49 protein-coding genes (1 of these 49 running past the window's edge) are annotated in these 57,318 nt (G+C 69.1%); 19 read left to right on the forward strand and 30 right to left on the reverse strand.

Translation table 11 applies throughout. The features are described 5' to 3' along the window. Nucleotides 1-107 precede the first annotated feature (107 nt). On the reverse strand, nt 108-452 hold the full coding sequence (locus ACIRGA_RS16635) for an STAS domain-containing protein (protein WP_400941869.1): 345 nt from the start codon (nt 450-452) through the stop codon (nt 108-110). 51 nt (nt 453-503) lie between these two features. Next, nucleotides 504-1,055, reverse strand: coding sequence for a hemerythrin domain-containing protein (locus tag ACIRGA_RS16640; protein WP_400941872.1), 552 nt, complete (start codon nt 1,053-1,055; stop codon nt 504-506). A gap of 91 nt (nt 1,056-1,146) precedes the next feature. On the opposite strand from ACIRGA_RS16640, the gene ACIRGA_RS16645 reads away from it, so the two are divergent. Next, complete coding sequence (locus ACIRGA_RS16645; RefSeq protein WP_400941875.1) at nt 1,147-1,524, forward strand: VOC family protein; 378 nt, start codon at nt 1,147-1,149, stop codon at nt 1,522-1,524. 94 nt (nt 1,525-1,618) lie between these two features. Beyond that, entirely contained in the window at nt 1,619-2,404 is a 786-nt protein-coding gene (locus ACIRGA_RS16650) for an ANTAR domain-containing protein (RefSeq protein WP_400941878.1), read from the forward strand. 71 nt (nt 2,405-2,475) lie between these two features. Here the strand turns inward: ACIRGA_RS16650 and katG are convergent, their stop codons facing one another. Then, nucleotides 2,476-4,710, reverse strand: a complete 2,235-nt coding sequence (gene katG, locus ACIRGA_RS16655; RefSeq protein WP_400941880.1) for a catalase/peroxidase HPI — start codon at nt 4,708-4,710, stop codon at nt 2,476-2,478. 27 nt (nt 4,711-4,737) lie between these two features. Beyond that, complete coding sequence (locus ACIRGA_RS16660) at nt 4,738-5,160, reverse strand: Fur family transcriptional regulator (protein WP_400941883.1); 423 nt, start codon at nt 5,158-5,160, stop codon at nt 4,738-4,740. 126 nt (nt 5,161-5,286) lie between these two features. Here ACIRGA_RS16660 and ACIRGA_RS16665 point away from each other — a divergent pair, with 126 nt between their 5' ends. Then, a complete protein-coding gene (locus ACIRGA_RS16665; RefSeq protein WP_400941885.1) occupies nt 5,287-6,228 on the forward strand; it encodes a hypothetical protein in 942 nt (313 codons plus the stop codon). On the opposite strand, the gene ACIRGA_RS16670 is transcribed toward ACIRGA_RS16665, so the two are convergent. The 4 genes from ACIRGA_RS16670 to ACIRGA_RS16685 are packed head-to-tail and all read right to left on the reverse strand — an operon-like array spanning nt 6,204 to nt 10,952. Then, nucleotides 6,204-7,586, reverse strand: coding sequence for an MATE family efflux transporter (locus ACIRGA_RS16670; RefSeq protein WP_400941887.1), 1,383 nt, complete (start codon nt 7,584-7,586; stop codon nt 6,204-6,206). The genes ACIRGA_RS16665 and ACIRGA_RS16670 overlap by 25 nt on opposite strands. Then, a complete protein-coding gene (locus ACIRGA_RS16675; protein WP_400941888.1) occupies nt 7,583-8,635 on the reverse strand; it encodes a PLP-dependent cysteine synthase family protein in 1,053 nt (350 codons plus the stop codon). The genes ACIRGA_RS16670 and ACIRGA_RS16675 overlap by 4 nt, the downstream gene beginning before the upstream one ends. Beyond that, complete coding sequence (locus ACIRGA_RS16680; protein ID WP_400941891.1) at nt 8,632-9,978, reverse strand: Y4yA family PLP-dependent enzyme; 1,347 nt, start codon at nt 9,976-9,978, stop codon at nt 8,632-8,634. Before ACIRGA_RS16680 ends, ACIRGA_RS16675 begins: the two co-directional genes overlap by 4 nt. Beyond that, on the reverse strand, nt 9,969-10,952 hold the full coding sequence (locus ACIRGA_RS16685; protein ID WP_400941894.1) for an ornithine cyclodeaminase: 984 nt from the start codon (nt 10,950-10,952) through the stop codon (nt 9,969-9,971). Before ACIRGA_RS16685 ends, ACIRGA_RS16680 begins: the two co-directional genes overlap by 10 nt. A 100-nt stretch (nt 10,953-11,052) precedes the next feature. Between ACIRGA_RS16685 and ACIRGA_RS16690 the strand changes: the two genes are divergently transcribed. Then, the gene (locus tag ACIRGA_RS16690) at nt 11,053-12,315 is read left to right on the forward strand and encodes an amidase family protein (RefSeq protein WP_400941896.1); all 1,263 of its coding nucleotides are present in this window, start codon (nt 11,053-11,055) and stop codon (nt 12,313-12,315) included. 129 nt (nt 12,316-12,444) lie between these two features. On the opposite strand, the gene ACIRGA_RS16695 is transcribed toward ACIRGA_RS16690, so the two are convergent. Beyond that, nucleotides 12,445-13,311 (reverse strand): LysR family transcriptional regulator, encoded by an 867-nt coding sequence (locus tag ACIRGA_RS16695; protein ID WP_400941899.1) that lies wholly within the window; start codon nt 13,309-13,311, stop codon nt 12,445-12,447. Nucleotides 13,312-13,405: 94 nt separating this feature from the next. On the opposite strand from ACIRGA_RS16695, the gene ACIRGA_RS16700 reads away from it, so the two are divergent. The 6 genes from ACIRGA_RS16700 (at nt 13,406) to ACIRGA_RS16725 (ending at nt 21,294) form a co-directional block, all read left to right on the forward strand. After that, nucleotides 13,406-13,939 carry a cysteine dioxygenase gene (locus ACIRGA_RS16700; protein ID WP_400941901.1) on the forward strand — a complete coding sequence of 178 codons (534 nt, stop codon included), beginning with the start codon at nt 13,406-13,408 and terminating at the stop codon, nt 13,937-13,939. A 683-nt stretch (nt 13,940-14,622) separates the two neighbouring features. Next, nucleotides 14,623-15,327 carry a response regulator gene (locus tag ACIRGA_RS16705; protein WP_400941903.1) on the forward strand — a complete coding sequence of 235 codons (705 nt, stop codon included), beginning with the start codon at nt 14,623-14,625 and terminating at the stop codon, nt 15,325-15,327. A 100-nt stretch (nt 15,328-15,427) separates the two neighbouring features. Continuing rightward, the gene (locus tag ACIRGA_RS16710; protein ID WP_400941906.1) at nt 15,428-15,928 is read left to right on the forward strand and encodes a lamin tail domain-containing protein; all 501 of its coding nucleotides are present in this window, start codon (nt 15,428-15,430) and stop codon (nt 15,926-15,928) included. A gap of 56 nt (nt 15,929-15,984) precedes the next feature. Next, nucleotides 15,985-16,269, forward strand: coding sequence for a multiprotein-bridging factor 1 family protein (locus ACIRGA_RS16715; protein ID WP_400941909.1), 285 nt, complete (start codon nt 15,985-15,987; stop codon nt 16,267-16,269). A gap of 133 nt (nt 16,270-16,402) precedes the next feature. Then, nucleotides 16,403-17,032, forward strand: coding sequence for a lamin tail domain-containing protein (locus ACIRGA_RS16720; protein ID WP_400941911.1), 630 nt, complete (start codon nt 16,403-16,405; stop codon nt 17,030-17,032). A 296-nt stretch (nt 17,033-17,328) separates the two neighbouring features. Beyond that, nucleotides 17,329-21,294, forward strand: coding sequence for a S8 family peptidase (locus tag ACIRGA_RS16725; protein WP_400941914.1), 3,966 nt, complete (start codon nt 17,329-17,331; stop codon nt 21,292-21,294). Here ACIRGA_RS16725 and ACIRGA_RS16730 read toward each other — a convergent pair. Continuing rightward, complete coding sequence (locus tag ACIRGA_RS16730; RefSeq protein WP_400941917.1) at nt 21,257-22,291, reverse strand: helix-turn-helix domain-containing protein; 1,035 nt, start codon at nt 22,289-22,291, stop codon at nt 21,257-21,259. The two genes, ACIRGA_RS16725 and ACIRGA_RS16730, sit on opposite strands and share 38 nt — an antisense overlap. 110 nt (nt 22,292-22,401) lie before the next feature. Beyond that, on the reverse strand, nt 22,402-22,752 hold the full coding sequence (locus ACIRGA_RS16735) for an ArsR/SmtB family transcription factor (RefSeq protein ID WP_400941919.1): 351 nt from the start codon (nt 22,750-22,752) through the stop codon (nt 22,402-22,404). Nucleotides 22,753-22,798: 46 nt separating this feature from the next. Between ACIRGA_RS16735 and ACIRGA_RS16740 the strand changes: the two genes are divergently transcribed. Next, complete coding sequence (locus ACIRGA_RS16740) at nt 22,799-24,142, forward strand: MFS transporter (RefSeq protein WP_400941922.1); 1,344 nt, start codon at nt 22,799-22,801, stop codon at nt 24,140-24,142. Between the two features lie 29 nt (nt 24,143-24,171). On the opposite strand, the gene fabI is transcribed toward ACIRGA_RS16740, so the two are convergent. The 9 genes from fabI to ACIRGA_RS16785 all read right to left on the reverse strand — a co-directional run bounded on the left by fabI (nt 24,172) and on the right by ACIRGA_RS16785 (nt 35,133). Beyond that, a complete protein-coding gene (gene fabI / locus ACIRGA_RS16745; RefSeq protein WP_400941924.1) occupies nt 24,172-24,936 on the reverse strand; it encodes an enoyl-ACP reductase FabI in 765 nt (254 codons plus the stop codon). Then, complete coding sequence (gene fabF, locus ACIRGA_RS16750; RefSeq protein ID WP_400941927.1) at nt 24,933-26,195, reverse strand: beta-ketoacyl-ACP synthase II; 1,263 nt, start codon at nt 26,193-26,195, stop codon at nt 24,933-24,935. The genes fabI and fabF overlap by 4 nt, the downstream gene beginning before the upstream one ends. A 19-nt stretch (nt 26,196-26,214) precedes the next feature. Next, entirely contained in the window at nt 26,215-27,870 is a 1,656-nt protein-coding gene (locus tag ACIRGA_RS16755) for a thiamine pyrophosphate-binding protein (RefSeq protein ID WP_400941929.1), read from the reverse strand. After that, nucleotides 27,867-28,808 carry an ACP S-malonyltransferase gene (locus ACIRGA_RS16760; protein WP_400941931.1) on the reverse strand — a complete coding sequence of 314 codons (942 nt, stop codon included), beginning with the start codon at nt 28,806-28,808 and terminating at the stop codon, nt 27,867-27,869. The genes ACIRGA_RS16755 and ACIRGA_RS16760 overlap by 4 nt, the downstream gene beginning before the upstream one ends. Before the next feature lie 35 nt (nt 28,809-28,843). Next, the gene (locus ACIRGA_RS16765; RefSeq protein ID WP_400941933.1) at nt 28,844-29,710 is read right to left on the reverse strand and encodes a DUF4429 domain-containing protein; all 867 of its coding nucleotides are present in this window, start codon (nt 29,708-29,710) and stop codon (nt 28,844-28,846) included. A 9-nt stretch (nt 29,711-29,719) separates the two neighbouring features. Then, complete coding sequence (locus ACIRGA_RS16770) at nt 29,720-29,923, reverse strand: DUF5708 family protein (RefSeq protein ID WP_400941935.1); 204 nt, start codon at nt 29,921-29,923, stop codon at nt 29,720-29,722. Nucleotides 29,924-29,996: 73 nt separating this feature from the next. Further along, nucleotides 29,997-31,193, reverse strand: a complete 1,197-nt coding sequence (locus tag ACIRGA_RS16775; RefSeq protein WP_400941938.1) for an MFS transporter — start codon at nt 31,191-31,193, stop codon at nt 29,997-29,999. A gap of 464 nt (nt 31,194-31,657) precedes the next feature. Continuing rightward, the gene (lanKC, locus tag ACIRGA_RS16780; protein WP_400941941.1) at nt 31,658-34,285 is read right to left on the reverse strand and encodes a class III lanthionine synthetase LanKC; all 2,628 of its coding nucleotides are present in this window, start codon (nt 34,283-34,285) and stop codon (nt 31,658-31,660) included. A 41-nt stretch (nt 34,286-34,326) separates the two neighbouring features. Then, a complete protein-coding gene (locus ACIRGA_RS16785) occupies nt 34,327-35,133 on the reverse strand; it encodes a GNAT family N-acetyltransferase (protein WP_400941944.1) in 807 nt (268 codons plus the stop codon). A gap of 602 nt (nt 35,134-35,735) precedes the next feature. Between ACIRGA_RS16785 and ACIRGA_RS16790 the strand changes: the two genes are divergently transcribed. From ACIRGA_RS16790 to ACIRGA_RS16805, 4 genes are read left to right on the forward strand one after another with little or no spacing between them, the layout of a single operon-like run. Then, a complete protein-coding gene (locus ACIRGA_RS16790; RefSeq protein WP_400941947.1) occupies nt 35,736-36,674 on the forward strand; it encodes a ribonucleotide-diphosphate reductase subunit beta in 939 nt (312 codons plus the stop codon). A gap of 10 nt (nt 36,675-36,684) precedes the next feature. Continuing rightward, nucleotides 36,685-39,363 (forward strand): aldehyde dehydrogenase family protein, encoded by a 2,679-nt coding sequence (locus tag ACIRGA_RS16795; RefSeq protein ID WP_400941949.1) that lies wholly within the window; start codon nt 36,685-36,687, stop codon nt 39,361-39,363. Beyond that, nucleotides 39,360-40,673, forward strand: a complete 1,314-nt coding sequence (locus ACIRGA_RS16800; protein WP_400941952.1) for a cytochrome P450 — start codon at nt 39,360-39,362, stop codon at nt 40,671-40,673. Before ACIRGA_RS16795 ends, ACIRGA_RS16800 begins: the two co-directional genes overlap by 4 nt. After that, the gene (locus tag ACIRGA_RS16805; RefSeq protein ID WP_400941955.1) at nt 40,670-42,412 is read left to right on the forward strand and encodes an FAD/NAD(P)-binding protein; all 1,743 of its coding nucleotides are present in this window, start codon (nt 40,670-40,672) and stop codon (nt 42,410-42,412) included. The genes ACIRGA_RS16800 and ACIRGA_RS16805 overlap by 4 nt, the downstream gene beginning before the upstream one ends. On the opposite strand, the gene ACIRGA_RS16810 is transcribed toward ACIRGA_RS16805, so the two are convergent. Further along, nucleotides 42,396-43,862 (reverse strand): MFS transporter, encoded by a 1,467-nt coding sequence (locus ACIRGA_RS16810; RefSeq protein ID WP_400941958.1) that lies wholly within the window; start codon nt 43,860-43,862, stop codon nt 42,396-42,398. The two genes, ACIRGA_RS16805 and ACIRGA_RS16810, sit on opposite strands and share 17 nt — an antisense overlap. A gap of 75 nt (nt 43,863-43,937) precedes the next feature. Between ACIRGA_RS16810 and ACIRGA_RS16815 the strand changes: the two genes are divergently transcribed. Genes ACIRGA_RS16815 through ACIRGA_RS16825 form a run of 3 tightly spaced genes read left to right on the forward strand, consistent with a single transcriptional unit; the run spans nt 43,938 to nt 45,279 of the window. Next, the gene (locus tag ACIRGA_RS16815) at nt 43,938-44,516 is read left to right on the forward strand and encodes a TetR/AcrR family transcriptional regulator (RefSeq protein ID WP_400942008.1); all 579 of its coding nucleotides are present in this window, start codon (nt 43,938-43,940) and stop codon (nt 44,514-44,516) included. Further along, the gene (locus ACIRGA_RS16820) at nt 44,513-44,890 is read left to right on the forward strand and encodes a MaoC family dehydratase N-terminal domain-containing protein (RefSeq protein ID WP_400941961.1); all 378 of its coding nucleotides are present in this window, start codon (nt 44,513-44,515) and stop codon (nt 44,888-44,890) included. Before ACIRGA_RS16815 ends, ACIRGA_RS16820 begins: the two co-directional genes overlap by 4 nt. Continuing rightward, the gene (locus ACIRGA_RS16825) at nt 44,887-45,279 is read left to right on the forward strand and encodes a MaoC/PaaZ C-terminal domain-containing protein (RefSeq protein WP_400941963.1); all 393 of its coding nucleotides are present in this window, start codon (nt 44,887-44,889) and stop codon (nt 45,277-45,279) included. The genes ACIRGA_RS16820 and ACIRGA_RS16825 overlap by 4 nt, the downstream gene beginning before the upstream one ends. 31 nt (nt 45,280-45,310) lie before the next feature. On the opposite strand, the gene ACIRGA_RS16830 is transcribed toward ACIRGA_RS16825, so the two are convergent. The 5 genes from ACIRGA_RS16830 to ACIRGA_RS16850 all read right to left on the reverse strand — a co-directional run bounded on the left by ACIRGA_RS16830 (nt 45,311) and on the right by ACIRGA_RS16850 (nt 50,892). After that, nucleotides 45,311-45,640 carry an SRPBCC domain-containing protein gene (locus ACIRGA_RS16830; RefSeq protein ID WP_400941965.1) on the reverse strand — a complete coding sequence of 110 codons (330 nt, stop codon included), beginning with the start codon at nt 45,638-45,640 and terminating at the stop codon, nt 45,311-45,313. After that, nucleotides 45,552-46,025, reverse strand: a complete 474-nt coding sequence (locus ACIRGA_RS16835; RefSeq protein WP_400942014.1) for a hypothetical protein — start codon at nt 46,023-46,025, stop codon at nt 45,552-45,554. The genes ACIRGA_RS16830 and ACIRGA_RS16835 overlap by 89 nt, the downstream gene beginning before the upstream one ends. Before the next feature lie 461 nt (nt 46,026-46,486). Next, complete coding sequence (locus ACIRGA_RS16840) at nt 46,487-48,763, reverse strand: ATP-binding protein (RefSeq protein ID WP_400941968.1); 2,277 nt, start codon at nt 48,761-48,763, stop codon at nt 46,487-46,489. 83 nt (nt 48,764-48,846) lie between these two features. Beyond that, on the reverse strand, nt 48,847-50,193 hold the full coding sequence (locus tag ACIRGA_RS16845; RefSeq protein ID WP_400941971.1) for an NAD(P)/FAD-dependent oxidoreductase: 1,347 nt from the start codon (nt 50,191-50,193) through the stop codon (nt 48,847-48,849). 3 nt (nt 50,194-50,196) lie between these two features. After that, nucleotides 50,197-50,892: a transporter gene (locus ACIRGA_RS16850; protein ID WP_400941974.1), complete on the reverse strand. Its 696-nt coding sequence runs from the start codon at nt 50,890-50,892 to the stop codon at nt 50,197-50,199. Nucleotides 50,893-51,106: 214 nt separating this feature from the next. Here ACIRGA_RS16850 and ACIRGA_RS16855 point away from each other — a divergent pair, with 214 nt between their 5' ends. Then, nucleotides 51,107-51,724, forward strand: coding sequence for a TetR/AcrR family transcriptional regulator (locus ACIRGA_RS16855; RefSeq protein WP_400941976.1), 618 nt, complete (start codon nt 51,107-51,109; stop codon nt 51,722-51,724). Here the strand turns inward: ACIRGA_RS16855 and ACIRGA_RS16860 are convergent. The 4 genes in view from ACIRGA_RS16860 to ACIRGA_RS16875 are tightly spaced (at most 20 nt apart) and all read right to left on the reverse strand, a layout consistent with a single transcriptional unit that may run on beyond the window. Further along, entirely contained in the window at nt 51,713-53,167 is a 1,455-nt protein-coding gene (locus tag ACIRGA_RS16860; RefSeq protein WP_400941979.1) for an aldehyde dehydrogenase family protein, read from the reverse strand. The genes ACIRGA_RS16855 and ACIRGA_RS16860 overlap by 12 nt on opposite strands. Nucleotides 53,168-53,187: 20 nt before the next feature. Next, entirely contained in the window at nt 53,188-54,285 is a 1,098-nt protein-coding gene (locus ACIRGA_RS16865; protein ID WP_400941981.1) for a Zn-dependent alcohol dehydrogenase, read from the reverse strand. Continuing rightward, entirely contained in the window at nt 54,282-56,612 is a 2,331-nt protein-coding gene (locus tag ACIRGA_RS16870) for an AMP-binding protein (protein WP_400941983.1), read from the reverse strand. The genes ACIRGA_RS16865 and ACIRGA_RS16870 overlap by 4 nt, the downstream gene beginning before the upstream one ends. Beyond that, nucleotides 56,609-57,318, reverse strand: the 3' portion of a protein-coding gene (locus tag ACIRGA_RS16875) for a gamma-glutamyl-gamma-aminobutyrate hydrolase family protein (RefSeq protein WP_400941986.1). Its footprint extends 52 nt past the window's final position; 710 of the gene's 762 nt are visible here — the last part of the coding sequence; its start codon lies beyond the right edge, outside the window; its stop codon occupies nt 56,609-56,611. Before ACIRGA_RS16875 ends, ACIRGA_RS16870 begins: the two co-directional genes overlap by 4 nt.

Consider the following 57,318-nt stretch of genomic DNA (forward strand, 5'->3'; position numbering starts at 1 on the left):
GTTTCGGGTTCTAACCCGAAACGCCACTCACGACCCGCGCTTGACCAGGGCCGAAGGCTCCTTTCACCGCATTAGACGCGACGAAGGGAGCCTTCATCCCACCATCCCTAGCCGGCGGCCATTTTCAACGTCGGCAAGAGCCCGGTGAGCTCGATGGCCCGGCGTACGACCTTTGAGGGCGCGAAACTCAGGTCGATCCCGGCCTCCTGGCAGTGACGATTCAGCTGCACCAGCACGGAAAGACCCGAGGAATCGCAGAAGCCGACGCCGGTCATGTCGATCACGGCGGTCCGGGGGCCGTCCGCCAGCAGATCGAACAGCTCGGTCCGGAGCCGGGGGCTGGTCGACACGTCGATGTCGCCCGCCACCTCGACGGTGATGGCTTCCTCGGAGCGGGCCGTCTCGACGACGATGAGAGGAGCGGCCTGCCCGGCTTCGGAGTCGATCGCCATCCATCGACGGTAGAAGCGTGCGCCCCCGTCCGCAACCGTCGCGCCGGGAGGTCAGGAGGACTTGGCCACCTCGCGCGCGATCTCGTCCTTGTCCATCTTCGAAGCACCCGTCACGCCCGCGTTGCGCGCCTGGGTCAGCAGCTCCCGCTTGGTGGCCTCACCCGGACGGTCGCCGAGATGCGAAGTCCGGCTGCTCACGAAGGCCTCCCCCAGCTCGCGCCGCCGCGCTTCGTTCAGTTCGCGCCGCATCTTCGGCAGGACGGTGGATTCCTCTTCCTTCACGTGATGCGTGACAGCCTCGACGAGGTCGGAGAGCACCTTCTCGAACCGCTTCGACTCAGGCTCGGTCGCGTTCAGCTCGGCGAGCAGCCGCTCGGCTTCGGCGTGTTCCTTCTGACCGTGCGCGACGTCTTCGGCCTCGTCCGCCTCGCCCTTGGCGGCCGGGTACACCTCGGCCTCCTCGGCACGGCTGTGCGCGGTGAGCAGCGACGAGAGCACCGGGACGAGCAGCGGTCGCTTCTCCGGATGCCGCTCGAGTTCGTGGAACAGCCGTTCCACCTCGCGATGGTCCTGCATGATCAAGTCCACGACATCGCCCGCCACGGCCAGCTCCTCGGTTCGGGATCAACTCGACGTCCTCGGATACCCCCTCCGCACGGATCCATGCGCCGAATCCCCGGGCTATCCTCGCCGGATGGCCTGCCGTATCACCGAACTCATCCTCGACTGCGCCGATCCGGTCCGGATGGCGGCGTTCTGGTGCGAAGTGCTCGGATACGTCGAGATCGGCAAAGAAGGCGAAGACATCGAGATCGGCCCTCCCGGCGTCGGCTTCGGCGGTCCTCAGCCCACTCTGATCCTGAGCCGCAGTGACGATCCGAAACCCGGCAAACTCCCCCTGCACATCGACGTGAACCCCACCGACCGCGATCAGGACGCCGAACTGGAGCGGCTGCTCGCCGCCGGGGCACGGCCCGCCGACGTCGGCCAGACGGGGGAAGAGTCGTGGCACGTGCTCGCCGATCCCGAAGGAAACGTGTTCTGCCTTCTGCGCAAGCGGGTCGACCCGTAGAACAGTCCACAAAGGACTGGACGGCCGCCGGTTGGCCGACGGCGCCACCGGGTATCCGTCGAGGGACACCGAACCCGACAGGGATGGTCAGCTGATGGCGAACGAAGCACTGTGGCAGCGCGACAAGGACGAATTCGGCTCCGGCGAGTACAACGCGGCGGGGCCGCTGGCCGGGCTGTTCGTCGAACTCACTCGCCTGCTGCTGGCCGCTTCGACGCCCGCTCAAGTCCTCGAACAGATCGTCGCCGCCGCGTACCGGGTGGTGCCGGGCGCGGATCTGGTATCGGTCACCCTCCGCGCCCCGGACGGGACCTTTCACACCCCTGTCTCGACCGGCGAGGTGGCGCTGGAACTCGACCAGGTGCAGTACCGCGCCGGAACGGGACCCTGCGTCGATACGGCCGACAGCGGAAGCCCCGGGTACACCCGCAGTGAGGACCTGAAGGCGGAGAAGCGGTGGCCGGAATTCTCCGCGGCGGCCGTGCGGCACGGTTACACCGCGATCCTGTCCACCCTGCTGATACCCGACGCGAACCCGCCCAGGATGCCCGGCGCGCTGAACATCTACAGCCACCGCCCCGGCGCCCTCGACTCCCGGGCCCAGGACACCGCGCTCCTTCTGGCCACCCATGGCTCACTCGCGCTCGCGACCACCAACGCCGTGAGCCGGGCGGATCTGGAGGCGAGCCATCTCCGGCGGGCCGTCGAATCGCGCGACGTCATCGGGCAGGCGAAAGGGATCCTCATGCAACGCCGCGGCCTGACCGCCGACGAGGCCTTCGACCTGCTGCGCCGGACCTCCCAGGACCTCAACGTCAAACTCGCCGAAGTCGCCCGCACCCTGGCCGACCGGCATACGGAGCTCGACACCGATCCGTGAAGGGCCCCTTCCCTACCCTCAAGGTAGTGAAGGGGCCCTTCACGACATCGCCGGCGTGAGCCGCCGTGGAGTCAGGCGAGGTCGAACCGGTCCAGTTCCATGACCTTGGTCCACGCCTTGGCGAAGTCCGCGACGAACCGCTCGCGCCCGGCCTGCCCCGCATAGACCTCCGACAGCGCCCTCAGCTGCGAGTTCGAGCCGAAGATGAGGTCGACCGGGGTGGCCGTCCACTTCACGGCGTCCGTGGCGACGTCGCGGATCTCGTACACGTTCTCCTCGGTCTCCGACCCCTTCCACCTGGTGCCCGGGGAGAGCAGGTTGGTGAAGAAGTCGTTGCTGAGCACGCCGGGCCGGTCGGTGAGGACGCCGTGCCGGGTGTCGCCGGCGGTGATCCCGAGCGAACGCAGGCCGCCGAGGAGGACGGTCATCTCCGGGGCGGTCAGGTCGAGCATGTACGCGCGCTCGACGAGCAGGACCTCCGGCTGCAGCTTCTCCTCGGGACGCAGGTAGTTGCGGAACCCGTCGGCGCGCGGTTCGAGCAGCGCGAACGACTCGACGTCGGTGTCCTCCTGCGTGGCGTCGGTGCGGCCGGGGTGGAACGCCACGCTCACCTCGGTCCCGGCGTCGCGCGCGGCCTTCTCGACGGCGGCCGTGCCCGCCAGCACGATCAGGTCGGCCAGCGAGATCTTGGCGCCACCGGCGTCGTTGAACTCGCGCTGGATGCCTTCCAGCGTCTCCAGGACACTCCTGAGCTGCTCCGGCCGGTTGACCTCCCAGTCACGCTGGGGCGCCAGGCGGATCCGGGCACCGTTGGCGCCACCGCGTTTGTCGGTGGACCGGAAGCTCGCCGCGGCCGCCCACGCCGTGCCGGCCAGTTGCGCGACCGTGAGCCCGGATTCGAGCACCTTCGCCTTGAGCGCGGCGATGCCGGCGTCTCCCACGAGCTCGTGGTCGACGTCCGGCACCGGGTCCTGCCACAGCTGCGGCTCGGGCACCCACGGTCCCAGGAAGCGGCTGACCGGGCCCATGTCGCGGTGCAGCAGCTTGTACCAGGCCTTGGCGAACGCGAGGGCGAACTCGTCCGGGTTCTCCAGGAAGCGGCGCGAGATCTTCTCGTACGTCGGGTCGACGCGCAGCGCCAGGTCCGTGGTGAGCATGGTCGGCTTGTGCTTCTTGGCCGGGTCGTGCGCGTCCGGGATGATCGCCTCGGCGTCCTTGGCGACGTACTGCTTGGCGCCGCCGGGGCTCGTGGTGAGCTCCCATTCGTAGCCGAAGAGGATCTCGAAGAACCGGTTGCTCCACTGCGTCGGCTTGTCCGTCCACGTCACCTCGAGCCCGCTGGTGATCGTGTCGGCGCCCTTGCCGCTGCCGTGGGTGCTCAGCCAGCCGAGGCCCTGCGTCTCGAGCGGGGCGGCTTCGGGCTCCGGGCCGACGTGGGCATCGGCGTCGCCCGCGCCGTGGGTCTTGCCGAAGGTGTGCCCACCGGCGATGAGCGCGACGGTCTCCTCGTCGTTCATCGCCATCCGGGCGAAGGTCTCCCGGATGAAATGCGCCGCCGCGGCCGGGTCCGCGTTGCCGCGCGGCCCCTCGGGGTTGACGTAGATGAGCCCCATCTCGGTCGCGCCGACGTCGGGGACCATCTCGGTGTCGCTCGCGTAGCGCTCGTCACCCAGCCAGGTGTCTTCCGGGCCCCAGAAGATCTCCTCGGGCTCCCAGGTGTCCACCCGGCCGAAACCGAAGCCGAACGTCTTGAACCCCATCGACTCCAGCGCGACGTTCCCGGCGAGCACGAGCAGGTCGGCCCACGAGATCTGCTGGCCGTACTTCTCCTTGACCGGCCACAGCAGGCGCCGCGCCTTGTCGAGGTTGGCGTTGTCGGGCCAGCTGTTGAGCGGGGCGAACCGCTGCGCGCCGTCCCCGGCCCCGCCGCGGCCGTCGTGGATGCGGTAGGTGCCCGCGGCGTGCCAGCTCATCCGGATCATCAGGCCGCCGTAGTGGCCGAAGTCCGCGGGCCACCAGTCCTGCGAGGTGGTCAGCACCTCGGTGATGTCCCGTTTGAGCGCGTCGACGTCCAGCTTCGCGAACTCCTTGGCGTAGCTGAAGTCCTCGCCGAGCGGATTGGCCTTGGGCGAGTGGGCGTGCAGCACCGAGAGGTCGAGCTGGTTGGGCCACCAGTCCTTGTTGGTGCGCGGGCGGCCACCCGTCTTCGGCGTCGGCGAGTCGATCGCCGGGTTCTCGCTCTCGCTTCCGTGCGCGGTCACGGAGTCGTGGGCCACCGGGCAGCCCTTCTCCGGGTTGTCACTCATTTCTTTCCTTCCGAGCAGGCGAATTCATCACTGGACAGGTTCGGCCGCGCAGCCGGGGCACAGGCCCCAGTAGACGACCTCCGCTTCGTCGATCACGAACCCGTGATCGCCCGAAGCGGTGAGACAGGGGGCATGGCCGACGGCGCAGTCGACGTCCTCGATCGCACCGCAGGAACGGCACACGACATGGTGATGGTTGTCCCCCACCCGGGTCTCGTAACGGGCGAGCGCGCCGGCGGGCTGGATACGCCGGATCAGACCGGTTTCGGTGAGCGCTCGCAGCACGTCGTACACCGCCTGGTGGGAGACCGTCGGCAGGTCGGCCCGCACCAGGGTGATCACCGTTTCGGTGTCGACGTGCGGATGATCGCGCAGCGCCGCGAGCACGGCCAGCCGGGGCCGAGTCACGCGCAGCGAAACCGCTCGCAGCTGTGCCTCGAAGTCGGACATCACCAAGGACGATAAGAGCGTCTTTGGAACGGGTCAAATCAAGTACCCCGGCGAGTGACGGCCGGTTTCGACCGCACCGACACCGGGTAGCCGTGGACCGAGCCATGACTTGCGTGAGGTGAGTTCATGACAACGACCGGCCGTATCGGTATCGCGGAAGTCGAACGTCTCGAAAACGCGGTCGATACCCTGCGCGCGTTGGACTATCGGCAGGGCGGCGCCTTTTCCCACGACGCGGTGCGTGTCGTGAAGTCGGTCAGCCTGCTGCTCAACTGGGGCGCGGTCCCCGCCGGGCTCCGGCCACGATTGCTGACCGTGCTCGCCGATCTGCACAATCTGCTCGGCTGGACGGAATTCGACATCGGCCGCCGCGTTCCGGCGCGGCTCCGGTTCGACCGCGCGCTCGGACTCGCCGCCGCGGCGGGCAACGACGATCTCATGGCCAACATCTGTTATCGCCTCGGCAGGCTGGCGCTGCACCATGACGACATCGAAGGCGCGTTGTGCCATCTCCGGCAGGGCCGGGCCGCCGCCCACCGCTCCGGTTCCGCGCGGGCACAGGCGATCCTGACGATCAACGAGGCGTGGGCGCTGGCGAAGGCCGGCGACGAGCGCGCCGCTCTCGCGAGCCTGAACCGGGCGGAACGTCAGTTCGAGAGCGCGGACACCTGGGCGGCGCCACGCCCCTGGGAAGCCTTCTTCGGCACCACGGACATGGCCGCGATGCGGGGGACCGTCCTGACCGAATTGGCCAGGACGGCCACCACCCGGCACAGCGACGCGGCGATCGCGCGGCTACGCGAGGCCGTCGGCGGCTACGGCGCCGAAATGTCGCGCAGCCTGGCGCTCACCTTGATCATGCTCGCGCAGAACCACGCGCTCCAGGGCGATTTCGACGAAGCCGTCCGCACCGGCACCGAAGCGGTGGAACTCGCGCGCGGCCTCGGTTCCACCCGCACCAAGGACCGGCTCGCGCCGCTGGCGGCACTTCTGCGCGAACACGCCGATCCCGCCTCCCGCGACCTGCTCGCCCGGATCGACGGCTATCGCGCCGAACCGAGCCCTTGACCGGCGAAACGCCGTCCGAGCAGTACCGCGGTCGCCGCGAAGCCGAGGCACAGACCGGCCCAGACTCCCCAGCCGCCCCAAGCGAACACGTAGGCGCACAGGAACATGGCCGGCACGCCCACCGCCCAGTACCCCACGAGAGTGCAGCGGAGGCCGGAAACGGTGTCACCGAGCCCACGCAGCAGGCCGACGAGGATGTTCTGCGTTCCCTTGCTGTACTGCTGGGCGATGGCGAACACCAGCAGCGCCGACGCCGTGCCGAGCACCACCGCGTCGGCCTCGTCGTGCAGGAACGGCCACAACAGCACCTGCGGCACCAGCACGTACGCCAGGCTCACCACCGCCATCAGGGACCAGGAAAGCGTGAACGCCTGGCGGGCGATCACCGGCGCCCGCCATCGCTCGCCGTGGGCGACCGCCCGACTGACCAAAATGGACGATCCCTGCGACAGCCCGATGTTGGCCTGGTAGACGACGTAGGCGAGCTGGTTCGCGACGTTCGACGCGGCGAGCATCGCCGGGCCGAAGGCACCCATCAGCATGGTCGCGATCGACGTGATCGCCGCTTCCGACCCGTACGTGAAACAGATCGGGGTCCCGTGCCGGACGATGCGCCGGACCACCGCCGGATCCGCGCGCCACAGCGCGAGCGACAGCATGGGGCGCAGCAACGGATCCCGCCGCAGGGCCGAGGCGAACACGGCGAGCGTGAAGAACTGGACCAGCGTCGTCGCCAGGCCGATACCGGCGACGCCCAGTTCGGGCAGGCCCGCCCAGCCGTAGATGAAGGCGGCGTTGAGGGCGGCGTTGACCGCGATCGACACCAGCGTCACGGCGAGGAGCGAACCCGGACGCCGTAGCCCGACGGCGAACTGGCGCACCACGTTCAGCCACACCATGGGGAACAGCCCGCCGGCCAGCGCGAACATCATCGCCCTGGCGAGCGACACGATCTCCGGTTTCTGGCCGAGCAAGGGCAACGCGGCCGACAGTCCACAAAGGACGGCCGCGCCGAGCGCCGCGGTCAGGGTCGCGACGAGCAGCGCCGACCGCAGGAGCGACCGGATCTCGTCCCGCGCGCGCTCGTCGAGTTCGCCGGTACCGGTGCGGAGTTCCCCGGCCCCGGCCGCCGTCGCCACGAGATTCCCCACGCCGGTGACCATGCCGACGCACATCGTGCGGATCTGGTTGTAGAGCAGGATCGCCAGCCCGCCCGCCGCCACCGCGGTGACCCCGAGCAGGCCGAGCATGGCCAGGTCGACGCTGGTGAGCGCGACCTGTGCCAGCTGGATTCCCGCGATCGGCGCGGCCAGCGCGACGAGCCCCCGGTATCCGCGCGTGGCCGCCATCGTGGTCATACGCCCACCGCCACCGGACGGTCCGTCCGGTCGCGGATGGCCACCCGGACGGACGCGGCGTAGGTGGCGAACCAGCGCTCCATCCGGCGGTGGGCCAGCTCGTCGAGCACGCCCCTGGCGCGCAGCCACTCGTCGTCGTACACCGAATCGAGGTACTTCTCCCCCGCGTCGTTGCACAGCACCACCACGACACTTCCGGCCGGATACGCGTAGAGGCGCCGCAGCGCGACGTGGATCGCGCCGCCGGTGGTCCCGCCGACGAGCACGCCGGTGCGCCGGGCGACGACGCGGGCCCCGGCGAACGCGTCGCTGTCGGAGACGCGGTGGGCTTCGCCGATCACCGACCGGTCCACGTTGTCCCCGATCGGGAAACCGGCCGGGCTGCCGGCCCCGGTCTGGTGGTAGATCCCCGGCGCGCCACCGAAGATGATCGAACCGACGGGTTCGACCGCCACCGCGTGGGTGCCCGCTCCCGCCGCGCGCAGGGCGCGGGCCGTACCGCACAGGGAGCCACCGGTGCCGATCGCCGCGACGAGCACGTCGACGTCGCTGAGCTGTTCGAGAAGTTCCCGAGCCAGCCCGGTGTAGCCGTTGCCGTTGCCGGGATGGTTGTGCTGATCCGGGTGGTAGGCACCGGTTTCCGCGGCGATCCTGGCCGCGACCAGGCGCCGCTGGACCGAGCTGACCCCGCCGTCCGGCGGACAGTCGACGAACACCAGTTCCGCGCCGAGCGCGCGCAGCATCCCGAGCTTCTCGCGGGCGGCGTGGTGATCGACGACGGCGGTGAACCGGTAGCCGCGTTCCAGCGCGACCAGCGCGAGCCCGTTCCCGGTGTTGCCGGACGTGGGTTCGACGATATGCCCGCCCGGCCGCAGCCGTCCTTCGAGCTCCGCCTCGTCGATCATCCGCCTGGCCATGCGCACCTTGCACGAGCCGGTGGGGTTGAGGTGGTCGAGTTTGAGCAGCAGGCGCGTCCCGGTGCCGGTGCGCGCGAGCTCCAGCAGCGGCGTGTTCCCGATCAAGTCGGACGCGCGCCGGACGATCGTCATCGGATCTCCTGGATCGGGTAGTCGGTGTCGACGTGCCAGTGATCGCCGTCGATCACCACTTTCGGCGGCAACGGAAGCTGGTGGAAACCGCTCTCGTTCTTGTCCATCTGGTAGCCGGCCGTGTTGGGGTACACGAGCAGATCGCCGGTCCGCGGCCTCGCGGGAAGCTCCACCGCACGCCAGGTCAGCACGTCGTACTCCATGCAGCTCGACCCCGCGACGACCGTGCGCACCGGTGTGTCACCCGGCCCGTCCCGGCGCACGAGGAGCGGGTCGGGCAGGAACTCGCTGCCCTTCCACTGCTCGGACAGGCTCATCGACAGGCCCGCGACCGTGGTGATCAAGTGGTCTTCGGCCGGTTTGCAGCCCAGCACCGGGAACACCGAGAACCCGGCGCCGTCGACGAGGGCCCGGCCCGGTTCGAGCAGCAGCTCGATCCCGGCCGCGCGCAAGCGTTCCGCGAGCGGTTTCCCGTCGATCTCGTGCCGCAGGATCGCGGTCACCATCGCCGCCCCGGACGGCGCCTGGTGGTACGGGTAGGTCCTGGCCGGGTTGCGGCCGGCGTGGAACCAGCCGTCGTGCCTGCCGGATTCGAACCGTGCCCACGCGTCGGCGTCCACATAGGACACGGCGATCCCACCGCCGGCACTGATCTTCGACGCGGGATGCCCGAGCGCGCGGGCGTCGTGGCACAGATCGATCAGGTACGCGGCGAGTTCCGCCCGTGGCGCGGGCGCGTAACCGTCGAGGTGGAACGAGAAACCGCGCAGGGCTACTGGTCCGCCGCACTGGCGCACAGCCGCCTTCAAAGCGTCGGGGGCGAAACCGAACCGGCTCTGCGGCGCGGACGGCGGCCGCACCCGCAGCAGCACTTCCGCCGTCTCCCCGAGCTCAGTGGCCATGCGCGCGACGCGTTCCAGCTCGTCGGCCGCGTCCACCGCGATGAGACAGCGATGCCGCAGGGCGAGCCAGAGGAGGCCGTCCGGTTTGGCGGCGCCGGTGACGCCGATCGACTCGCCGCGCAGACCGTTTCCAAGCGCGTGCACCAGTTCGGGCACGCTCGCGACGTCGACCCCCGTGCCAGGACGCGTGCACTCCCGCAGCCACGCCGCCGCCTTGTTCGCCTTCTTCCCGTAGTAGACGGTGCCCTCGACGCGTTCGGCGGCGAGCGCCGCGACCATTCCCTCGAGGTTTTCGGCGAACGTGGCGGGATGGATGACGTGGAACGGGCCGCCGCCGACACCGCGGGCGATGTCCCACAACGTCTCCGAGGCACGCAAGCGCGGCGCCCAAGGACGTTCGAGCGCGGGCAGGGGCGGGGACAGGGTGTCGATCACGTCCACAGGGCCACCTCGCGGCCGCGGCCGGCGGCGATGGCGCGGGCGGCCAGCGCGTGCGCCACCGGGATGTCGGTGATGATCATGCCGCTGCTGAAGGCGAACACCCGGTCTTCGTCACCGCGACGGCCGGGAGCACGGCCCGCGAGGATCTCCGGCAGTTCGGCGTCGATCCGGAACACGCCGTCCGGACCCGCCATCCGCTGCCCGGTCACCTCGACCTGCGCGCCGTTGGTGGCCACGGTGTAGTCGGCCTCGGCGAGCGTGCCCTCCTGGACTCCCTTGCTGGCGACCGAGATCAGCAGCCCGCCCGGAGGCAGCCAGCCGAGACGGATCTTCGGATGGGCCGCCCGGCCCGACGCGGCGACCACGATGTCCGACTCGCGCGCCGCGGCCTCCACGTCGTCGACGAGTTCGACCGCGCGGTCCGGGAACCGCTCTTCGAGCGCGGCGACGCTGTCGCGAAGACCGTCGGGATGCGTGCCGAACAACCGCAGCCGTTCCAGCTCCGGCAACGCGGTGAGCAGGTACGGCAGCGTCCGGATGCCCTGCGCGCCGGTGCCGACCATGAGCGCGGAGCGCGCGCCCGGCCGTGCGCACGAACGCGCGATCAGCGCGGTGCTCGCCGGCGTACGGGTGGCGCCGACGCGGTGGCAGTCCATGAGCGCGAACGGCAGGCCCGTGGTGTCGTCGTAAAGAGTGATCGTCGTGTAGTACTTCTCGGCCGACGTGCTGCCCTGGCGGTAGCTCGTCTTGAACGCGGCCTGTTCGAGGGAACCGTCGTAGCCGAGCATCGAGTACGCGACGGCGTCCCGCGCGGGATCCGGCATCGGCACCATCAGCTTCGCCGGATTCCGCGAGGCTCCGGCCGCGTAGGCGAGGTAGCCGTCTTCGACCATGGTGAGCGCCTCGACCGGGGTGAGTTCGAGGTTGTGCAGATCCGAGCGCGTGAGAATGTGCAGCGAGGGACCGGAGCGCATGAACGATCGACCTTTCTCGTGGGAAGGTGGCGCGCCGCAGCTTAATGAAAATGATTGTCTTTTTCGATGACTGTGGTCCTTGTCACGCTAGGCTGGCGCCGTGAGTGGACCTTGGAGCGCCGTCCGGCATCTCAACGCGATCAGCCATCTCGCGCCGGCCAGCGGCATCCCGGAGGCGAGTGGCCCGCTCACCGGAATCCCGATGGTGGTCAAGGACAACATCCACGTCGCGGGCATGCCGAACACCGCGGGAACCCCGGCACTGGCGCGCCACGTTCCGCGCGAGCACGCGGAGGTGGTCCGGCGCCTGGTCGACGCGGGCGCCGTCGTCATCGGCAAGGGGGCCATGCACGAACTCGCCCTCGGCATCACCTGCGACACGACCCCGCTCGGCCCGGTGCGCAACGCCCACGATCCGTCCCGCTTCGCCGGGGGCAGCAGCGGCGGCACCGCGGTCGCCGTCGCGGCGGGCATCGTGCCCGCCGGACTGGGCACCGACACCGGGGGTTCGGTCCGCATTCCCGCGGCGCTCAACGGGGTCTGCGGTTTCCGGCCCACCACGGGCCGCTACCCGTCCGGCGGTATGACGCCGTTGAGCGGCACCCGGGACACGGCCGGGCCGATCGCCCGCACGGTCACCGATCTCGCGCTCCTCGACGCGGTTCTCGCGGGAGACGAACCGGAACCCCTGATCGAGCGCCCATCGATCCGGCTGGGTGTACCGCAGGGCTTCCTGACCGGCGACCTGTCCGAGGACGTCGAGGAACTCTGGGAAGCCGCTGTCGCCCGTCTGCGCGCGGCAGGGGTCGTCTTGGTGCCGATCGACGACACACCCCTCGCCGAACTCGTCGTCGATCAGGGAATGCCGCTGGTGATCCACGAAGCGGGAATCGGGCTGCGGTCCTACCTCGCCGAGTACGTGCCCGAGGTCTCGTTCGAGCGGCTCGTTCGCGAGATCGCCGCGCCCGACGTCCTGGCGATCTTCGCCGAGTCGGTCGTCCCGGGCGTCGAGCCCGGCGTCTACGAGGCGGCCCTCACCACCCGTTCGGCCCTGCGCCGCACCTACGCGAAGATCGTCGAAGAGAGCGGCATCGACGCGCTGGCCTTCCCCACCACACCGGCGACGGCCCGGGATTTCTCGGCCGTCGAGAGTTTCGTCCACCGCGGGCGCGCGGTCCCGACCTTCCCGACCTTCATCCGCAACTGCCAGCCCGGCAGTATCGCGGGATTCCCCGGCCTGACCGTCCCGATGGGGCGCGACCGCGACGGGCTGCCCGCCGGGCTGGCGCTCGACGGTCTTGCCGGCGGCGCCCGGGAACTGCTGGCCGCCGGGGCCTTCGTCGAACGGGTTCTGGCGGGGTAAGGCGAACGTCCCAGGTGTCGCGAAAGCCACTTTCGGGACATCAGACGTCGCGAGAGTGGCTTTCGCGACACGCTTCGGCTGCACCACCACGTGCGGGAAACCGCCAACAACCGTCCTTTGTGGACCCGCCTAAGCCCGGATGCTGGCCTGCAGGGCGTCGATCAGCGCGGCGGCGGCCGGCGGGTCGGGCGGGTCCCCGTAGGTGACGGCGTAGATCTGGCGGGGGTCTTCGGCCAGTTCGGTGGCGTGGACACCGGGCATCCGGTGCGCGCGCAGCGCCAGCCGGGGCAGCGTGGTGACGCCCATCCGAGCGGCGACCAGCGCCTGCATGACGACGATGTCGTCGCTGACCAGCGAGATACGCGGGGCGAACCCGGCCCGCCGGCAGATCGTGACGAGTTCGTCCTGACAGCGGGCGCAGCCGCCGATCCAGGTCGAGTCGCGGTGATCGGCGATGGTCTGCCCCGGCTCGCTGGTGAGCAGATAGATCGGGTCCTCCAGCAGATGCACCAGCCGAAGCCCCCGCTCCTCGCGCGGAGTGTCCGCGTACCGGAAGATCAAGGCGACGTCGATCCGCCCCTCCCGCAGCATGCGCAACGCCTCGCCCGGATGTTCGTCCACCAGCCCCAATTCGAGCCCGGGATGCGCGCGGGCCAGCGTGGCGGCCGCCCCGGGGACGATGGTGCTCAGGATCGACTGGAACCCCGCCATCCGGACCCGCCCGGCGCGCAATCCCACCTGCGCCGCCAGCTCGGCCTCGGCGCCTTCGACCCGGCCGACGATCTCGGCCGCGCGGGCGGCGAGCAGTTCCCCTTCGGGAGTGAGCCGGATGCCGCGGCCGATCCGCTGGACCAGCTTCGCGCCCGTCTCGGCCTCCAGCCTCGCGAGATGGTGGCTCACCGCAGGCTGCGTGTAATGCAGTTCCTTCGCCGCCGCGGTCATCGAACCGTGCCGGGCGACCGCCGCCAGCACCGTGAGCTGGACCAGATTCAGCATGGATAAAGAATACCTATGTGAAGGAAAGAACGTCGTCATTGGACGCCGGGCGAACAGCGGGCCACGATGAAAAACGACGGAAGGAGAACAAAAAATGACCGCCGCATCGCCGCCCACCGTCAGACCCGGCCTCGCCGAGCTGATAAAACGTCTGCGCCAATGCACCGGAAGAACGTCCGAACCACTTGTCACCGCGCAGGCCGTGGCCGCCGTTCTCACCGAACTCCGGCCGACTTCACGGCTTCTCACCACGGCGGAACGAGCCGGCTCCCCGGACGGGTACACCCGCACGACGCTGCACACCGAGCCCGCCTTTTCGATCGTCGCCCTGGTCTGGCGGCCCGGCCAGCTCACCGAGATCCACGATCACCTGGTGTGGTGTACATTCCTTGTCCTCCAAGGAACCGAGACCGAGAACATCTTCGACATCGACGGCGACCGGCTGGTCCGGACGGCCCAGCGGCAGCGCCCGGCGGGCTCGGTGAGCGGTGTCGCGCCACCCGACGACATCCACCAGGTGCACAACGCGGGCGACACCGTCGCCATCACTTTGCACGTATACGGCGCCGACCTCGCCAAGGGCACCAGCGTGCGCCGTAATTACCGGATGCGCGCCGCCGCTCGGTAAAAGGCGCAATCATCAGGTCCATTTCGCCTATTGCACCCGGCACCGTATCACCGGCCGATTCCCGGGCATCGCGAAACGGCATACCCGGCGGGGTTGTCACGTGTTCCGGGTGCCGGAGCTTGATCAACGGAGGGTCAGGGACGTCGAGTGTCCCCGATCCTCCGTTGATCATGCTCATGCGCGCCGACCTCCGTCCGAAGTGGACTGCACAGGACAGGCCACAGTGGACGTACCCCGAACGCCGCCATACCGGGTTTCTCAACGAAATCGACCCGGCCGGTACGCCGGGTACCGGTTCGAGGCCGACCCGTCGGATCATCCTTCTCCCCTGGTGACTCGACGACACAACGAGGTTCGGCCTTCGACGTGTCCTGTGCGGCACGTACGTGATCTGTCTCGCCGTTCCGCCGTCCGGCCCAAATCCGGCCGCCTCGGGTGGCGGCTTTTCGCCCTTGTCACCCGATTGCTGGTCCTCACCCGCGAGGTTTAGCGGGAAGATCCATACCGGACCGCGACGAAAGAGGAATCGGCGAAAAATGAGTACCGACGTCGCCGCGGCGGTCGGTTCGACGGATCGCCCGAGCGAGCGAACCTGTTCTCGGCGAATGCGGGCACCGCCCGGCCCGGACCGACCGCACGGCCCGGGGCCACGCCGGGCGCCCGTCGATACCCCAAGGGGAACCATGAACCGCGTCACCACGCTCGTAGTAGACGATCAGCCCCTCATCAGATACGCGCTCAGCAGGCTGTTGCGGGATTCGGCAGGGGTGGAGGCGGTGGCCGAAGCCGCGAGCGAGCCGGAAGCGGTGTGGCAGTGCGAAAAACGCCATCCCGACATGGTCATCACCGAGCTGTCGATCTGGGGCGAGCCCGCCGGGACCGCGATCTGCCGGTTCGTGAAGGAACAGTTCGAACGCGCGAGCGTACTGGTCTTCGCCGGTGATTCGTCGCCATCGGCCATCGCCATGGCGCTGAACGCGGGCGCGGACAGCTTCGTGCACAAGTCGGCCAGCGGCGGCCAGGTGATGTCGGCGGTGCGCTCCACCCTCGCCGGGCAGCGGGTGTGCGTGCAGGCGGGCGGAGCCCCGCCGGCGGTCACCGAGGCCATCCGGTACGCGAGTGCGATGACCAGGCGGGAGGAGGAGATCCTCGCGCTCGTCCTCTACCGGTGGTCGAACGACGAGATCGCCGAAGAACTGCACCTCGCGACGCAGACGGTGAAGAACTACGTCAGCCGGATCCTGCAGAAGCTGGGCTTCGGCAGCAGGCGTGACCTGTTCCGGGCCTTGCGGTTCCGGCCGGGCGGCACCCCGTTGCCGCGGCTGGAGACGACCCCGTGCGAAGGCGAGTTGCACACCGCGGATGGGCTGGCCGGGTACCGAGGCTAGGCCGGGAGGGTGAGCGATGTACCGGAAGTACCGAGACCGCATGAGGTTCGGTACCCGCCGTATCCTGTGGCACCGAGATCGTTTTTCTAGCGTTGCTGTCATGACGAAGCAAGGTTCCCTGTTCCTGCTCCTCGCGCTCGCCGGAACCCTCGCCCCGGACACCGTCCGGGCTTCGTCGGCCAAGATCCACGAGGTACTCAGCGGTCCGGCGGGCTACATCGACCTGCACAACACCGGCGCCACCACCCTCGACATCGGTGGCTGGTCCGTTCAGGCGTGCACGGGCGGGGCCGCGCCAGTCGAGCTGGCCACCATGCCGGCCGGAAGCGAGCTACCCGCCGGTGACCACTTCCTCATCACCGGACAGGCCTTCGGCGGGGCGGTGCAGCATCTCGTCGTCGAGGCGATCGTCGGCGACGGCGAGCTGCTGCTGGACCGGCGCGGGGCCAAGGTCGACAGCGTCGGATGGGCACCGTCGTCGCCCTGCCGCGAGAACCAGGCCGCCACCTTCTGCCCCGGGCTCGCCCAGGCGAGGGACGCCGCCAGCCGCGACACCGACAACAACAAGGCCGATTTCGGCTGCGTACGACCAGTCGCCTGAGAGTTCTCCGTCAGTCCGGTTTCGAATCCGTATGCCAGTACCAGAAAGGTGCGGTCGTGGCCGCGAACAGCGAATGCGGGGAGATGACCCCGTTGTGCGAACTGCTCACCGAACAACGAATCTCGAAAGGATGGTCGCAGTGTGACCTGGTCACGAGGTTGCACACCCTCTCCGGCAACGACAGCGTCACCCGAGAAGAGGTTTCCCGCTGGGAACGCGGAAAACGTATCCCCGGACCGTACTGGCGGCAGTGGCTCGGCGATGTGCTGGACACGTCCAGCCGCGAGCTCGAGCTCGCCGCCGCGGTCGCGAGAAGGCGGCGCCGGACACTTATCGACTGACGGGAAAGTACCGTAAAACTGGCCCCTTCCGATGACGCCACTGCTCTCGGATAATTGTTTGAGTCGGCACCGGCGGAAAAGGTCCCGGCCCGACGGAACAAATCCCCGAAAACCAAGCTGAAAGGAATTTCCCGTGCGACGAATTCTGGGCGCCTCGGCGGTATTCGCGATGCTGGCACTGGGTATGGCCGGCGGTGTCGCGAACGCGGCCGGTGAAGGCCAGGAAACCGAAGCGGCCCCGGCCGTCTCGTCTTCCGTGGTCGTCAACGAGGTCTCGACCCGCGGCCTGAACGGCAATCTCGACGAGTTCATCGAGCTGCGCAACGTCTCGAACCAGCCGCAGGACGTGAGCGGCTACACGATCCGCATCTACTCGCCGTCGAACGTCGTGACCGACACGATCGTCCTGCCCGCGGGCACGATCCTGCAGCCCAAGGGCAACGCCGGGCAGTACGCGGTGCTGGTCGGGCAGAACTTCTCCGGCACCATCGTCGACCAGACCTACGTCATCCCGTTCACGCTGACCGGCGTCGAGGGCATCCCGACCCTCGGTGGCGTCGCGTTGCAGAACATCTCCGGCGCGAAGATCGACGGTGTCGCCTTCAGCAACGCCGTGGTGACCCCGCGTGAAGGCCAGGCCGCCGTTCCGGAGAACGCCCTCACCGATCAGCTCAACGCGGCGAACACCCGCAACATCCTGAGCACCGACACCGACAACAACCGGCAGGACTTCTCGCTCCAGATGCGCACCCCGGGTCTGTAAGTCTCGTAGTACCGACCCGTCAGTCCGGGCCCGGGCCGCCGTCGGCGGTCCGGGCCCTTCCATGGCGGTATCTCGCCAACGGCGACATACCGCCAACGAGAATTGTGTCAATCCGGGAACTCCTGCCTCATCCTCGGGAAACTCCACTTTCGCGGCGGCCGTGTCCACGGCCGCTTCTCACTATCCGAGGAGAGTGAGGCTCGATGTTCCCCCGTTCCCCTCATACGACGAGACACCCCAGACACCTGGTGGCGATTCTGGCGGCCTCCGCACTGGTCGTCCTTTCCCCTCTACCGGTGATCGCGACCCCCGCGACCGCCGCCGTGCCCGGCCCCGCTCCCGTCACCGGGCGGCCGGAAGTCCATCGCGTCACGTTGCTGACCGGTGACGTGGTGACCTACGAACGAGACGGCGCCGGGCACGACAGCGCACAGGTCGAGCCGGCGGTGCGGCCGGACCGGCCGAGCCCGGCGTTCCAGATCACGACCACGGCCGAAGGGCTGATGGTGTATCCGTCCGACGCGCTTCCGTTCGTCGGCAAAGGGTTGCTGAGCCCGGAACTGTTCAACGTCACCGCGCTCGTCGGGGACCGGCGTGACGACACGGCGAGCGCCACGATCCCCGTCATCGTGCGCTACGGCGACCGGGCGGGTCTGTCCGCGCGGACTTTGGACGCGAAGGCGAAGACCCTTCCGCAGACCCAGCGACTCATCCCGCTCGTCACGGCCAACGGAGTGGGAGCACAGGTCAAGAAAGCGGGGACCGCCGAGTTCTGGCGTTCGCTCGTCGCGTTCGACCCGGGCGGGAAACCCGTTTTGAACCAAGGGATCTCCCAGGTCCGGCTGGACAGGAAGGTCCGGGTGGCGCTGGACAAGAGCACCGTGCAGGTCGGTGCGCCGTCGGCGTGGAACGGCGGGTTGACCGGGAAGGGGACCACGGTCGCGGTGGTGGACACCGGGATCGACGAGAACCATCCCGACCTGGCGGGCAAGACGGTCGCCTCCGCGGATTTCAGCGGGGACGGCGACATCGTGGACCGCCATGGCCACGGCACCCACTGCGCGTCGATCATCGCCGGCACCGGCGCGGCCTCCGGTGGCCGGTACAAGGGTGTGGCACCGGACGCGAAGCTGATGGTGGCCAAGGTTTTCGGCGCCTCAGGTGAGGCTGACACCGCACAGGTCATGGCTGGGATCGACTGGACCGTCGCGCAGGGCGCGAAGATCGTGAACCTCAGCCTCGGTGCCGGCGTCAGCGACGGAGCCGACCCGTTGAGCGAACAGATCGACACGCTTTCCGCGAAGACCGGCACGCTGTTCGTGGCCGCGGCCGGGAACAGCGGGCCGGGCGACCGGACCGTCACGACGCCGGGGGCGGCGACGTCCGCGCTCACGGTCGGCGCGGTCGACAGGGACGACAAGATCGCCTGGTTCAGCAGCCGCGGCCCGCGACTGCGGGACGCCTTGGTCAAGCCGGAGATCACCGCGCCGGGCGTCGGGATCGTGGCCGCCCGGGCCGCGGACACGGCGATGGGCGACCCGGTGGACGACTCCTACACGGCGGCGTCGGGCACTTCGATGGCGACCCCGCACGTCGCCGGCGCCGCGGCGATCCTGCTGCAACAGCAGCCAGGATTGGCCGGGCAGGCGCTGAAGAACACCCTCGTCACCACGGCCAAGGACGTCGGCCTTCGCTGGTTCGAGCAGGGAGCCGGGCGTCTCGACGTCGCGCGGGCCGTCTCGCAGAAGGCGACCGGCACCGCCGTCGCGAGCTTCGGCCGTAACGAGCGGACGACCGGGGCCGCGGCGGAGGTCGTCCGGCAACTGTCCTACACCAACGCCGGCGACCAGCCGCTGGCACTGAACCTGAAGCTGACCGTGCAGCCTTGGGACAGCGGCGCCGACCCGGGCACCGGGATGCGCCTGGCGAAGACGAACCTGTCGATCCCGCCGAAGTCGAGCACCACCGTCGACCTCGCCGTGAACCCGAGCGAAGGGACAGCGGGCGTCTACGGTGGCGCCGTGGTGGCCACGACCGCGGACGGGACCAACGCCGTGCGGACACCCGTGAGCACCTACAACGCGGCCGAACTGTTCCCGGTGACGGTCCGGCTACGGGATTCGGCGGGTGGGCCTGCTCAGATCGCGTCGGCTCAGCTGATCGACGACACGGCCGGTGCGGGTAACCGCAACGACCCGTTCCTCGACCAGGTGAGCCAGCAGATCGGCCTGGTCGACGGAGTCGGCCGCGTGCTCGTGCCCGCCGGACGCTATTCGGCGCTCGGCTGGGTGATGGAACGCGGGCTGGCGGTGCGCCGCTGGTCGGCGATGAGCACGGCGCAGGTCGCCGTCACGGCCCCGGCCGAGATCACGCTGAACGCGGCGAGCGCCGTCCCGGCGCGGCTGGTCACCCCCACTCCCACCGACTTGCGGGACCGCACCGTGATGCTGCGGCGCGTGATCCCCGGTGGAGCGGGCGTGAACGGCTACGTCGGTGAAGCCGGGCTGGTCTCGGGTACGGGCTGGGAAGTACGTGTCACCCCCGCGGCGGCCACCTCGGCAGGGGCGATTTCGTTGCAGGACAGCGCGACACTGGCCCAGACCGCGGTCGAGATGGCGATCGTCGGCGGCGGCTCGGCCGGGCTGAACCCCGCGTACGACGTGCCGACGTTGACGGCGAAGTCACCCGGTGAACGCACACTGCCGGTCGTGTTCGGCGGCGCGGGTGACGCGAGTGCTCTCGCCGGCCTCGACGTACGCGGAAAGGCCGTCCTGGCGCGGATTCCGGTCCCGGCCGGGTCACCGGACCCGGTGGGGGCGGTCTCCACCGGCATCGCGAACGCGGTACGCGCGGTGTCCGCCGCGGGTGGGGCGGCGTTGATCCCCTACGCCGGCGCACCGGATTCGCTGAGCATTCCCGGCCTCAGCAGCGCGGTGGTGCCGACCCTGTCCCTCGGCTGGGACGAAGGGGAAAAGCTGCGGACCGCCGGTGCCGTTTCGGTGCGCTTGCTGGTGCGCGCGGCTCCGGACGCGATGTACAACCTCAGCTACCTCGACGCCAACGGGGTGCCGAAGGAGCTCGTCCGGCGGGTCGACCAGAAGACCTTGGTGGCCACGAAAACCGGCTATCACGCCGAAAAACCGGGGCTGACCGGGCAGAAGAACTGGTACGCCTTCCCGACCGGCCTGTGGAAGACGCAAGCGGTACAGGGCACGAAGATCCCGGTTCCGGGCACGTGGACGGAGTACACCGGCCCGGCGAACGATCGGCTGGTCTGGAAACGCGTCGTCACCTTGTCCGGCAACGACACCGCGGGCCGTCGCGCCACGCTGGCCATGAACGCGCAGAACATCTACCGTGCGGGCGAGCGGTCGAGGCCGGACGAATACTGGTTCCGCGCGTCACTGCACAGCGGGTCGGTCGAACTGCCGGCCGACCATCCGGCTCGCTACCCGGCGACGGCCAACGGCTGGACGGTGCTGTGCTCGATGTGCCGCGGCGGCACGGATCCCGACCTGTTCGTCCCCGGCCTGCAGTGGATGGACGGCACGGGCGGCGCCGGTTCGGGCGGGCATTTCACGAATCCCTACGAGAACGCGCGGTATTTCGCGGCGACCACGGCACGGCTGTATCGGGACGGGACCGAGATCCCGCGGTCCAATGCGGACGATCCGCTCGCGCTCGTCCCGGAGTTCCGGCTCGCGGCGGCTCCCGCCACCTACCGGCTGGACGTGACCGACGTGATGCCCGCCCAGGCGCAGGTCGGCAACCCGAGCGGTGTGCTGTTCCAGCACGCACCGAGGACCGACACGTCGTGGACGTTCGCCTCGGCGCGATCCGACGCCGCGGCACCACCGGGGTTCTCCTGCTACAACGCGGGCAAGGCGTGTTCCTTCCAGCCGCTGATCCAGCTGGACGACCGGTTGCCGCTGGATCCCGCCGGTCGCGCACCGGCCGGGCGCCCGTTCACCTTCGACGTGCTCGCCGGATCGCACAGCGGCGCCCGTGGCGGCGGACCGGTGACACGGCTGCAGGTGTCGGCGTCGACGGACAGCGGGCGCACATGGACGGCGGCGGCCGTCCGGCCGGGAGCGAACGGGCTGTGGTCTGTGACGGTGACCCACCCGCGACTCGCGGAGACCGACGGGTTCGTCTGGCTGCGCTCGGAAGCACGGGACAGCTCCGGCAACACCGTGACGCGGACGGTCCAGCGGGCCTACGCGCTCACGGACGTGTCGAAGGTGAATCCTCGCGTTCGCTGACGTCCTCCTCGCCCGTGGGCCGGGTCACCGGCAAGGTGACCCACCCCCGGGTGGCGACCTGGAGCCCGGCCTGGAACCGGGTGGTCGCGCCGAGGGCGGTCATGAGGTCGCGGAGGCGTCGCTGGAACGTCCGGTAGCTCATGCCGAGCTGCTTGGCGATACTCCGGTCCGGCAGCCCCGTGGTCAGCAAGGCGAGCAGGCGGGCGTCGTCGGAAGGCGCGGCGTCCGCCAGCTCGGCCGAGCCGGGCAGGCGCAGCGGAAGCCCGCTCTGCCAAAGGAAAGCGAAGACCGAGCTGAGCGCGTCGAGCAGAGCGCACGGGTGGATCACCAGCGCCGCGCCGACCTCGGGGAGGTCGGACCGCAGCGGCACCAGTCCGACGCGCTGGTCGACCACGATCATCTTGAGCGGGGCGCTGGTGACCACGCGGGCCTCCTCGCCGAGGGCGAGGCCCGGCTCGAGGTCGGATGACAGGTCGTGCATTTCCAGCGCGCCGCGCTCGTAAACCCCGCGAAAGCGCACACCCCGGGCGAGGAGATCGCGTTCGGCGGGGTGCAGCACACTCGGCGTTCGCGCGTAAGGCGGTTTGTCGACGAAAGCGACCTCCCGCTCGGCCGAGCGCAGCAGCTGATCGGCCCGGTCGGCGATATGCGCGTCTCCGTGGACCACCTCGATGAGGTCGACCGGACGTTCACCGGACGTGGCCCGGTACCGCTCGCGCAACCGGTCGGCGACCAGCCGCGCACTCGCCAGTTCCTGTTCCTTCTGCCGGAGCATCGCCTCCAGCGCGATCTCCGGCCGGACCGCCGAATACGCCCGCGCCGGGCCGGGAAGTTCGACGAGCAACCCTTTTTCCGCCAGCCCGCGCAGAATCCGGAGCAGCCGCTGTTCGGGCAACCCGGTTCGTTCCCGGATTTCGGCGACGGTCATCGAACCGGTGCCGGCGAAAGCATCGTAGACCTCGACGTCGATTTCACTCAGACCGATGATGTCCAGCAAATTCTCTCCCGCCGCAGCCGCGGTCGCCTTCGCCCGACCTTACCGCTGGACTCCGGCGGGCAACAGGGACCGCGCCGTTCCCCGGATAGTCCACTGTGGACAAAGCCGCGTCAGTCGTGGTCGGGGATGCCGTGGAGATGGTGGTCGGCCGCGTTCATGACCTCCGCCAGCAGGCGCCGGACGTGCCCGCCACGGGCCCGGTAGAGGATCCGGCGGCCGTCCCTGCGCTGAGTGACCAGTCCGGCCAGCTTGAGCTTGGCCAGATGCTGGGACACCGCCGGACGCGCGATGGCCACCGCGGCCGCCAGTGACGCCACGTCGTACTCCTCGCCACTGATCAGCCACAGCATCCGCATCCGGGTCGGATCCGCCAGCATTCGCAGCGCCGTGGAGGCGGCTTCGACCTGGTCGTCCGGCGGCAGCTGGGACCACTGGCCGACGGATTCGTCATGTGCGTACATGAGCACCTATCATGGGAGGGTCGCCGGACGAGAGGAGCCGTGAAACGTGTCGCTGTCCGGTCATCGTGACTATCGGCATCTGTTCGGGGCGCAGCTGGTCGCGCTGTTCGGCACTGGATTGACGACCGTAGCGCTCGGGCTGCTGGCCTACGACTTGGCGGGGTCCGCCGCGGGCGCCGTCCTGGGCACCGCGCTGGCCATCAAGATGGTCACCTATGTCACGGTGGCACCGCTCGCCGGCGCCTACGCCGACCGGGTGCCGCGCCGCCTGTTCCTCGTCTCCCTGGACGCCGTCCGCGCCCTGGTGGTGCTCGCACTGCCGTTCGTCGACCAGGTCTGGCAGATCTACGTCCTGATCGTGGTCCTGCAATCCGCTTCGGCCTCGTTCACCCCGGCGTTCCAGGCCGTGCTCCCCGACATCCTTCCCGACGAACGCGACTACACGAAGGCACTCTCGCTGTCCCAGCTGGCCTCGACGATGGAAAGCCTCCTCAGCCCGCTCCTGGCCGCCGCCGTGCTCAGCCTCGTGTCCTTCCACTGGCTGTTCACCGGCACCTCGATCGGGTTCGCCGCCTCCGCCGCCCTGGTGCTGAGCACCCGGATCCCGGACGCGACACACAGCGACCGCGCCGGAATCCGGGATCGCGTCCTCGCCGGGATCAAGGTCTTCACCGCCACCCCGCGCCTACGCGGAACGCTCGGCCTCGACCTGGTGGTCGCCGCGGTCGGCTCCGTCGTCATGGTCAACACGGTCAACTACGTCCAAGACACCCTCGGCCGATCCCCGGCCGACGTCGCGCTCCTCCTGGCGGGCAACGGCATCGGCACCATCCTGGTCGCGCTCCTGCTCCCCCGCGCCCTCGACCGCATCCCCGAACGCACCGTCATGCTCACCGGCGGCGGCATCCTCCTCGCGGGAATGACCGGCGCGATCGCACTGTCCACCGCCGGCACCGGCGGCTGGCGCTGGAGCGCGGCACTCACCGTCTGGGCGATCATCGGCCTCGGCACCGGCCTCGTGCTCACCCCCGCCGGCCGCGTCCTGCGCAAATCCAGCCACGCGAGCGACCGGCCCGCGATCTTCGCCGCCCGGTTCTCCCTCTCCCACGCCTGCTGGCTGCTCGCCTACCCGATCGCCGGCTGGCTCGCCACCACCGCCGGATTCACCACCACCTGGCTCGTCCTCGGCGCCATCGGGCTCCTCGGCCTGGCGATCGCCGTCCGTTCGTGGCCACGCCGCGACCCCCTCTTCCTCGAACACACCCATCGAGGCCCCATCGATCCCGAGCACCTCGCCGACGCCGTCCAGGCCGACGACGGCACCTGGAGCCACAGCCACGAGTTCGTCATCGACTCCGACCACCCTCGTTGGCCCGCGATGGCCCGCTGACCGCCCTGCTCGAAGCGTGTGACCGGTGGCTACTGGCCGATGGCGTGGACGCCGCCGTCGGCCCAGACCATCGAGCCGGTCGTCGCGGGCAGCCAGTCCGACAGCAGCGCGCAGACGGTCTTCGCCGCGCCCGTCGGGTCGGACGCGTCCCAGCCCAGTGGCGCGCGCTTGTCCCAGTCGCTCTCCATCTCGGCGAAACCGGGGATGGATTTCGCCGCGATGGTGCGGAGCGGGCCGGACGCGACGAGGTTGGTGCGGACACCACGCCCACCGAGGTCCCTGGCCAGATAACGGTTCACCGACTCGAGCGCGGCCTTCGCGACGCCCATCCAGTCGTAGTCCGGCCAGGCGACGCGCGCGTCGAAATCGAGCCCGACGATCGACGCGCCCGGGCTCAGCAACGGCAGCACCGCGACGGCCAAGGCGTTGAGCGAGTAGGCGGAAACCTGCAGGCTCGCCGAAATATCGGGCCACGGCGCGCCCATGAAGTCGCCCCAGCAGCTCGCCGGCGCGCCCGCGATCGAGTGCACCACCCCGTCCAGGCCGTCGGCATGCTCGCGGACCCGGTCCGCGAGCATGCCCAGCTGGTCCTGATCGGTGACGTCGAGCTCGACGACCGGCGGCGGTTCGGGCAGCCGCTGCGCGATCCGGTTCACCAGCGAAAGCCTGCCGAACCCGGTGAGCACGACCTGCGCGCCCTGTTCCTGCGCGATCTTCGCGATGTGGAAGGCGATCGACGTCTCGGTGATGACGCCGGTGACGAGGATCCGCTTCCCCGCGAGGAGACCGGTCACGATGACCACTTTCGCAGCACCAGCACGGCGTTGTGGCCGCCGAAGCCGAACGAATTGCTCATCGCCACCGAGATTTCGTGTTCCTGCGCGGTTCCGGCGACGAAGTTCATCTCCGTGTCCAGCGGCTTCACGCAGTTGATGGTGGGCGGGGCGACCCCGTCGCGCATGGCGAGACAGGACACGATCGCCTCGACCGCACCGCCCGCGCCGATCATGTGCCCGGTCATCGACTTCGTCGAGCTCACCGGGATCCGCAGTGCGTGCTCGCCGAGCACCTCGCGGATCGCGTGCACCTCGCGTTCGTCGCCGATGGGCGTGCTGGTGCCGTGCGCGTTGATGTACTCCACTGTGGACGGACCGATCCCGGCGTCGGCCAGCGCGGCCCGCATGGCGGCCTTCGCGCCCGCGCCCTCGGGATGCGGCGCTGTCCAGTGGTAGGCGTCCGACGTGGAACCGTAACCGACGATCTCGGCGAGGATCGGGACTCCCCTGGCCAGCGCGTGCTCGGCCTCTTCGAGGACCATGACCCCGGCGCCCGCGCTCATCACGAACCCGTCGCGCTCCTCGTCGAACGGGCGCGACGCGAGTTCGGGTTCGTCGTTGCGCGTCGACAACGCCCGCGCGTTACCGCTTCCGGCGAAGTCACCACGGGTCAGGCAGTTGTCCGCGCCTCCGGCGATCACGACGTCGGCGAAGCCGAACTGGATCCACCGCGCCGCCTCGCCCAATGAGTCGGTGCCCGTCGCGCACGCGGTGCTCTGCGCCCGGCTCGGGCCTCGCGCGCCGAACTGCATGCTGATCTCGCCCGCCGCGTTGTCGATCGCGCCCGCGATCTGCGCGAACGGGCTGACCGAGCGAGGACCCTTGTCCCGCAAGGTATCCGCGACCCCGTGGTTGTAGTTCACCGGGCCGTACCCGCTCCCGACGAGCACCCCGGCGCGCGGCGCCAGCTCCTCGTCGATCGACAGCTTCGCGCATTCCATCGCCTGTGTCGCGGCACCCATCGCGTACAGCGCGTAGGTGTCCATACGGCGGCTGACCTTGTGCGGCACATAAAGGTCCGGGTCGAAACCGCGGACCTCGCCGCCGATACGCGTGTTGAGATCGCTGACGTCGAACGCCTCGATCCCGCGGATTCCGCTGCGGCCGGCGAGCATCGCGGACCAGGTGTCCTCCACGGTGAGCCCCAGCGGGGTGATCGCACCCCAGCCGGTGACCACCACTCGGCGACGCAGGCGCCGTATCTCTTCGAGCACCATCATTCCTCCATTCACCGCGTCACGGGTGCACGGCGGGGAAATCACCGTCCACTTCGGATAGTCCGGGCGGGGAGTCAGCGAGGTCGACGGGCACGTACAGCACCGAGACCCGGCCGTCCGAACACGCGGCAACGGCCTGCCGCAGGATGTCTTCGGTGCGCGCGGAATCGTCGAGAACCGCCTGATGCACCGGGGAATCGAATCGGGTGGCCGGAAGGCCACCATCGGCGAACGAGAAGCGCTCGCCGTCCAGCCCGCGCTGGTCCAACTGCGACTGCAGCCAGCCATAGCCGCCGTTGCACAGTACCACGAAAAGCACGCCGATCCGTTCCTTCGCGAAAGTCTCCAGATCGGCGTCGAAGAGGGTGAACGCGCCGTCGCCGACGAAGGCGACGACCTGGCGGCCGGGCGCGGCGAGGGCGACACCGCCGGACGCGGCGGCCCCGAAACCCAGGCTCGTCTGTTCCGAAGGGACGATCGATCCCGCGCCCGAACGGCACGGCAGATGCGGGAAGAGATAGGACCACATATCCTGCAAACCGTTCTCCTGCACCAGGATCCGGTCCGGAGGGAGGACGGCGTCCATCGTCTGCAGCAGGCGCGCGATCACGGAGTCCTCGGCGATCGCCTTGGCGTCGGCGAAGACGGCGTCCCTGGTCTCGGCGATCCGGCGCTGCCAGCCCGGATCCGGCGCATGGCCGGAAAGCGCGTCCAGCCAGCCGTCCACCACCTGGCCCGCGTCGCCGACCACGCGATGGCCGTCGAACTCGAGCGAGAACTCCTCCGGCGCCAGGTTCACCTGGACCACCGGCGGCGACTCCCAGCCGAACGTGGCGGTCTCTTCGAGCCTGCTGCCCAGCGCGATGACGAGGTCTGCGTCCTTCCAGAGCCCCGCGGCCGCCTCGGGCAGATACAGCCCGGACAAACCGAGAAAGCGGTCGTGGGACTCGTCGACGGCGCCACGGCCGGTGGCGGTGCTGAACACGGCGGCGCCGAGGCGCTCGGCGAACCGCTCAATGACGCCGTCGCCGTTGCGATGCCGCGTACCACCGCCCGCCAGCACGACCGGCTTGCGCGCCGCACGGATCGCGGCCAGCGCGGCACTCCCGTCCGGTACGCGATGTGCCACGGACGTTTCCGGCGCGGACTGCCACGGCCGGGTTCGCTCGATTTCGGTGGCGAGCAAGTGATCCGGGAGTTCGAGGTACACCGGGCCCGGCACGCCGCCCGACGCGATGGCCCACGCCTGTTGCACCGCGGACACGACGCGGCCGGGGTGATCGACCCGGTGCGCCCACTTCACCAGCGGCCGGACGAAGGCGAGCTGGTCCAGCTCCTGGAAGGCGGCCGAACCACGGCGCTCGACCGCCGTTCCCGCCGCCAGCACCACGAGCGGCGCGCGTGAGCAGGATGCTTCCAGTACTCCGGTGAGGACGTTCGTCGAGGCGGGCCCCTTCCCGATGACACACACGCCGGGGCGGCCGGACTCGAGCGCGTAGCCGGTGGCCATGAAGGCCGCGTTGCGCTGGTCGCGACAGAGGACCAGGCGCAGGTCGCTGCGCTGGATCGCGGCCAGCAGGACCAGATCGTCCGCGGGAAGGCCGAACACGACGTCCGCGCCCGCTTCTTCGAGGAAGTCGGTCACGGCATGCCAACAGCCGGGATAGGTGGTCATCGTTTCGCTCCTGCCGGCACTTTGAAGCCTTTTTCCGGATATTCCATGACGGCCTTCGGCGTGACGACCGCGGTCGGCACACTGTTGCCGGTGAGCCGCGCGAACATGTTGCGCGGCCCGATGATGTACGCCCGTTCCGCGCGGCTGGCGCGGATTCCTTCGACGACGGTGGACCAGCGGACCGGGCTGATCCAGCCGTCCAGCAGATCCCGCATCACCGCGTCCGGGTCGGTGAGCAGCTCGCCGGTGACGTCCGAAAGCATCGGGAGCTCCGAGCGCCGCCACGAGAATTGGCTGTACACCTCGGTTTCCAGGCGCTGCCGCAGCTCCATCACCATCGAGCAGTGCTCGGCCCGGTTCATCAGGTAGAACGCGAAGCCGCCCGCTTCCAGGACCAGCTCGCGGAAGCGTTCCAGACCGGTCATGGTGCCGGACACGCCGTGCACCGAATTGTCCAGGTAGATCGACCCCTCGACGCGATGCCCCTCCGCGACGCACTGCGCGAGGAGCCGGTCCACGGCCTCGGAGTCCAGGCGGTAGAAGAAGAAACAGCCGACCGGCTCGGCGAGACCGCCGAAGTAGTCGAGCTCGACCCGCGTGCTTTCCCGCACCAGGCGCAAGGCGTCGGCGTAGTCGAGCACGCCGGCGTAGACGGCTCCGACGATCGCGCCGAAGCTCTGCCCGCCGTAGACGACCGGGTCCAGGTCCAGATGCTCGGTGGCCCAATCCGCGAGGGCGAGGCTCAGCGCCAGGAACCCGGCTTCGAACACCTCCCAGTCGTAGACCTCCGCCTTTTCATAGGCGTCGATCAGTGAATAGCCGAGCACGTCGTCGGCGACCGCGAGGCGGCGCTTGGCGAATTCGTTCTCGGTCAGGAAATCCGCAATCGCGGGAAAGGTGGTCGGAACCAGCCCCGGAAAGTAGATCGCGTCGGCCACGTGCCCTCCTCCACGGCTGCCGTGGCCGGGCACGGTCACAACCGGTCGAGTTGGTCTTTCTTTCTGCGCTCGAACTCCTCTTCGGAGATGAGCCCGGCGTCGCGCAACTCGTTCAGTGCGCGAATGGCGGCGACGATTTCGTCGGATATTCCAGGGCCGGCCTGTGCCGGCGAGACGGCACCGAGTGCCCTCCGCTCCCCCGAGCAACGCTGGATTTCCGCCAGAAGCGATGCCGCGAATGGTAGCGAATCCGCGAGGCCGCCGTAACCCAAACCGAAAAGAATCACGCGCGGATCCTCTTCCGCCTCGGCGGCGCTCTCGCCGGTCCGCACCGCGAGATGGCCCGACATCAGTCCGGGCTTGACCCACTCGGCGCCGGTGAGTTCGCCGAGTGGGTAGACACTTTCCCGCTGCGCGCGTTTGGCGCGGGAAGCCTCTTCGTTCCAGCGGAAGCGCAGCACGCCCGGCTCGAGGTGGGCGTCACCGTCGTAGCATTTGAGCCGCAACGGCGGGGCTTCCGCGTCCATCAGGAACTTCTCGCACGGCTCGGTGCCCCGCGCGTGCAGCTCGGCGCGCAGCCGGAGCCCCTCGGCGTGGTAGCCGGCGAGTTCCTCCTCGCCACGTGCCAGTTCGAGCTCGTACAGCGCGTGGTCTTCCGGCAGCTGCCCGGCCGCGGCCTCCAGATACGGGTCGGCACCCGGGCGCAGGAGCAGCTGCAGCACGGGTACACCCCCGCTCTGGCCCGCCCTGGCGCCGGCGATCGCCTCGTCCGGAACCACTCGCCCGCCGATACGCCGCAGCAGCTTCGGATTACCGCGACTGGCTGAATATTCAATGACCACGTGGCCCTCTTCGAGGATCCAGGTGGCGTTCTCACCGGCGAGTTCGAAACCCAGTGTCATGGATCCCGGCTACCGGTCCAGTTTCTTCTTGGGCGGGAAGATCATCACACTCGCGGTGATCACGAGCTCGATACCGCCCAGCACCGCCAGGACGATCCCCACCTTGTCCAGCGAGAATACCGGGATCTCGACCCCTCCGCCGACCATCCACAGGATGAGGCCGCCGACCAGCATCACCGCACCGATGATGAGTGACTTGACATTCGCGGACAAAGAAAACCTCCTCAGAATTCGCGGTCCGAACGCCGAACTCCCGACCCCCGGTTCCGCTCATTGGCACCGCCCGTCAGCTTCTTCGCCCCGCTTGCATACCACGCAACGGCCGGACGAAGAACAGTGCAAGAGCAAATCCAAGATAGCAGAATCCGAGAACCACGAAAGTGTGACGGGTACCCGTCGTGGCCAGCAACCACGACAGCAGCGACACGGCGACCGGGCTCGGCGCCGAAACGACGGTCGTGGCGATACTGGTGACCCTGCCGAACATCCGCTGCGGCACGCGCTCCTGCAGTACGAGCATGTACAGCAGGTCGACCGGGCTGATCACCACGCCCGCCACGAACATCAGCACGAGCGCGACCGCCACCCCGATGTCCAGGGTCAGCAACAGGATCAGCGCCGCGAGGCCGAGATACGCGGTGAGATACGCGGCGCGGCGCGGAATCCGGTGCCCGAAGACGCCGTACAGGATCGTGCCGACCAGGGATCCGGCGCCGAACGAACTGATCAGGCCGCCGTACCAGGCCGGCGAACCGATCTGGTCGCTCGCGTACGCGGTGAGGCCGATCGTGGCGAGCCCCGTGTCGAGCGCGGCGAACAACGTGGTCGCCCCGATCAGCGCACGCAGGATCCGGTCGTTCCAGAAGAAGCGCAGGGCGACCCGGAACTGCCGGTAGTACGAGCTTTTGTCCTCGTGCAGGTCGCTCACCGGATTATGCGGCGTGGCCAGGAAGAACAGCACGATCAAGGCGGCGATCGCACCCGCGGCCGCGTCGATGAGCAGGGTCATCGGGCTGCCGAGCAGGCCGACCACCACTCCCGCGACCACCGGCCCGAACAGGCTCGCCATCGAGTTCAGCCCGCGCAAGGTGGCGTTCGCGCGTTCGAGCGTTTTCCCGGACTCCGCGGCCAAAGCCGGTAACAGGCCGAAGGTCGCGACGCGGCCGGGCTCGTCGGCCGCCGAGCGGATGAAGGCGAGGACCAGCAGCATCCACCACGACAGCGAATCCGCCCTGTCGAGGACGAAGGTCAGCGCGGTGACGACCGAACCGACCGCCATCGAAACGAGCCACGACAGGCGAAGTCCCCATCGGTCGAGCAGCGGGCCCATGAAGAGCCCCGTGACGATCGACGCGACCACCGACACGGTGACCACGGTCCCGGTGAACGCGATGTCGCCGGTGGCCGCGAGCACGAACAGCGGATACGCGACGGCGCCGACGCTGCTGCCGATCAGGTTGACGGCGAAGGCGATCTGCAGCACAACGTACGCCTTCGTCCCGGCGGACCCGGTTCGAGTGCGTGACTTGAGCATGGCGGACCCCGTTCGCACGGTGGGATTTCGACGGAACAGAGCAAGCCGGCGGCGAGTCATGGCCCCGTGTCGGGGGACCAACGGCTCGCCGCCGGCTCACGTACTCGGCTGGGTCGTGAGCGGCGGACGGGGTGTACACCTCGCCCGCCGCTCAGGACCTCCGGCCAGGGATTCAGCAGGAGTTCGAAACGGTGCTGCCCGGCAGGGTGGACTCAGCGGCGCTGGTCTCGAGGTCCTGAAGGTCGAAGATGTTCATCCTTGTTCACCTCCTCTTGCGAAGCAGTGACGAAGCACAGTGGAAAAGAATTCAGCAGGCGTTGGAGACGGTGCTACCCGGCAGGGTGGTCTCCGCGGCGCTGGTCTCGAGGTCCTGCAGCTCGAAGATGTTCATGGTATTTCCCCTTTCACATTTTTCACTGGATTCCCGCCTGTTTCCCGGCATCGTGGCGAGCACCGGCCGCCGCACCAAGGCCACCGGCCGATACGCCTGAAACCAAGGACAGGAAGGGAAGGAACGGGATCGAGGGATCGTGCACGGAGGCGACAGCCGCCAGCACACCCGCGTTACCCGTGGCGAAATCCATGGACAAGCGGCTACATCCGTCACCGGGAAAAGAGACATGTCCATGCAGGGCGAGAGAATGCCATCCGAGATTGTCCAGATGGGTTTTCACTTGCTCTTCCTCAATGGTACTTGAGATACCCCGCGAAAGTCGAGCGATAACGGCGAGCAATCCGGCGCGACCGTGAAAAAGATTGGCGTCCGCCACGAATACGCTCTGGCAAGCCCTGCTCAACGGCGCGATGGATTCGAGAATGCGCTCATCGGCGACGTGCGCGGTCAGCTCGTCGGCGACCAGCGCGATGCCGGCACTGCCCACCTCCAGATAGGGAAGCGTGCGGAACCCGCCGTCGACCTGGAGTGTCTCGCCGCCGGCGGGCAGGCAGAGGTCGAGATCCCGGTGCACGGCGTCGACGGCGAGGTCGAGCCAGTACTTGTCACCCGTGGATTCGTAGAGCCGCAACAGGAAGAGGCCCACTCCCGACCAGCCACGCAGCAGGCCGGCGTGCGTCCCCGCATCGCGCGCCCGGCCGAGCGCGCCCGGCGGCCGGTCGATGCCGTGTGGTTCGCCGTCACCGAGCGCGGCCTCGACGCGTTCCGCCAGCCGCAACGCCGTGGTCAGGTCGTCGTACTCGGCCCGCTTTTCCGCCAGGTGCAACAGATTCAGGCCGATCCCGGCGAGCCCGCCGAACAGCGTGACGTCGGTCAGCTCGTCGAGCTGTCCCGAGGCCCGCTCGACCAGCTCGGCCGCCTCGGCCCGGTGGCCGAACAGATCCAGCACATGCGCGACACCGTGCGCGCCGTCGAAGAATCCCGGCCGGGCCATCGGTTTCGCGATCCGGTCCAGCAGCCACCGTTCGTGCTCCGGTTCGACGGCGAAGCCGGTGACGGCCAGCGTCCACAGCACTCCCGCCGCACCGTAGGCGAAACTCTCCCCGCCACCGCGGAAGACCTCGATGTCGCCGGGGAAAAGCCGGTCGGCACGCTCGGGCGTGGCGCTGCTCCGGATCGCCGCGGCCATCGAGCCGAGCGCGTCCGGCCAGCGGAGCGGCGAACCCGCGCCGACCGGCGACGGCCGCGCGGGCCCTGTCCCGGCCATCCCGGCCTTGATCCCGGACGCGAACCCGGCCGGCAGGTCGAAGATCCGTTCCGCGGTCTCGACCAGTTCGTCGAGCTTGCCGGGCGCGAGGGCGAGCAACGACGTGAGCGGCATGAACAGCCACAGCCGGAGCGCGGCCAGTGCGTGCCGATCGATGTCCTTGCCCTGTTTGGCGCCGGCGGTGAACCCGGCGTGGCCCATCTTCTGGCGCCGTTCCTCGGTCGCCTCGAAGGCGGCTTCGAAGTCGACCAGGCCGACCGAACCGTCGTCGTCGACCAGGATATTGGCCGGGTGCAGGTCTGCGAAGACGACGCCGCGCTCGTGGACCCGCTCGACGAGCTCGCCGATCCGGGCGTGCAGCGCGAGCGCACGCTCCGCGTAGGCGCTGCGGTCCGCCTCCGTCGCCGCCGCGCCGACCAGCGGGAAGTTCAGCGCCAGCCACTGCTGCAGCGTCGTGCCCGGTATCCGGTCCATCGCGACGAACCGGTGGCCGGCGATGGTGAACACGTCGTGCACCCGCGGCACGCCGGGCAGTCCTTCGAGCCGCCGCAGCGCCCAGATCTCCTGCTCCATCCGGCCGACCGCGTCGGTCCCGCCGCCACTCAGCCCGGCATGCGGGCGGGCCTCCTTGAGCACCACTTCGGCGCCGTCGGACTGCCGTGTGGCGACGTAGACCCCACCACCGTTGGAGAAGTGCAGCGCCTCGGTGACCCGGTAGCCGAAGTCCCCGCCCGCCTGCTCGCGCGTGGCGAGGCTTTCGGCGAGGAACTCGGGCAGGCTGACCCAGTCCGGCACGGTGAACACCGGACGGCGTTCGTCCGGCACCAGCCGTCCGTCCGGACGGCGGACGGCCAAGACCCGCTCGCCGTCCGGTCGCGGGCAGTACATCGGCCGGAACCCGCCGTAGCGCACGTAGAGCGGCCCCTCGTTGTACCGGAGGTCGCTCAGGATGTACGGCCCGTCGGCGCCACCGAGCTCCGCGTCGAGATCCGCCAGGCAAGACCTCAGCTGGTCCTCGTCGCGCGGGTAGAGCGCGAGCGCCTTACCGCTCGACGCGCGCGGCGCGTACTTGAGGCTGAACGCGTGCACCAGGCTCGAGTTGACGAGGAACTTGAACGGGATGGCGTGCGCGAAGCAATATCGCGCCACCACGTCCACGGTGGACCGTGCCGATTCCGGAGTCGTCGCCACGTGGATCTTCCAGCCTTGTTCGGGCAGGTCGAAGCCGGGCGGGGTGAGCATGACCCACCCGTCGGCGCCACCGCGCGTCCAGCCCGCCGGGACCTCCGGCGCGAACTCCTCGCGCCCTTCCTGCCAGTGCACCGGATCCTCGAAGAACACCGGATCCGCGAGGGTGTACAGCTCGGCCAGCGGCTTCATACCGTTCCCTTCCAGCCTCGATGCCGGTTGGCGACACAGCCTCAGTAAGGCCGCTCTCGGGCGGCCCGGTCGGCGAAGTCGCGCAAAGACGTTTGCGGGTCGTTCGCCAGGAATTTGGCGAACGCGTCCCGCGCTTGCTGCTTGTCCTCCGCCGGGATCACGTCTTCGACCGGGCTGCTCTTGGCGAACGCCTTGGCCCCGATGACGAACTCGTCGCGCAGGATCGACCACACCGTGCGGTCGTGATACTGGCCGTCCAGGAAGTAGTAGTCCCGGAGCACGCCTTCGAGCACGAAGCCGCCCTTGGTGAGAATGCTCATCGTGTGTTTGTTGTAGGACGCCGTGGTGAACTCGACACGATGCGCGTTGCACTGGTGGAAGAGATGGTCCACCAGTATCCCGAGCGCTTCCGCGCCTATCCCGCGCCGCCACAGCCCGGGATCGCCGATGGCTCCCCCGATCGCATAGGAGCCGGCGCTGCCGGCCTTGCGGTAGTTCACCACGCCGACCGGATCCCCGTTTTCCGCGACGACCAGCAGATAGCGCACAGCGCCGCCATCATTGGCCACTTTGAGTTCTCGCGCGGTCACAGTTTCGTTCATATCGCCGGTGAGCGCGCTCGCCAATGACATCGGTCTGAGCCACTGCTCCATCAGACCGTAGTCGTCATCGGAGGGCGGCCGCAGGGAACACGATTTTCTTGACACGGATTTAAGACCCCCAAACAAAAGTGCGCAGCACTCGACACCGAACCGTCGGCGGACTGGTGCCCGAGCCCCCGCGGGATGCGCCGGACACCACCCCTGGTCCACGCGCATACCACGAAACCCGACACCGGACGGCCACATCCGACGAACGGAGGAATACCCCAGAAAACCCCAGAAACGGCTATCACACCGTCAGACCTACGTCGCTTTCACAATCCCCGGGACAGGTACGCGCTACGCGTCAACCAGGTACCTCTGTCCCCCCGGCCCCACGGGAAACTGTTCGATGCGAAACCTAGACCAGCACATATCGGACTGTCAACCGATAGCGCGACACTGGGGGACAGTACCTAACAGAGCGGCGTCACCGTCCCGGAAAGCGGGTATGTTCGTACCCTAATCTACGCCGGAGTAGTCACCCGTTTGGAGTCATCTATTGGCTTCGGCCACCACAGCGAGCCGTTATGCACTAATGGGTGAAATGCATTCACTGGAGCCTTAGTTCAGCAGTTGAAGTTTCACCCGCCCACCTTGTCTTCCTAAGAATTTCTCAGGCGCGTTGTCGAAGCCACCGGGCTCGTGTACCTTCTGCGGCATCAGGCCATGTCGCGGCCACACTCTGTTCTCTGGTGCGGATTATGCGCACCGTCATATTTTCTCCTGCCCGGTCTCGGGCACCCGACGGAGAATCGGTTCGTGGGTGCCCAGTCATCGGTACGGAGATTCGACGACTGGAGGACTTTGTGACTCGGTGGACCACCTTGCTCATGGACGACGCGCAGCTGAGCGAGCTGCCCAACGTTCCCGCCGCTGACGTGCTCCGGCACGCGGACCTGGTCGCCGCCCGCGCGCCGAAGCCGATCGAGCTCTACCAACGCTGGGAACGGCAGCAGTGGTCGGCCGAGGACCTTTCGTTCGGCCGCGACCAGGTGATGCTCAACGACGAACGCGTTCCCGCCGGCATCCGGGCCATGCTTTCCAACGCCATCGCCACCTTCATCATCGGCGAGTACACCGGGCTCGACATGCTCGGCCCGATCCTGACCGGCTCTCCCGACGAGGAGTACTCGGTCTTCCTCGGCACGCAGATCGCCGACGAGACCCGCCACACCCGCGCGGTGTTCCGGATGGGCGCGGAAGTCCTCGGCATGGACGAGAACCCGCGCACGATGCTGGCGCAGGCGTGGGGCCTGGCCACGCCCGCGCATACCGAGCTGGCACTGCTGGAGGGCCGGATCGTGCGCGAGGTGCACGAACGGCCGATGGACTACGGCCAGTGGCTGCAGGCCGTCTCCCTGTTCCACTTGATCACGGAGGGTGTTCTCGCGCTGGTCGGGCAGCGGGTCCTGGTGCACGCCCTGCGCGACATCAATCTCTTCGACGGCATCAAGACCGCGTTCGTGGCGATGTGCCGGGACGAGTCGCGGCATATCGGTTTCGGCCTGCACGCCCTGCGCACCGGGGTCAAGGAGGGCTACGCCGAGCAGATCTACGGCGTGCTGGAGGAGGCCGTGCCGCTCGCCTTGCGCCTGGACAACGAGTTCGAGGGGATCGCGGTCGACTTCCGCGCGATGAGCATCGACATCCTGCGCCGCCATCTCGGCGCGATCGGCGCCGATCCGGCGTTCATCTCGCATCTGCTCGATCGCCACGACACCCGGTCCAAGCTGCACACCGCCTGAGGGAGAAACCGTGAATCACGAAGCCATCCGGATCGTCTCCCCGCGCGGAGCCATGACCGGCCGCGATGTCCTCCGTACCTGCGCCGGCGTCGCGGATCGCCTGGAGACCCTCGGCCTGCGGCCCGGCGATCGTGTCGGCCTCGTCGCCGCGAACTCGGTCGACTACGTCCTGACGCTGCTCACGCTGATGCATCTCGACGTTTCCCTGATCCTGCTGGACGACCAGCAGACCGCCGAAGAACGCGCCCGGGTGCTGCGCCGCGCGTCGGCCCGCTGGCTGATCTGCGACCCGGTGGTCGAGGCGGGCGGCGCCCCGGTCCACCGCGTCGAGCTGGGCGAACTGATCGACGCCGAGGCCCCGGCCGCGCCGGCGTTCGAGCTCGACCTCGAGCGCTGGTGGGCCCGCGAGGACGCGCTCATCGTGTTCTCCTCGGGCACCACCGGCGACCCGACCGCGGTGGTGCGCTCCGGGCCCGGCCTGCGCGGCAACATCGAACGCACCCAGCTCCGGATGCGGTACACCGGCAACGACGTCCTGCTGCCGCTGCTGCCGTTTTCCCACCAGTACGGGCTTTCGCTCCTGATGCTGTGGCACTCGGCCGAGTGTTGCCTGGTCGTCGTGCCGCACACCCGGCTCGACGCCGCCGTCGAAGCGATCACCGAGCTGAACGTCACCGTCGTCGACGGCGCGCCCTCGACCTATCACAGTCTGTTGCGCCTGCTCGAAAACCGTTCGGTCAAGCGCGACGTTCTCGCCTCGGTCCGGATGTGGTGCGTCGGCGGCGCTCCGCTGGGCGCGAACCTCGCGGCGCGGTTCAGCGAATTCACCGGGCGGCCGCTGCTGGACGGCTACGGCAGCAGCGAAGCGGGCAACATCGCACTGTCCTCACCGGAATTCCCCGACCTGTGCGGGCGGCCGCTGGACGGTATCGAGATCGACATCGTCGACGAGGACGGCGCCCCGGTGCCGGACGGCGAGATCGGCGAGCTGATCGTCCGCACGCCGGACCTGATGGTCGCCACCCTCGGCGAGCACGGCGAACTACGGCGTACCGAAGGCAGGGACCACCGCACCGCGGACATCGGCTACCGGACGGCCGCCGGCGACATCGCCGTGCTCGGACGCCAAGGCGCGGTGCACCGACACGGCTACACGCTCTACCCGGAAGTGCTGGCCCACAAGGCCGAAGCCGCGGGCGCGCCGGTGCGGGTGATCGACATCCCGGACGACCGGCGGGGCAGCCACCTGGTCTTCGTCGTCGCCGACGAGTCCTGCAAGGACGCGCGGGCCTGGCGCCGCACCCTGCGTCCCCACCTCGCCACCCACGAACAGCCGAACCAAATCCTCGTCGTCCCCACCTTCCCCCTCAACCGCACCGGAAAGATCGACATGAAAGCCTTGCGCGAGCTGGTCGAAACCGAGTTCTCCCCCACCGGTGACACGCTCACCCGGAGTGCGCAGCGGCCCGACACCTCGGTCGTGCCCCTCCCCGAGCGCGTCCCCGCGCTGCTGGCGACCGAACGCTATCTGAGCGAGCACCGGAGCGAGATCCTCGAAATCCTCACCGAGGTCTCGAACCATCAGACCGCGGCGGGCGAACTCGACACCGCCATCGAGACCCTGCGCGGCGCGGTCGAGGAGATCTCGACCTACCGGCCTTCGCTCGTCAACCGGACGGCCGTGTTCATGCCGTCCAACATCCCGCTCTACGCCTACGTGCTGTACTTGATGATTCCCAGCCTGTACAGCGAAAGCGTGGTCTTCCGGCCGTCCAGCCACATCCGCGGCGCGCTGGGCCGCCTGCACGAGCTGCTCTCGGCCGTGCACGGACTGCCGATCGAACTTTCCGCCAGCACGCAGCGCGAGTTCGTCTCCGGCCCGGTCGCCGAAGCCGACCTCGTCGTGTTCACCGGCACCTACGCCAACGCGGAGAAGATCCGGACCCGGATCACCGCCGCCCAGCTGTTCGTCTACTTCGGACAGGGCATCAACCCGCTGATCGTCGGACCGGGCGCGGACGTCGACCTGGCCGCCCGCGACGCCGTGGACATCCGGCTGCTGAACTCGGGCCAGGACTGTTTCGGCCCGGACGTCTTCTTCGTGCACGAATCGGTCAGCGAGGAGTTCCACACCCTGCTGGCGAAGCGGATCGACGAGCTGAAGTTCGGCGCGAACGACGATCCGGACGCCGACTACGGGCCGATGCACTACGAGCAGGCGTTCGGCTACGCGCTGGAATACCTGCACGGCAACGCGGCGCATATCGTGCACGGCGGGCACGTCGACCTCGGCGGGCGGCGGCTCGAACCGACCGTGCTCGGCCGCGACCTCGCCGGGGTCAAGACCAACTTCGAGGAGCTGTTCGCGCCGATCTTCAACGTGTTGCGGTACAAGGATCAGGAGGAGCTGCACGCCGTCCTCTCCTCGCCCTTCTTCGAGGAACGCGCGATGGGCGCGATGGTGTACGGCGACCTGCCGGAGACCGTCGAGCTGCTCGCCAAGCGGCACGAGGTGTGCCTCAACACCACGTTGCTGCAGACCGAGAACGGCAACGCGCCGATGGGCGGACGCGGGATCATCGCGAACTACGTCGCCTTCGGCGGGCGGCGCACGGCCGAACCACTGCTCGTCTCCAAGGTGGTCGCGGACTACCTGCGCCAGGGCACCGAGCGACGCGAGACGGCATGAGCGTGCCGCCGCCGGGACCGCGGCTGCCCGCCGCCGTCCAGACGATGCTGTATTGGGCCTCGCCACGGCGCACCGTGCGCCGCTGGCGGGGCACCCACGGCGACGTCATCGGGGCGACCATCCGTCCGATGGGCGAAGTCGTCTTCCTGTGCGGGGCCGGCGACATCAAGGAGCTGATGCGCGCCGACCCCGAGACGTTCCGCGCGGGCGCGGCCAACGCCGCGCTCGGCGGGGCGTCGAGCAGCTTCTCGGTGCTGATCGCCGACGGTCCCCGGCACACCGGCGCGCGAGCGGTGATGATGCCCGCGTTCCACGGCCGGGCGGTGCGGGCCCAGGTCGAGTCCATGGCCGCGATCACCGACGCCAACATGGCGACCTGGCCGGTCGGGCGGCCGTTCGCGCTGCACCGGTACACCAAGGAGATCGCACTGGACGTCATCCTGCGCGTCGTCATGGGGGTCGGCGCGGACCGGCTCGACGAGATCAGGACGGCCATGCTCCGGCTCAGCCGCACCGAATCCGCGGTGGAGCTCGCGCTCGGCAGCCCGCTGTTCGCGCGGCTCCTGCCGTACGCACGGCAGCGTGAACGGCATCTCGCGGATTCCCACCGGCTGCTGCGGGAACTCATCGCCTCGCACCGCGCCGACCCCGAGCTGGACAAGCGGGTCGACGCGCTCGCGTTGCTGGTCGGTGCCCGCGACGAGAACGGTGAACCGCTTTCGGACCGGGAGATCGAGGATCAGCTGATCACGCTGCTGGTGGCGGGCTACGAGACCACCGCGGCGGGGCTGGCCTGGACGTTCGAGCAGCTGGTGCGCGCGCCGGAGGTGCTCGCCAAGGCCACCTCGGCCGCGGACACCGACGACGACGAGTACCTCGACGCGCTGGTCAAGGAAAGCCTGCGGCTGCGCACGGTCGTCCCGGACCTGAGCCGGATGGCGATGACGGACGTCGACTTCGCGGGACATCGGATCAAGGCGGGCACCATCCTCACGCCGTGCGTCGATGTCGTGCACGAGTCGCCGGAGGTCTTCGGTGACGCCGGGGTCCTCCGGCCGGAACGGTTTCTCGAAGACAAGACCGCGGCGGTGAACTGGCTGCCGTTCGGCGGCGGGATCCGGCGCTGTCTCGGCGCGACGTTCGCGTTGGTGGAGATGCGGACGGTGATCAAGCGGATGCTGCGCGAATTCGAGTTCGCGCCCTCCACCGCCCCGGGCGAACGCCTCGTCCGGCGGCACATCACGGCCGAGCCGGGACGGGGTGCGACGGTGACGGTCCGGGCGAGGACGGCGGTCGCGGCGGCACGATGAGAATCTGCGTCGTCGGTGCCGGGCCGCGGGGAACCGGTGTGCTGCAACGGCTTTGCGCGCTCGGAGACGAGCTGGAGGTGCACGTCGTCGATCCGTACCCGCCCGGCCCCGGGCGGATCTGGCGGCGTGCCCAGCCGGACCTGCTGTGGATGAACTCGCCGGTGTCCGGTGTGGACATGTTCGGCGGGCCGGACGGGCTTCCTTCGCTGTGGGAATGGTTCCGCACCGAGGGCGAGCCCCTGCTGGCCGACGGTGAGCTGGCAGGCGAGGCGAGCAGGCTCACCGAACGCCGGTTCGCCTCCCGGCCGCTCGCCGGGGCGTACTACGAATGGATCTTCGCCGGCGCCGCGTCCGGGAGCCGGGTGCACGTCCACCGCTGCCGCGCCGTCGACGTCCGCGATCATGGTTCCGCGCAGGCGGTCTGGCTCGAAGGCGTGCCGGAACCGCTCGTCGTCGACGCCGTGATCCTCACGCAGGGGCACATCGGTGCCCGGCCCGGCCCGGCGGAACGCTCGCTGGCCGCGTTCGCGGAGTCGCACGGGCTGACCTACCGGCCGCCGGGGCACGCCGAGGACGTGCCCACCGTCCGGCCCGGTGAATCCGTGCTGCTGCGGGGTTTGGGCCTGACCTTCATCGACCAGGTGACCCTGCTGACCCAGGGCCGCGGCGGCAAGTTCCGCCGCACCGGCGCGGGCGAACTCGTCTACGAACCTTCCGGCGAGGAGCCGGTCATCCACGCGGGCTCGCGGCGAGGAGTCCCGTATCACGCGAAGCCGACGTCGGCATTGATCGCCGGGCCACCTCCGTTGCCTCGCTTCTTCACCCACGACGTCGCCGGTTCGGGGCTCGACTTCCGCGAACGGCTGTGGCCCTTGGTGGTCAAGGAGATCCTCGGCGGCTACTACCACGAACTGTTCCTCGGCCATCCGTTCCGGACGGCGATGAGCTGGGACGAGTTTTCGGAGCGGTTCGCCGAAACCGATGATCCGGCTTCGCTGATCGCCGCGGCCGTGCCCGATCCCGCCGACCGTTTCGACCTCGACACGGTGGCGGAACCCATGGCCGGGCTTAGGTTCGGCTCGCCGGCGGAGCTGGGGCGGTGGCTGCGCGGTCACCTTTCCGACGTCCTCGTGCGACGGTCGGATCCGTGGTACACCCCCGAACTCGGCGCGCTGGCGGGCCTCGGGTCGGCCGTCATGACGACCATCGAGCTGGCCACCGCCGGGCGGATCGCTCCCGCTTCGCGGAGCGCCGACGTCGAGCGCTGGTTCCTCCCGTTCGGAAGCTATCTGTCGAGCGGGCCACCGCAGCGGCGTGTCGCCGAGCTGATCGCCTTGTCGGAAGCCGGTGTCGTCCGGTTCCTGGGGCCACGGCTCAAAGTGTTCGCGACGGAGGAAGCCTTCGTCGCTTCGAGCCCCGCGGTGCCCGGGACCGTCCGGGCCACCGCGCTGATCGAGGCCAGGCTGGCGGAGCCGACCGTCCAGACCATGACCGATCCGCTCCTGACCGCGCTGTTCGGCCGCGGTGAGTGCACCGCGGAGCCGGGAACCGGCCGGCTGGCCGTGCGCGAGTCGGACCACCGGCTGCTGACGAGATCCGGAACCGCGCATCCGCGCCGGTTCGCGGCCGGCCCGCTCGTGGAACGAGTGCGCACGTCGGCGTCACAAGACGTACCGGAGTTCGGATTCTTCGCGGTGAACGACTCGTTGGCGCGCGCGGTGCTCAGCGGCGACGCGTGAGAAATACCTTGCCCAGCGACCACACGGTGTCGAGGAGGAAGATCGCGGTCCAGATGCGGCCGATGTTGAGCAGCCAGTGCCCGCTGGAATTCCAGAACCACGAGGCGTCGTGCGGTCCGCCGAACACCGCCTCGACCGGCCAGCTGTACCCGGCGATGGCCAGCGCGATCTGGGCGACGACGTAGATCACGGCGTGCCCCGCCCAGGCGTTGAGCGGCGGGATCTTGACCTTCTCTTCGGATTCTTCTTCCGGTTCTTCCTCGACCGTTTCCTTCGTCTCCGGCGGCTCGGGCCGGTCGACCGCGCCGACCCCGGCGAGCGCGGGGCGGATCACGGCGGAGGCGACCAGCAGCAGCGCGGCGGCGGAAAGGCAGGCGATCACCCAGCCGTTCTCCAGACCGTAGAGAAGGCCCGCGCCGAGTGTGCCGATCGTCGCGCCGAGCAGGTTCGCGCTCTCGTAGATGGCCATGCCCCGGCCCAGATCGACTCCGGCGGCCTCGGCGACGACGGACTGTTCGACCGGGACGGCCGCCGCGAACGCGGCCGCGGCCAGCACCCAGGCGATCGCGATCGTCCAGGGATTCGGTGCCAGGGAGAGGATTCCCGCGAAAAGCGCACTGCTGATCAGCGCGACCGTCATGACCCTGGCGCGGCCGAGCCGCGTGACCACACCGTGCAGGAACTCGGGGACCGTGCTGTACACGATGAATCCCGGCAGGAACACCGCCGCGATCGCGCCGAGCCCGAGCTGGTAATTCCTTTGCAGGTGCAGCAGAAGCAACAGCGCGACGCCGGCCTCCGCGACGGCGGTGAGCACGACGACGCCGAGCAGCGGCCGCATCCGGCGCGTGAGGCCGCCCAAGCGCGGGGTCGCCGTGGTCGTTGCGGTCGACGGTGGATCCGCCTTGCCGACGAGTACCACACCGGCGGCCGCACACGCGGCCGCGCAGAGCCAGAACACCCCCGCGTAATCGATCCGCGAAACGAGCGTCACCGCCGCGGCGAAGGCGATCCAGGTGCCGGTGCCCTCGGCCGCGAAGAGCTTGGCGAAGACCCCGCTGTCCTCGGTGAGCCTTTCGGCCACTTTGGCGCGCAACGCGACCCAGAACAACGCGCCGCCGACACCACCGGCCACGGCCGCGCCGAGTGCGGCGGGAAGCCCGGTCGAGAGCGCGTAACCGACGAACGAAAGGGCGTACAGGAACGCGCCGGCCGCGGCGAGACGGCCTCGGTCGAAACGGTCGGCGAGCACGCCGGCCACCGGCCTGCCGAGAAACGACACCAGCGTTTCGGTGGCGGTGAGCGCGCCGATCGCGGCGGGCGAAAGACCGAGGGCGCTGCCCGCCCACAGCGGCAGCACGAAGTCGAGGACCTCGACCGGCCCCTTGGTCAGCCCCGCGGCGAGGTTGGCGACCCCCGCCCGGCGGCCGGTCGCTGCTGATCCGGTCATTTCACCCCTCCCGAACGATAGGATACAGTCGTACCCTGATCATGCAACCCTCGGGGAGGCCGCACCGTGCCGAAGATGGTGGACCGCGACGAACGCCGTCGCACCATCGCGAGCGCCCTCCTGCGCCTCGCCGCGCGCGAAGGTCTGGAGGCGGTGAGCGTCCGATCGGTGGCGGCCGAATCCGGGGTGTCGGCGGGCGCCGTCCAGAAGTACTTCCCCAGCAAGGAGGACATGATCCTCCGCGCGCTGGAGATCACCGAGGAGCGGCTCGAACGCCGGTACGCCGCGCTGCCGGAGGACGCCGGGATCGTCGACCACCTCCACCAGTCACTCCCCCTGGACGAAGAGCGGCGCGAAGAGGCGATCGTCGTCACCGCCTTCACCGCGGGCGCCGCCAACCGCCCGGACTGGGCCAAATTCCTCGCGGAAGGCTATGCGGCCATCCAGGAGACCACGGCCGCGCTCCTGCGCGAGGCACAGGCGTCCGGCCTGATCCCCGCCGACCGCCCCGCGGACGCTCTCGCGGCGGGCCTCACGGCGTTGAGCGACGGCTTCACGTCGCGCATGCTGCAGCTGCCGCCGGATTCGCCCGAGATCGACCGGCTCCTCGACGCCCTGGACGTCTCCGCGCACGCCCTGCTGGGGTTGCCATGAAACTGCCGCCGGTCACCACCACGGTCTCCGCCTCGCGAGTACGGGACTTCGCCGCGTCGATCGGCGAGGATTCGCCCGTCTTCCACGATGTCACCGCGGCCGTCATCCCGCTGCCGCCGACGATCCTTTTCGGCATCGGCGCCGAACTCGAAGGAGACGCCGCGCTCGACGCGTTCGGCCTCCGCCCGGCCCAAGTGCTGCACGTCGAGCAGGAGTTCCGCTACCACCGGCCGGTCCACGCCGGCGAGGAACTGACCTTCCGTTCCGTCGCCTCGAGTTTCGACCGCCGAGGCTCGGCTTTCGTAGTCCTGGAAACCGAAATCACGCGCTCGTCCGAACTCGTCGCCGAACTGCGTCAGGTGCTGATGGCATGAACGTCGGCGACACGCTTCCCTCTTTCACCGCGCCGACGGTGACGCGCGACGGCCTGGCCAGGTTCGCTTCCGCGTCCGGCGACGACAATCCGATCCACCTCGATCCGGCCGTCGCCGTCGCGCAGGGTCTCGACGACGTCATCGCCCACGGCATGCTCTCGATGGCCTACCTGGGACGCCTGATCACTTCCTGGGTGCCGCAGGACCGGATTCGTTCCCTGCGAGCGAAATTCGTCGGCATGACCCCCGTCGGGGCGGCACCGGTATGCGGCGGGCGGGTCCGGGCCGTCGAGGAGATCGACGGCGAACTGCGGGCGACCATCGCGCTTACGGTGAAACTCGGGGACGGCACCACGACCGTGCGGGGCGAAGCCGTCGTCGCGGTGTGAGCCGACACACCTGGCCACAGTGGACGGAAGATCAGCGACGCATGGCGGACAGTTCCGCCGCCAAAGCATCCATGGTGGCCTTCATTCCCGACTCCATTCCTGAATTCACGTGGGCGTCTCGTGCTTCCTTGGAAGAGTAGGAACAGTGGTCCCGCAGGACCGTGCGTCCGTCCCTCTCCTCGAACGTCACTGTCACCAGATGCTCGGAGCCGGCGACAGGCTCGTAGCACTCGGTGTACACGACGCGATGCGGCGCCTCGACCTCGCGGAATTCACCGGAGAACGCGTGTTCGACGCCGTCCCCGGCCGCGATGGCATACCGCCACCGCCCGCCGACCCGCAGGTGTGCCGGTGATATCACGGCAGATGGGCACGAGCGCGGTGCAGAACGGGCCTCCGTCATCGCCTGCCTGGTTCTGGTGTACCTGGCCTGGGCCGCAGCATGCCGGGTCTGTGGCGGTGGACTCCGACATCCGCCGGTACTCCTCGCGGACTCGTTGTACCGCGAGGGGGACGAAAGCGGGCGGCACCAGGTCCCCGGCCCGTTGGTCATAGCGATCGACGACGCCGTCCATGATCGTCCACCAGCCGACGAGGTCATCCGGGAGAGCGAGCCCGACGAGGCGCTGAAGTTCCCGGATATCGTCGCTGGGGCCGGGAGGCCGGATCTCGCGGACGGTGGCTGGGGCGTGTTCCCGCAGCAGGTTCATGATCTGCTGCCACAGCTGGTTCACCGGTGCGGTCACGAATACCCACCTTCTCGTCGTTACGTCCGGGGTTCGGCGATGGGCATTACGCGTTCGTCGCCGGCGCACCAGAGCCGGGCCGCGCCTCGGGACTCTGTCCGAGCACGGGCAGGGATGGCGTGGGTGGAGACTCGCCGCTTCGAAACCCTGCGTGGAGTATGAGCCGTCACCCCACGATGTGCACCGGCGACGACCGTGCCCTACGCCAAACAACACGTACAACCGACGCAGAACACCGTGTTCACATGGAGGAAGTCCATCGCCACGATGCCTTTGGCCTGGGCGGTAAGGAACTGCTTCCAGTCCCCTGTCGTGCACACCGGCCGGCTCGACGTCATCACCGCACCTGCGGCCGAGTAGGCATCCCCGGACGCGCACCGGACCCGCCAGGCAGGCACAGGCATTTCAGCGGTACCACTGTCCACTGTGGGTTCCGGAGCGACGTCGCACGTTCGTGCCGATCAGCGGTTCGCGGTCGCCACCCACGTCGCGATCCGAGTGCGGTTGTCCACGCCGAGCTTGGTCATGATGTGCTGCACGTGCGTCTCCACGGTGCGACGCGAGATCGCCAGCCTGGTCGCGATGTCCCGGTTGGACAGTCCGGCGCCGACCAGGTCGGCGACTTCCCGCTCGCGTCCGGTCAGCCGCTCCCCGCCCGCCTGGTCCTCGACGTCGGCTCGCTCGCCGAGCGCGTAGGCCAGCGCCTTCGCCTCGGGAAGTGCTTCGCCCACCGCGCGCGCGTGATCGAACTGGTCTGCGCCGAGACCTTCGCGAGCCTCGTTCAGGTGGTCGAAATGCGGTGTCGCCAGCGAGCCCGCCGCCTCGGCCGAAGACCCGACGAGGTCCCACAATGTCGCGGCGATACCGAAAAGCGTCGCCGAGCGCACGTACTGCCCCCGGCGCGCCGCCACCCAGGCGAGCGCCTCGGTGTGATGCGCCGCGCCGAACCGGTTGCCGATCCGTAGATCTGCCCTGAGCCCTGACTTGGACGCGGTCTCCGCCACGGCGGCGTCGCCGTAAAGCACCTCGACACAGGACCGGGCGTACTCCGCCATGCTGAGGTAATACGCCTCCCCCGCCTTCTCGGTCAGGGCCAGCATCCGGCGGACCACCTCCCGGGCGCCGGTCAGGTCGCCCACCACCGACGTGCACACGCCGAGGATGAACAGCGGATGCAGCTCCCGGCGGAGATCACCCTGGGCGCGGAAGGTCTCCGACGTGACCGCCGCGAGCCTCGCCGCGGTCTCGAAGTCCCGTTGCAGCATCGCTCCGAGGGAACGCACATGGCACAGGAAGGTCCGCGCGGGCTCGCCGTCCGCCCGATCCAGGAGCGCGTCCGCTTCGGCCAGCAAGGCCTCGGCCACACCGACATCGAACTGCCACAGCGCGTGCAACGCGCCGACCCCCAAGGCCATCGGCCGATCCGGATGCTCTGCCGGAGTCGCGGCGTAAGCCCGCGTGAGCCAGCCTCGTACCTCGGCGAGCGATCCGCGCAGCGTCCAGTACTCGTCCAGCCTGGTGGCCATCCGCAGCGCGGCGGCCGCTTCGCCGGGCTCTCGCAGCGACCACTCCAACGCCGTCCGCAGGTTCGCGTGGTCCAGCCTCAGCCGGTCCACCCAGCTTTCCTGGTCGGGGCCGACCCACTCGGCCTCGGCGGCCGCGGTCAGCCGGTCGTACCAGTCGCGATGCCGTCGCATCGCCTCCGTCAGGTCGCCGTCGCGCTCCAGCAGCTCGTGGCCGTATTCGCGCAGCATCTCCAGCATCCGGTAGCGCGCCATGCCGCCGTGTTCCTCACGCAGCAGCACGGATTTGTCCAGCAGCCCGTCGAGCACGTCCAGTACCGCGGCACCTTCGCAGACGAACTCGGCCGCCTCCGGTTCGAAGGACCCGGCGAACACCGCGACCTGCCGCCACACCGCTTGTTCGGCCGGCGAGCACAGCCGGTAGCTCCAGTCGATCGTGGCGCGCAGCGTCCGCTGCCGTTCCGGCGCGGTGCGCGGTCCGGCGGTGAGCAGGCCGTGGGTCAGCCGGTCGGCGATCTGGCCCGGCGAAAGCGCCCGCACCCAGGCGGCCGCGAGTTCGATGGCCAGCGGCAGGCCGTCGACACCGCGGCACAGGCGTGCGATGTCGGCGACCGTCTCCTCGGTGACCAGCATCGACGGGACCACCGTCAGCGCGCGGTCGAGAAAGAGGCGGACCGCGTCGTACGAGGCGAGCCGGTCGGGCGTGGCGTCCTCCGGCGGAACGGGCAGGGGAGGTACCGGCAGCACCTCCTCCCCCGGCAGGTCGAGCGACTGGCGTCCGGTGGCGAGCACGACCACATCGGGACAGTGCCGCAGCACCTCGCCGACGAACACCGCACACGCGTCGACCAGATGCTCGCAGTTGTCCAGCACCAGCAGCGCCGCCCTGTTCCGGAGATGGCCGAGCACCGTGCCGAGGATCGGCTCGCCGGGCCGGTCGTGCAGGCCGAGGCGATCGGCGACGAGGTTGGCGATCAGGGCCGGATCACGCAATTCGGCCAGCCCCACGAAGACCGTGCCGCCGTCGAACCCGGACGCGGCGTCACGCATCGCCCTGATCGCCAGCCGGGTCTTGCCGACACCACCCGGCCCGGTGAGCGTGGTCAGCCGCCCGGAACCGAGCAGCCTGCGAACGTCGGCACCCTCGGCGTCCCGTCCGATGAAGCTTGTCAGCTCACCAAGGCCGGCATCGTCGCGCCGGACGAGTGCGCACATACGGCGGGATCATACGGGATCCGGCCGGGCCGTTACCTCCGTTGATCGTCCACGTGGCGCCGCGTGATCCGAGCGAGCGTCGTTCAGGTCACGGGCGCCGATCCTCGCCGGGCGTTACGCCGGCTTCCGTTGACGAAATCGTTGAAGCGGTCGACAGTCCAGATAGTACGAAGCCCCAATGGGCTCATCATGATCGGGCGCAGGAACTTGGGCTTCTTCTGCCACAGTTCCGCCAGGTCTTCGTGTCGCTCGCCGCCGACGATCAGGTCGGCGATGAGGGAGCCGACGTAGGGTGCTTGGGCCAGACCGTGGCCGTTGCAGGCGATCGAGTAATAAACGCCGTCGTCGATCTGGCCCGCGAGGGGCAGCCAGGACGACGTGATCGCGATCCATCCTCCCCACGCGCGATCGATCGCGACGTCGGAGAGAGCCGGGAACCGGGTCGCGAAGGCTTCGGCGAGTTCTTCGACGAGGGCCGGGTCCGGTTCCTTCGGCGGGAGTGGATATGTCCTGCCGCGTTCGAGCCGCCGGACGCCGAAGACGATGGTGTTCCGCGGTGTCAGGTGATAGTTCTCCATGATGTTGTGCTGGGTGACGAGTCCGGATCGGCTGGTCCACCCGAGCGCCGCCAAACGGGCGGGGTCGATGGGCTCGGTCTCCACTTCGGCGACCCAGATGGGCACGGACAGCCGTGGCGGCGTGATGTCCCACTCCCCCGCGTACGCGTTCGTCGCCAGCACCACCTTGTTCGCCCGCACTTCACCCCGAGGGGTGGTGATGACCACCTGGCCGCGGTCGCGGGCGACGTCGGTGACCTTCGTCTGCTCGAAGACTCGTGCGGAGGTGCGGAGCAGGACACGTCGCAGCCCCAAGGTGAATCGGCCGGGATTCATGATCCCGCCGACCTTTTCGCGCATGCCGCCGAGAAATCCGCGAGGGATTCCGAGCTCGTCGCTCGTGCCCAGTTCCACGTCGGCGCCGACGCGCCGAAGGATCTTGGTCACCCGGCGCACGCGGCCCAGCTGTCCACGGGACACCGCCGCGAAGACGTTGCCCGTCCGTTCGTAGTCGCAGTCGATGCCGTGCTTCTCGATCAGGCCCTCGACGTGGTGCGCGGCGCGCTCGGCAAGGCGGATCATTCCGGGCATCTTCTTGCGGTACAACAGATTGAGGAGCTGAAGATCTCCGCCCGGGGCACCCGCCAGCTGCCCGGCGTTGCGGGAACTGGCGCCGTGCCCGCAGAATTCGGCCTCCAGCAGCACCACGTCCTGCCCGCGTTCGGCCAGCCGCAGCGCCGTCGACATGCCGCCGATGCCGCCGCCGACGACCGCGACCTCGCAGGCGAGGTCCTCGGCCAGGGAAGGCAGGACGTCCTCGGGCGGATCCACCCAACCGCTGAAGGTGGTGTACTCGACGTTGTCGGTCTTCATCGCTCAGGCCCTCGCCACGCTCTGCTCGCGCGACGACGGCTCGACACCCGCCGCCACGTTGTGGTCGTGCAGGGCTCGATAGGCGAAGAAGCACACGAACATCTGGAATCCCCAGGTCGCCAGCGCCGCGGTGTAGAAAATCGTCCGGTGCGCGTCGTCGCCCGGGATCGGGAAGAAGTCGTACGTGATCGCGATGACGGATCCCGCGAGGGTGACCAGCGCCGTGGCGAGGGCCAGCTTTTTGGCACCGATCCGCCAAAGCCGCCAGACGAAGTAGGCGAGGAAGATCGTCGTGAGAACGTTGACCACGACGTAGAACGTCGCCGGACCGAGGTGCAGCTTGTCGGCGCGGAATTGCTGTAGGAACAGGCCGGCGGCGGCGGCGAGCGCGAACACGCCGACATCGACCGCGACAGAGGGCTTGTACCGGTGCGTCACGCGCATCAGGCCCAGGACGAGGATGAGGGTGATGCCGACGGATCGCGAGAAGGCGTCGAAGAAGTACGCGATGGTGTAGAGGAAGCTGTCCTCGTCTCCGCCCAGAAGTGCCCACAGGAGGAAGTTCGAGCCCGATGTGGCGACGATCATCCATTCCAAGCCGAGCAGGTAGTTGTTGTAGCGCCTGATGAATTTCCATCCGAAGCAGAAGCCGGCGAAGATCATCCAGAGATCGGCCAGCATGAAGAGCATTTCCTTCATGTCCTTTATTCCTTCGAGTCGTGCCTTCGCCTCTGAGCTGAAGGCGGTGTTCGGGCCGTCGGCCGAAGCCCTGGGGACGCTCCACGGATTTGTGATCCGGGCCATAGCGTACGCCAGACTTAGCCATCCGATCAAGTCGCTTGACTAAGAAGTTTCACTGCTAGGCTGGCGTTGACTTAATCAAGCGTCCAACTACGTGCACCGGGAGGATTGCGTGCCACGGATCTCCGCCGCCCAACGGCGCGGCGACTTCATCAAGGCCGCGGTGGAGGTCATCGCGGTCTACGGCATCGAGGGCGCGACGACCCGGCGGATCGCCGAGCAGGCTCAAGCGAACCTGGCGATGCTGCACTACTGCTACGACTCCAAAGAGGATCTCTTCGCCGACGTCTACGAGTTCGTGGCGGGCAGGTACCGCGACGCGCTCGAGAACAACGCCTCCCCCGGCGACGTGGCGGAGACGGCTCGACGGCTCCTGCGCGGGGTCATGGAGTGCTATCTCGAGTCGGCCAGTTTCGCCATGGCGGCGATGGAACTCATCAGCTGGGCACGGCGCCAGCACGGAGACCGCGGTATCGCGGTGTACGACAAGGCCCTCGAGACCGTGCGCACCGCGCTGCGCGACGCCGGTTCGGACCATCCGATCGAACCGGAGATCGTCGAGGAGATCGCCTTCGTCATCGCCGCCTTGGCCGACGGTTTCGCCGCGAACTGGTTGACCTACGGGGATCGGTCCGCCGCGCTGGGCCAGATGGAGCTCGCCACGTCGGTCCTCGACAGCTGGCTCGCGGCCCGGCTCGGATCCACACCCGTGGCGCCCTCACAACGGTAAGCCGGGCGAATCGACGCCGACGACTCTGTCGCCGCAAAAGACGCGCACCGACTCCGCCGGCCCGTGGCCGCCGATGCCCGCCGGACCCCAGAAGCTCTGAGCCGAGTCGTCACCGAGGTCGGCGATCTTGGCGCCGTTGACCCGTACCTCGCCGGACAGGATGCGGGCGCCGACGCCGATCGCGCGGTCGGTGTCGGCGCCGAACACGTAGGCGTCGAGACCTGAGGGGTTGGCGTTGGCGATCCGCAACGCCTGCTCGTCGGAGTCCACGGCGTGCAGCGAAACGACGGGGCCGAACAGTTCGGCGGTAGCGCGAGCGGGGTCGGCTCCGACGGCGATGGTCGGCGACAGGAAGTAGCCGTCGAGTTCGGGCAACTGCGCCGGCTGGTGGAGGGTCGCTCCGAGGTCGCGCAGCCCTTCGATCCTGTTCTTGAGGGTCTCGAAGTGCGGGGCGTTGGAGATCGGTCCGATGTGGACGTCCTCGTCGAGTGAGTGGCCGACGACGAGCTTGGTGATCCGCTCGGTCAACGCCTCGAGAAGTGGGGCGACCAGGCTGTGGTGCGCGAGGATCTTGCCCGGTCCCTCACACCATTGACCGTTGAGCTTGGTCATGCCGTCGAGGATGCCGTCCGCGGTGACGTCGAGGTCGGCATCGTCGAGCACGAGGACCGGATTGTTCCCGCCGAGCTCCAGCTGCAAGACCTTGAAGTCCTCTGCTCCCGCGCGGGCGATGGCGCGTCCGGCGGCGGGGCCGCCGGTGAACGAGACGATCTTGACGCGCGGGTCGGTGGTCAGCCTGGCGCCGACGTCGCCGGCACCGTGCACCAGTTGCAGCGCGCCGCTGGGCAGGCCCGCTTCGAGGAAGGACTCGACGATGATCTGCGCGCTACCGGGCGCGTGCTCCGAGGGTTTGAGGATGACGGGGCAGCCCGCGGCTATCGCGCTGGAAATCTTGGCCGCGGGGATGAAACTCGGCCCGTTCCACGGCGTGAGGATCGCGGCAGGCCCCCAAGGCACCTTGTAGAGGCGGACGTCCCGGCCGCCGGCCGCCAGCGCGGTGACCCGCGGGATGGTCACCAGATCCGCCGCCGACGCGCGGATCCTCGCGGGCAGGAAGGCCGCGACCTTGCGCGTGACGCTGATCGGTGTGCCGCTGGTCAGCGAGTCCGTGCGGGCAATGTCTTCGGCACGGCTCTCGACGATGTCGGCGACGCGCTCCAGCATCTCGGCGCGCTCGCGTCGGGCGTCCTCGTCCCAGCGTCCGACGTCGTACACGCGCTCCGCGTGCCGCAGCGCGCGTTCGACGTCGTCGGGTGCCGTCGTGACGGAGCGGTGGACGGGTTCGCGTGTGTTGGGGTCGACGTTCCACGCGTCGGGGATCGTCTCGGCTTCGCTCCAGGCGTCGGCGATGTAGTTCACCGGCTGGGGAATCTCGTTGTTCATCTTCACGTTTCCTTCGCCGGTCAGGATTGGATGTCGACGACGATGCGGGTCACGTCGCCGGATTTCATCGCCTCGAAGCCCTCGTTGATCTCGCCGAAAGGGATGACGCGCGTGACCATTTCGTCGAGCAGCAGGCGTCCCTGTTGGTAGAGGCGCGCGAGCTGGAGGATGTCCTGCCGTGCCTGTCCCGAGCCCATGTAGGAGCCGATGAGCCGCTTCTCCTCGAAGAAGAAGTCCGATGCGGGGACGCTGAGCTCAGTGCCTCCGGGTGCGATCCCGACCAGGCATGCGGTCCCCGTCGGGCGCACGAGGGCCAGGGCCGTCGCCGCGGTGCGGGCCGAGCCGACCGCCTCGAAGGCGTAGTCCACTCCGTCACCCAGCTGACGGTGGAGTTCCGCGACCGGATCGCCGTCCCCACCGTTGATGACGTGGGTGGCGCCGTAGCCGCGGGCGGCCTTGAGCCGTTCGTCGTCCAGGTCGATCGCGACGATCGCCGAGGCGCCGGCGAGCCGGGCGCCCTGGATGATGGCCGATCCGACGCCGCCGCAGCCGATGACCGCGACCGTGCTGCCCGGTCGCACGCGGGCGCCGCGGAAGACGGCGCCGACGCCGGTGATGACGCAGCAGGCCAGGAGGCAGCCGACGTGGAGAGGAACGTCGTCGGGGAGCTTCACCAGCGAGTTCTCGCGCATGAGGACGTGCCGGGAGAACGCCCCGATGTCGCCGAGCCGCTCGATCGGCTCGCCGTCCGTGGTCTGGAACGCGGGCCGAGGACGTCGGCGGATCTCCTCCACCCGCCCGCACTGGGTCGACCGTCCCGCCTCACAGTTGGCGCAGCGGCCGCAGGAAGGAGTCAGCGCGCCGACCACGCGGTCCCCGGGGCGCAGCCCGGACACCTGCGAGCCGACCGCCTCGACCACGCCCGCCACCTCGTGGCCGACCACGACCGGCAGGCCGGTCGGCACCGTTCCGGTCATGTAGTGCAGGTCGCTGTGGCACAGCCCCACGTTCGTGACCGCGACCCGCACCTCGTGCGGCTCCGGGTCGTCCACCCGGATGACGGTCAGCTCGAGCGGCTCGTTGACGGCGGTCAGCACCGCGGCCTGGGTGTCGATCATGTCGAGGTCTCCTCTTTGGATGCTTTGTCAGTGGACAAAAAGCGCTGGATGCCCGCGGTCAGAACCCCGCTCTCCCACGCCTGGGCCGCGGCGAGGTCTTCACGGGCGAAGGCTGCTTCGACGTCCTCTGCCCGCGGACGCAGGAGCGCGAGGTGCAGGGCCGTCGTGTTCCCCTCGGGCGTCCACTCGGTGACGGTGTCGACTGCGCGGCCGATCAGGGCGCCGGGCTCGACGATCTCGTCGAGAAGGCCGATCCGTAAGGCTTCGTCGGCGGGAACGCGAGGGGATCCGAGGACCACGCGCATCGCGTGGTTCCCGATGAGGCGCCTCAACAGCACGCTGGACGCGTTCGAAATCGTGATTCCCCGGCCGTTTTCCGGTTGGAAGTATTCCGTCGCCGGGGTTCCGATGCGGGCGTCGCAGCACAGGGTGAGCTCCGATGCTCCCCCGACCGCGATTCCGTTGACGGCCGCGATCACGGGCACCCGCGTCTCCAGAATGGCCCTGGTGAGGTCATGGAAACTCGCGAACGCTTCCCGCATCTCGGCGTCCGTGGACGGCGCGTTCTGGAGGTCTTCCCCCGCGGAGAAGGCGCGTCCCTCGCCGGTGAGCACGATCCCGCGCACCCTCTCGCTGGTACCGAATTCGCGAATGACGGCCGCCAGCCGACGCCGGGTGGCGACGTCCAGGGCGTTGAGCTTCTCGGGGCGCCGGAGGGTCAGCACCACTACGTCCCGGACGACTTCGACGCCGAGGAATCCCCGTCGCGCGCCGAGGTCGTAGGTCACGCCGGGATCGTCCGCGGCCCGGGCCTTGAGAGCCGGTTTGGCGATGCGTTCGGACGGAGTGCGAGGGAAGCCGGTGACGAACTCGACGTAGCGCGGCACCTTGAAACGCGCGAGTTCCTTGCCCGCCCGCTCGACGATCCGTTCGGCCGTCGCACGACCGGAAGGCACGCCGGCCGCCAGCTGGACAAAAGCCTTGACCTCCTCGCCGAGGGTCTCGTCGGGTTCGGCGACGACGGCGGCCGAAACCACCAGATCGTCCCGCTCCAAGGCGGCTTCGACTTCGACGCTCGCGACGTTTTCGCCGCCGCGCCGCACCATGTCCTTGATCCGGCCGACCAGCCGGATCCCGCCGTCCGGGCGGCGGACGACGACATCGCCGGTGTGGAGCCAGCCGTCCCGCAGCACCCGGGCGGTGTCCTCCGGACGGTTCCAGTAGCCGTTCATCATCGGCGTGCCCGCGATGATCAGCTCACCGGCCTCGCCGTCGGGCACCTCGGCGCCGTCGGGATCGACGACGCGGACCCGTTTCGTCGGTACCGGCTGACCGAGGCTCCCGCTTCCCACTGCGTCCGCGTCGGCGAAGGGGCTGAACAGGTCGATCCCGGACTCGGTCATCCCGTAGATCTCGCGCCACGGGGCGCCCCAACGCTCTTCCAGCCGGGCGTGAAGACCGACCGGGATGCCGGAGCAGAACACGAGGCGGAGATCGTTCTCGCGGTCCTCGGGAGCGGGCGGTTGTTTGAACAGCAGCGTCGGCATGGACCCGAGGACGTAGAAGAAGGTCGCGCGGTGCCGCCGGACGTCCGCCATGAAGGTCGACGCGGAGAAGCGAGGCAGTACGACCAGCGGAGCGCCGACCGTGAGCGCCAGCGCGGTGTTCCATTGTGGATCCATGTACGAAAACGGTTGCGCCGTAAGAAGAACGTCTTCAGGACCGAGCCCGGTCGCCGACGCGCAGAGCCAGCCCAGCCGGACCCAGTAGTCGTGGGTGAGCATGCACGCCTTGGGAAAACCGGTCGTGCCCGACGTGTACTGCAGATTCGCCAGGGCATCGCCGTCGATCGGCACCGCCGGAGGTGCCGCCGGGAACGGCTCCGCCCCGTCGTCGGCGATATCGACGACGCGAATGTCCTCACCGGCGACGACCCCCGCGATCAGGTCCGAGCGGTCGGCGTCGGTGAACACGACGCGCGCCCCGGAGTCCCGCAGGACGAAGTCGAGGTCGGCGCGCCGGTAGGAGCTGTTGATCGGTACGGCGACCGCGCCCGCCTTCAGCACGGCGAGCCACACCACGGGCCAGTGCACGACGTTCGGGAGCATGATCGCGACACGGTCGCCCTGCCCGACGCCGTCGACCTCGATCAGCCGGTGGGCGAGTCTGGAGGTCCATTCGTCGATCTCGGCGAAGCTCCACGAATCCTCGCCGAAGCGCAGGAACTCCCGATCCGGCGAGTCCTTCGCGCGCCGCGACAACAGTTCCGTCAGCGTCGGGACGGCGGGGTCGTCGCCCGCCTGTCCGGGCTTCACGACCGGGGTCATGGCAAGCTCCTTCGCGTCTTCGCCGCGGCCTGGACGATCCACGTCATCGCCGGGTCCTCGCTCTTCATCCATTCCGGGTGCCACTGGACGCCGAGCACCGGTGCGCCCGGGAGCTCGACCGCTTCGACCACGCCGTCGCTCGCCCGTCCGGTCACGACCAGACCGGTGCCGCAGCGGTCGACGGCCTGGTGGTGCCACGAGTTGGTCATCGCGTGCTCGCCGAACAGGCCGGCGGCGATCGAGCCTTGTTCGAAGGACACAAGGTGATCAGCGGCGCCGTCGGTGGGCGCCGCCTCCGCCGACAGATGGCTCACCGGCCCGGCAGGCAGGTCGGCGACGAGGGTGCCGCCGAGCGCGACGTTGAGCACCTGCATGCCGCGGCACACGCCCAGCAAGGGAATCCCCCGCTCCAGAGCGGCCTGGGCGAGCGCGATCTCGTACTCGTCCCGGGCCGCGTCGTGGGCCATCGGGTCCAGTCTCGGATCGACGTCGCGGACCACACCCGGGTCGCCGCCCCAAAACGCCGGATGGACGTCTTGCCCACCGGTGATCACGACCCCGGAAAGCCGCTGACAGATCGCCGTCACGTCGGTGTCGTAGGACAGGTGCACCGGAAGCCCACCGGCTTCCGCGATCCGGCTCGCGAAGTCCGACATGTAGCTGTCGAGACAACGGTCGCCGTACCGCTCGTCGGCTCCCTTGATCA

Source organism: Amycolatopsis sp. NPDC102389 (genome assembly GCF_044765885.1).
Lineage (GTDB): Bacteria > Actinomycetota > Actinomycetes > Mycobacteriales > Pseudonocardiaceae > Amycolatopsis.

Coding starts and splice junctions, on each gene's coding strand:
- ACIRGA_RS16635 (WP_400941869.1), bottom strand. CDS start 452: ATGGCGATCGACTCCGAAGCCGGGCAGGCCGCTCCTCTCATCGTCGTC.
- ACIRGA_RS16645 (WP_400941875.1), top strand. CDS start 1,147: ATGGCCTGCCGTATCACCGAACTCATCCTCGACTGCGCCGATCCGGTC.
- ACIRGA_RS16650 (WP_400941878.1), top strand. CDS start 1,619: ATGGCGAACGAAGCACTGTGGCAGCGCGACAAGGACGAATTCGGCTCC.
- katG (WP_400941880.1), bottom strand. CDS start 4,710: ATGAGTGACAACCCGGAGAAGGGCTGCCCGGTGGCCCACGACTCCGTG.
- ACIRGA_RS16660 (WP_400941883.1), bottom strand. CDS start 5,160: ATGTCCGACTTCGAGGCACAGCTGCGAGCGGTTTCGCTGCGCGTGACT.
- ACIRGA_RS16665 (WP_400941885.1), top strand. CDS start 5,287: ATGACAACGACCGGCCGTATCGGTATCGCGGAAGTCGAACGTCTCGAA.
- ACIRGA_RS16670 (WP_400941887.1), bottom strand. CDS start 7,586: ATGACCACGATGGCGGCCACGCGCGGATACCGGGGGCTCGTCGCGCTG.
- ACIRGA_RS16675 (WP_400941888.1), bottom strand. CDS start 8,635: ATGACGATCGTCCGGCGCGCGTCCGACTTGATCGGGAACACGCCGCTG.
- ACIRGA_RS16685 (WP_400941894.1), bottom strand. CDS start 10,952: ATGCGCTCCGGTCCCTCGCTGCACATTCTCACGCGCTCGGATCTGCAC.
- ACIRGA_RS16695 (WP_400941899.1), bottom strand. CDS start 13,311: ATGCTGAATCTGGTCCAGCTCACGGTGCTGGCGGCGGTCGCCCGGCAC.
- ACIRGA_RS16700 (WP_400941901.1), top strand. CDS start 13,406: ATGACCGCCGCATCGCCGCCCACCGTCAGACCCGGCCTCGCCGAGCTG.
- ACIRGA_RS16705 (WP_400941903.1), top strand. CDS start 14,623: ATGAACCGCGTCACCACGCTCGTAGTAGACGATCAGCCCCTCATCAGA.
- ACIRGA_RS16710 (WP_400941906.1), top strand. CDS start 15,428: ATGACGAAGCAAGGTTCCCTGTTCCTGCTCCTCGCGCTCGCCGGAACC.
- ACIRGA_RS16735 (WP_400941919.1), bottom strand. CDS start 22,752: ATGTACGCACATGACGAATCCGTCGGCCAGTGGTCCCAGCTGCCGCCG.
- fabF (WP_400941927.1), bottom strand. CDS start 26,195: ATGGTGCTCGAAGAGATACGGCGCCTGCGTCGCCGAGTGGTGGTCACC.
- ACIRGA_RS16755 (WP_400941929.1), bottom strand. CDS start 27,870: ATGACCACCTATCCCGGCTGTTGGCATGCCGTGACCGACTTCCTCGAA.
- ACIRGA_RS16765 (WP_400941933.1), bottom strand. CDS start 29,710: ATGACACTGGGTTTCGAACTCGCCGGTGAGAACGCCACCTGGATCCTC.
- lanKC (WP_400941941.1), bottom strand. CDS start 34,285: ATGAAGCCGCTGGCCGAGCTGTACACCCTCGCGGATCCGGTGTTCTTC.
- ACIRGA_RS16785 (WP_400941944.1), bottom strand. CDS start 35,133: ATGTGGCCGTCCGGTGTCGGGTTTCGTGGTATGCGCGTGGACCAGGGG.
- ACIRGA_RS16800 (WP_400941952.1), top strand. CDS start 39,360: ATGAGCGTGCCGCCGCCGGGACCGCGGCTGCCCGCCGCCGTCCAGACG.
- ACIRGA_RS16805 (WP_400941955.1), top strand. CDS start 40,670: ATGAGAATCTGCGTCGTCGGTGCCGGGCCGCGGGGAACCGGTGTGCTG.
- ACIRGA_RS16810 (WP_400941958.1), bottom strand. CDS start 43,862: ATGACCGGATCAGCAGCGACCGGCCGCCGGGCGGGGGTCGCCAACCTC.
- ACIRGA_RS16815 (WP_400942008.1), top strand. CDS start 43,938: ATGGTGGACCGCGACGAACGCCGTCGCACCATCGCGAGCGCCCTCCTG.
- ACIRGA_RS16820 (WP_400941961.1), top strand. CDS start 44,513: ATGAAACTGCCGCCGGTCACCACCACGGTCTCCGCCTCGCGAGTACGG.
- ACIRGA_RS16825 (WP_400941963.1), top strand. CDS start 44,887: ATGAACGTCGGCGACACGCTTCCCTCTTTCACCGCGCCGACGGTGACG.
- ACIRGA_RS16840 (WP_400941968.1), bottom strand. CDS start 48,763: ATGTGCGCACTCGTCCGGCGCGACGATGCCGGCCTTGGTGAGCTGACA.
- ACIRGA_RS16845 (WP_400941971.1), bottom strand. CDS start 50,193: ATGAAGACCGACAACGTCGAGTACACCACCTTCAGCGGTTGGGTGGAT.
- ACIRGA_RS16850 (WP_400941974.1), bottom strand. CDS start 50,892: ATGAAGGAAATGCTCTTCATGCTGGCCGATCTCTGGATGATCTTCGCC.
- ACIRGA_RS16860 (WP_400941979.1), bottom strand. CDS start 53,167: ATGAACAACGAGATTCCCCAGCCGGTGAACTACATCGCCGACGCCTGG.
- ACIRGA_RS16865 (WP_400941981.1), bottom strand. CDS start 54,285: ATGATCGACACCCAGGCCGCGGTGCTGACCGCCGTCAACGAGCCGCTC.
- ACIRGA_RS16870 (WP_400941983.1), bottom strand. CDS start 56,612: ATGACCCCGGTCGTGAAGCCCGGACAGGCGGGCGACGACCCCGCCGTC.